This is a genomic window from Kitasatospora sp. NPDC059646 (assembly GCF_042734615.1).
In the GTDB taxonomy this organism is placed as follows: Bacteria; Actinomycetota; Actinomycetes; order Streptomycetales; family Streptomycetaceae; genus Kitasatospora.
This window is the reverse complement of sequence record NZ_JBHWDS010000025.1, coordinates 1-57,671: the sequence shown is the minus strand read 5'-3', so window position 1 is coordinate 57,671 and position 57,671 is coordinate 1. Positions and strand designations below refer to the sequence as shown.

The 57,671-nt window shown below is 75.1% G+C and carries 42 protein-coding genes and 1 pseudogene (1 of these 43 running past the window's edge); 19 read left to right on the top strand and 24 right to left on the bottom strand.

Annotation, left to right across the window (positions count from 1 at the left end):
• Together ACFV1L_RS19480 and ACFV1L_RS19475 are read right to left on the bottom strand one after the other, a co-directional pair.
• Positions 1 to 1,354: the 5' portion of a sugar ABC transporter ATP-binding protein gene (locus tag ACFV1L_RS19480; protein WP_380367384.1), read on the bottom strand. Its footprint begins 170 nt before the window's first position; only the first 1,354 of its 1,524 coding nucleotides appear in the window; the start codon lies at positions 1,352 to 1,354; its stop codon lies off the left edge, out of view.
• A gap of 103 nt (positions 1,355 to 1,457) precedes the next feature.
• The gene (locus ACFV1L_RS19475; protein WP_380367382.1) at positions 1,458 to 2,438 is read right to left on the bottom strand and encodes an ABC transporter substrate-binding protein; all 981 of its coding nucleotides are present in this window, start codon (positions 2,436 to 2,438) and stop codon (positions 1,458 to 1,460) included.
• A gap of 708 nt (positions 2,439 to 3,146) precedes the next feature.
• Between ACFV1L_RS19475 and ACFV1L_RS19470 the strand changes: the two genes are divergently transcribed.
• On the top strand, positions 3,147 to 4,178 hold the full coding sequence (locus ACFV1L_RS19470; protein ID WP_380367381.1) for a LacI family DNA-binding transcriptional regulator: 1,032 nt from the start codon (positions 3,147 to 3,149) through the stop codon (positions 4,176 to 4,178).
• 418 nt (positions 4,179 to 4,596) lie between these two features.
• Positions 4,597 to 7,077 (top strand): glycoside hydrolase family 9 protein, encoded by a 2,481-nt coding sequence (locus ACFV1L_RS19465; protein ID WP_380367379.1) that lies wholly within the window; start codon positions 4,597 to 4,599, stop codon positions 7,075 to 7,077.
• Positions 7,078 to 7,148: 71 nt separating this feature from the next.
• Here ACFV1L_RS19465 and ACFV1L_RS19460 read toward each other — a convergent pair whose 3' ends face one another.
• On the bottom strand, positions 7,149 to 8,495 hold the full coding sequence (locus ACFV1L_RS19460; RefSeq protein ID WP_380367377.1) for a PHB depolymerase family esterase: 1,347 nt from the start codon (positions 8,493 to 8,495) through the stop codon (positions 7,149 to 7,151).
• 534 nt (positions 8,496 to 9,029) lie between these two features.
• Between ACFV1L_RS19460 and ACFV1L_RS19455 the strand changes: the two are divergent.
• Positions 9,030 to 10,508, top strand: a pseudogene (locus ACFV1L_RS19455) (endo-1,4-beta-xylanase); the annotation flags it as partial.
• A 197-nt stretch (positions 10,509 to 10,705) separates the two neighbouring features.
• Complete coding sequence (locus ACFV1L_RS19450) at positions 10,706 to 12,130, top strand: non-reducing end alpha-L-arabinofuranosidase family hydrolase (RefSeq protein ID WP_380367376.1); 1,425 nt, start codon at positions 10,706 to 10,708, stop codon at positions 12,128 to 12,130.
• A 42-nt stretch (positions 12,131 to 12,172) separates the two neighbouring features.
• Here the strand turns inward: ACFV1L_RS19450 and ACFV1L_RS19445 are convergent, their stop codons facing one another.
• The 7 genes from ACFV1L_RS19445 to ACFV1L_RS19415 all read right to left on the bottom strand — a co-directional run bounded on the left by ACFV1L_RS19445 (position 12,173) and on the right by ACFV1L_RS19415 (position 20,465).
• Positions 12,173 to 13,384: an ROK family protein gene (locus ACFV1L_RS19445; RefSeq protein WP_380367374.1), complete on the bottom strand. Its 1,212-nt coding sequence runs from the start codon at positions 13,382 to 13,384 to the stop codon at positions 12,173 to 12,175.
• Positions 13,385 to 13,396: 12 nt separating this feature from the next.
• A complete protein-coding gene (locus ACFV1L_RS19440) occupies positions 13,397 to 14,665 on the bottom strand; it encodes a sugar ABC transporter permease (RefSeq protein ID WP_380367372.1) in 1,269 nt (422 codons plus the stop codon).
• Positions 14,662 to 15,441 (bottom strand): ATP-binding cassette domain-containing protein, encoded by a 780-nt coding sequence (locus ACFV1L_RS19435; RefSeq protein ID WP_380367370.1) that lies wholly within the window; start codon positions 15,439 to 15,441, stop codon positions 14,662 to 14,664. Before ACFV1L_RS19435 ends, ACFV1L_RS19440 begins: the two co-directional genes overlap by 4 nt.
• Positions 15,442 to 15,547: 106 nt before the next feature.
• Entirely contained in the window at positions 15,548 to 16,642 is a 1,095-nt protein-coding gene (locus ACFV1L_RS19430; RefSeq protein WP_380367369.1) for a sugar ABC transporter substrate-binding protein, read from the bottom strand.
• Between the two features lie 764 nt (positions 16,643 to 17,406).
• Positions 17,407 to 18,495, bottom strand: coding sequence for a LacI family DNA-binding transcriptional regulator (locus ACFV1L_RS19425; RefSeq protein ID WP_380367367.1), 1,089 nt, complete (start codon positions 18,493 to 18,495; stop codon positions 17,407 to 17,409).
• A 420-nt stretch (positions 18,496 to 18,915) separates the two neighbouring features.
• Positions 18,916 to 19,647: a response regulator transcription factor gene (locus ACFV1L_RS19420; protein WP_380367365.1), complete on the bottom strand. Its 732-nt coding sequence runs from the start codon at positions 19,645 to 19,647 to the stop codon at positions 18,916 to 18,918.
• 281 nt (positions 19,648 to 19,928) lie between these two features.
• Positions 19,929 to 20,465, bottom strand: coding sequence for a hypothetical protein (locus ACFV1L_RS19415; protein ID WP_380367363.1), 537 nt, complete (start codon positions 20,463 to 20,465; stop codon positions 19,929 to 19,931).
• A gap of 225 nt (positions 20,466 to 20,690) precedes the next feature.
• On the opposite strand from ACFV1L_RS19415, the gene ACFV1L_RS19410 reads away from it, so the two are divergent.
• From ACFV1L_RS19410 to ACFV1L_RS19390, 5 genes are all read left to right on the top strand, one after another.
• A complete protein-coding gene (locus tag ACFV1L_RS19410) occupies positions 20,691 to 22,070 on the top strand; it encodes an ATP-binding protein (RefSeq protein ID WP_380367459.1) in 1,380 nt (459 codons plus the stop codon).
• 97 nt (positions 22,071 to 22,167) lie between these two features.
• Entirely contained in the window at positions 22,168 to 23,550 is a 1,383-nt protein-coding gene (locus tag ACFV1L_RS19405) for a choice-of-anchor A family protein (RefSeq protein ID WP_380367361.1), read from the top strand.
• A 188-nt stretch (positions 23,551 to 23,738) separates the two neighbouring features.
• Positions 23,739 to 24,578 carry a peptidoglycan-binding protein gene (locus tag ACFV1L_RS19400; protein ID WP_380367359.1) on the top strand — a complete coding sequence of 280 codons (840 nt, stop codon included), beginning with the start codon at positions 23,739 to 23,741 and terminating at the stop codon, positions 24,576 to 24,578.
• 46 nt (positions 24,579 to 24,624) lie between these two features.
• Positions 24,625 to 26,313: a PAS domain-containing protein gene (locus ACFV1L_RS19395; protein ID WP_380367357.1), complete on the top strand. Its 1,689-nt coding sequence runs from the start codon at positions 24,625 to 24,627 to the stop codon at positions 26,311 to 26,313.
• Positions 26,314 to 26,350: 37 nt separating this feature from the next.
• Positions 26,351 to 27,334: a lytic polysaccharide monooxygenase gene (locus tag ACFV1L_RS19390; protein ID WP_380367355.1), complete on the top strand. Its 984-nt coding sequence runs from the start codon at positions 26,351 to 26,353 to the stop codon at positions 27,332 to 27,334.
• A gap of 48 nt (positions 27,335 to 27,382) precedes the next feature.
• Here ACFV1L_RS19390 and ACFV1L_RS19385 read toward each other — a convergent pair whose 3' ends face one another.
• Positions 27,383 to 27,874 carry a flavodoxin family protein gene (locus tag ACFV1L_RS19385; RefSeq protein ID WP_380367354.1) on the bottom strand — a complete coding sequence of 164 codons (492 nt, stop codon included), beginning with the start codon at positions 27,872 to 27,874 and terminating at the stop codon, positions 27,383 to 27,385.
• 453 nt (positions 27,875 to 28,327) lie between these two features.
• Between ACFV1L_RS19385 and ACFV1L_RS19380 the strand changes: the two genes are divergently transcribed.
• Positions 28,328 to 29,275, top strand: coding sequence for a LysR family transcriptional regulator (locus ACFV1L_RS19380; RefSeq protein WP_380367352.1), 948 nt, complete (start codon positions 28,328 to 28,330; stop codon positions 29,273 to 29,275).
• A gap of 92 nt (positions 29,276 to 29,367) precedes the next feature.
• Entirely contained in the window at positions 29,368 to 32,016 is a 2,649-nt protein-coding gene (locus tag ACFV1L_RS19375) for a glycoside hydrolase family 5 protein (protein WP_380367350.1), read from the top strand.
• Positions 32,017 to 32,153: 137 nt separating this feature from the next.
• Here the strand turns inward: ACFV1L_RS19375 and ACFV1L_RS19370 are convergent, their stop codons facing one another.
• Positions 32,154 to 33,740 carry a serine protease gene (locus ACFV1L_RS19370; RefSeq protein ID WP_380367349.1) on the bottom strand — a complete coding sequence of 529 codons (1,587 nt, stop codon included), beginning with the start codon at positions 33,738 to 33,740 and terminating at the stop codon, positions 32,154 to 32,156.
• A 146-nt stretch (positions 33,741 to 33,886) separates the two neighbouring features.
• Between ACFV1L_RS19370 and ACFV1L_RS19365 the strand changes: the two genes are divergently transcribed.
• Positions 33,887 to 34,630, top strand: a complete 744-nt coding sequence (locus ACFV1L_RS19365; protein ID WP_380367347.1) for an RNA polymerase sigma factor — start codon at positions 33,887 to 33,889, stop codon at positions 34,628 to 34,630.
• Positions 34,627 to 35,721 (top strand): CU044_5270 family protein, encoded by a 1,095-nt coding sequence (locus tag ACFV1L_RS19360; RefSeq protein ID WP_380367345.1) that lies wholly within the window; start codon positions 34,627 to 34,629, stop codon positions 35,719 to 35,721. Before ACFV1L_RS19365 ends, ACFV1L_RS19360 begins: the two co-directional genes overlap by 4 nt.
• A 114-nt stretch (positions 35,722 to 35,835) precedes the next feature.
• Here ACFV1L_RS19360 and ACFV1L_RS19355 read toward each other — a convergent pair whose 3' ends face one another.
• From ACFV1L_RS19355 to rpe, 3 genes are all read right to left on the bottom strand, one after another.
• Positions 35,836 to 36,795 carry a pirin family protein gene (locus tag ACFV1L_RS19355; RefSeq protein WP_380367343.1) on the bottom strand — a complete coding sequence of 320 codons (960 nt, stop codon included), beginning with the start codon at positions 36,793 to 36,795 and terminating at the stop codon, positions 35,836 to 35,838.
• 149 nt (positions 36,796 to 36,944) lie between these two features.
• Complete coding sequence (locus ACFV1L_RS19350) at positions 36,945 to 37,808, bottom strand: alpha/beta hydrolase (RefSeq protein ID WP_380367342.1); 864 nt, start codon at positions 37,806 to 37,808, stop codon at positions 36,945 to 36,947.
• Positions 37,809 to 38,298: 490 nt separating this feature from the next.
• Positions 38,299 to 38,982 carry a ribulose-phosphate 3-epimerase gene (gene rpe / locus ACFV1L_RS19345; RefSeq protein WP_380367337.1) on the bottom strand — a complete coding sequence of 228 codons (684 nt, stop codon included), beginning with the start codon at positions 38,980 to 38,982 and terminating at the stop codon, positions 38,299 to 38,301.
• A gap of 223 nt (positions 38,983 to 39,205) precedes the next feature.
• Here rpe and ACFV1L_RS19340 point away from each other — a divergent pair, with 223 nt between their 5' ends.
• A complete protein-coding gene (locus ACFV1L_RS19340; RefSeq protein WP_380367335.1) occupies positions 39,206 to 40,060 on the top strand; it encodes a hypothetical protein in 855 nt (284 codons plus the stop codon).
• Between the two features lie 307 nt (positions 40,061 to 40,367).
• Positions 40,368 to 41,222, top strand: coding sequence for a hypothetical protein (locus ACFV1L_RS19335; RefSeq protein WP_380367334.1), 855 nt, complete (start codon positions 40,368 to 40,370; stop codon positions 41,220 to 41,222).
• An 83-nt stretch (positions 41,223 to 41,305) separates the two neighbouring features.
• Here ACFV1L_RS19335 and ACFV1L_RS19330 read toward each other — a convergent pair whose 3' ends face one another.
• The gene (locus ACFV1L_RS19330; RefSeq protein ID WP_380367332.1) at positions 41,306 to 41,956 is read right to left on the bottom strand and encodes a C39 family peptidase; all 651 of its coding nucleotides are present in this window, start codon (positions 41,954 to 41,956) and stop codon (positions 41,306 to 41,308) included.
• Positions 41,957 to 42,092: 136 nt separating this feature from the next.
• Here ACFV1L_RS19330 and ACFV1L_RS19325 point away from each other — a divergent pair, with 136 nt between their 5' ends.
• A complete protein-coding gene (locus tag ACFV1L_RS19325) occupies positions 42,093 to 42,605 on the top strand; it encodes a hypothetical protein (RefSeq protein WP_380367330.1) in 513 nt (170 codons plus the stop codon).
• Positions 42,606 to 42,636: 31 nt separating this feature from the next.
• Positions 42,637 to 43,365 (top strand): leucine-rich repeat domain-containing protein, encoded by a 729-nt coding sequence (locus tag ACFV1L_RS19320; protein WP_380367328.1) that lies wholly within the window; start codon positions 42,637 to 42,639, stop codon positions 43,363 to 43,365.
• Between the two features lie 28 nt (positions 43,366 to 43,393).
• On the opposite strand, the gene ACFV1L_RS19315 is transcribed toward ACFV1L_RS19320, so the two are convergent.
• The 5 genes from ACFV1L_RS19315 to ACFV1L_RS19295 form a co-directional block, all read right to left on the bottom strand.
• A complete protein-coding gene (locus ACFV1L_RS19315; RefSeq protein ID WP_380367326.1) occupies positions 43,394 to 44,365 on the bottom strand; it encodes an aldo/keto reductase in 972 nt (323 codons plus the stop codon).
• Positions 44,366 to 44,434: 69 nt separating this feature from the next.
• On the bottom strand, positions 44,435 to 45,223 hold the full coding sequence (locus ACFV1L_RS19310; protein WP_380367324.1) for an ABC transporter permease: 789 nt from the start codon (positions 45,221 to 45,223) through the stop codon (positions 44,435 to 44,437).
• Positions 45,220 to 46,185: an ATP-binding cassette domain-containing protein gene (locus ACFV1L_RS19305; protein ID WP_380367322.1), complete on the bottom strand. Its 966-nt coding sequence runs from the start codon at positions 46,183 to 46,185 to the stop codon at positions 45,220 to 45,222. Before ACFV1L_RS19305 ends, ACFV1L_RS19310 begins: the two co-directional genes overlap by 4 nt.
• A gap of 143 nt (positions 46,186 to 46,328) precedes the next feature.
• Complete coding sequence (locus ACFV1L_RS19300) at positions 46,329 to 52,334, bottom strand: hypothetical protein (protein ID WP_380367320.1); 6,006 nt, start codon at positions 52,332 to 52,334, stop codon at positions 46,329 to 46,331.
• Positions 52,335 to 52,410: 76 nt separating this feature from the next.
• Positions 52,411 to 52,743, bottom strand: a complete 333-nt coding sequence (locus tag ACFV1L_RS19295; protein WP_380367318.1) for a trypco2 family protein — start codon at positions 52,741 to 52,743, stop codon at positions 52,411 to 52,413.
• A gap of 120 nt (positions 52,744 to 52,863) precedes the next feature.
• Between ACFV1L_RS19295 and ACFV1L_RS19290 the strand changes: the two genes are divergently transcribed.
• The gene (locus ACFV1L_RS19290) at positions 52,864 to 53,553 is read left to right on the top strand and encodes a TetR/AcrR family transcriptional regulator (protein ID WP_380367316.1); all 690 of its coding nucleotides are present in this window, start codon (positions 52,864 to 52,866) and stop codon (positions 53,551 to 53,553) included.
• A gap of 133 nt (positions 53,554 to 53,686) precedes the next feature.
• Here the strand turns inward: ACFV1L_RS19290 and ACFV1L_RS19285 are convergent, their stop codons facing one another.
• The 3 genes from ACFV1L_RS19285 to def form a co-directional block, all read right to left on the bottom strand.
• Positions 53,687 to 55,123 (bottom strand): RsmB/NOP family class I SAM-dependent RNA methyltransferase, encoded by a 1,437-nt coding sequence (locus ACFV1L_RS19285; protein WP_380367314.1) that lies wholly within the window; start codon positions 55,121 to 55,123, stop codon positions 53,687 to 53,689.
• A gap of 156 nt (positions 55,124 to 55,279) precedes the next feature.
• Positions 55,280 to 56,212: a methionyl-tRNA formyltransferase gene (gene fmt / locus ACFV1L_RS19280; protein ID WP_380367457.1), complete on the bottom strand. Its 933-nt coding sequence runs from the start codon at positions 56,210 to 56,212 to the stop codon at positions 55,280 to 55,282.
• Positions 56,213 to 56,380: 168 nt separating this feature from the next.
• A complete protein-coding gene (gene def, locus ACFV1L_RS19275; protein WP_380367312.1) occupies positions 56,381 to 56,926 on the bottom strand; it encodes a peptide deformylase in 546 nt (181 codons plus the stop codon).
• A 215-nt stretch (positions 56,927 to 57,141) separates the two neighbouring features.
• Here def and ACFV1L_RS19270 point away from each other — a divergent pair, with 215 nt between their 5' ends.
• Positions 57,142 to 57,612, top strand: a complete 471-nt coding sequence (locus tag ACFV1L_RS19270; RefSeq protein WP_380367310.1) for a hypothetical protein — start codon at positions 57,142 to 57,144, stop codon at positions 57,610 to 57,612.
• Positions 57,613 to 57,671 lie beyond the last annotated feature (59 nt).

The following is a 57,671-nucleotide window of genomic DNA, read 5'->3' as shown; positions in this document are numbered from 1 at the left end:
CGGCGAGGTTCGCCACCAGCTTCTGGATCTCGGCCTTCGCCCCGATGTCGATGCCGCGGGTGGGCTCGTCGAGGATCAGCAGCTTGGGGTCGGTGATCAGCCAGCGCGCCAGCAGCACCTTCTGCTGGTTGCCGCCGCTGAGGTTGCGCACCAGCGCTTCGGGGTTGCCGGGCCGGATGTCCAGGGCGCGGATCCACTTCAGCGCGTACGCGTCCTGCGCGGTGCGCGGGAGCGGACGGAGCCAGCCGCGGGCGGCCTGCAGTGCCAGGACGATGTTCTCCCGGACGGTCAGCTCGCCGACCAGGCCTTCGGTCTTGCGGTTCTCCGAGCAGAACGCGATGCCGCGGGCGATCGCGTCGCGCGGCCCGCGCAGCTCGGTCCTGGTTCCGTCGATCCGCAGCACGCCGCCGTCGCTCTGGTCGGCGCCGAACAGCAGCCGGGCCGCTTCGGTCCGTCCGGAGCCCAACAGCCCGGCCAGTCCGATCACTTCGCCCGGGCGGACGGTCAGGTCGTACGGTTCGACGGCACCCCGCCGGGTCAGCCCGTCGGCCTCCAGGAACGCCTCTCCGTCGGCCGGCGCGGTGCGCTCGCGGCGCTTGCCGCCGCCGAGCTGTTCCAGCCCGGCCAGTTCGGCGCCGATCATCCGGGAGACCAGCTGGACCTGGTCCAGGTCGCCGACCGGGTACTCGCCCTCCAGGCGGCCGTTGCGCAGCACGGTCAGCCGGTCGCAGATCTCGTAGATCTGGTCGAGGAAGTGCGAGACGAACAGGATCGCCACCCCCTGGTCGCGCAACCGCCGCATGACGGCGAAGAGTTGGCGGACCTCGTCGCGGTCCAGGCTGGAGGTGGGCTCGTCCAGGATCAGCACCTTGGCGGAGACGTCGACCGCGCGGACGATCGCCACCAGCTGCTGGACGGCGATGGAGCAGCTGTTCAGCGGGGCGCCGACGTCGATGTCCAGGTCGAGTTCGCGGACCAGTTCGGCGGCCCGGCGCCGCATCGCCGCCCAGTCGATCAGGCCGAACCGGCGGGGTTCGCGCCCGATGAAGATGTTCTCCGCGACCGAGAGGTTCGGGCAGAGGTTCACCTCCTGGTAGACGGTGCTGATGCCGGCCTGCTGGGCCTGGAGCGGCCCGGCGATCCGGACCGGCTCGCCGGCCAGCAGCACCTCGCCGCCGTCCGACGGGTGGACGCCGGTGAGCACCTTGATCAGCGTGGACTTGCCCGCGCCGTTCTCCCCCATCAGCGCGTGCACCTCACCGGGGAAGAGCCGGAAATCGACCCCGTCCAGCGCCACCACCCCGGGGAACTCCTTGCGGATCCCCCGCACTTCCAGGACCGGTTGCTGCCGCACCCCGGTTCTCCTCTCGTCTCTCCCCGGCCGCCGCGCGCGCACGGCTCGGCGGCCGGACCGGGCGGGGCCGCGCCGAAGGAGCGGCCCCGCCCGGCGGGGCGGGTCAGTACTGGCGGTTCGGCAGGGCCGCGGTGGCCTGCTCCGGGGTGAAGGTGCCCTCCTCGGTCTTGATCCGGCGCGGCACGCTCTCGCCGGCCTTGACCTTCTTCACCAGCTCCATCAGCTGGTCGCCGAGGAGGGGGTTGCACTCCACGTCATAGTTGATCTTGCCCTGGGACATCGCGGTGAAGGCGTCCTTGACCCCGTCCACCGAGACGATCTTGATGTCGGCCCCGGGCTTCTTCCCGGCCTCCTCGATCGCCTGGATCGCGCCGAGCGCCATGTCGTCGTTGTGCGCGTACAGCACGTCGATCTTCGGCTGGGACTTCAGGAAGGCCTGCATGACCTCCTTGCCCTTGGCCCGGGTGAAGTCACCGGTCTGCGAGGCCACCACCTTGAACTTCGGCTCGGCCTTGATCGCGTCCGCGAAACCCGACTTGCGGTCGTTGGCCGGGGCGGAGCCCGTGGTGCCCTCCAGCTGGACGATGTTCACGTCACCGGCCTTGCCCTGGTACTCCTTCAGCAGCCAGTCGCCGGCCTTCTTGCCCTCCTCGACGAAGTCCGAGCCGAGGAAGGACACGTACAGCGACTCGTCCTTCGAGTCGACCGCGCGGTCGGTCAGGATCACCGGGATGTGCGCGTCCTTGGCCTCCTTCAGGACGGTGTCCCAGCCCGACTCGACCACCGGCGAGAAGGCGATCACGTCGACCTTCTGCTGGATGAACGAGCGGATCGCCTTGATCTGGTTCTCCTGCTTCTGCTGCGCGTCGGAGAACTTCAGCTCGACGCCGGCCTTCTTCGCCGACTCCTGGATCGACTTGGTGTTGGCCGTCCGCCAGCCGCTCTCCGCACCGACCTGCGAGAAGCCCACCACGAGCTTGTGACCGGGCCCCTTGCCGGCGGAGCCGCCGCCGCCGGAACCACATGCGGTCAGGACAGCGACCATCGCACCGGCGACCAGGGCCGCCGCAGCTCTCTTGGACATGTGAGGACTTCCTCTCGGGGGATCGTCGATCGCACGGACGGCGGGACCGGCCGGCGTTCACGGGACGGGGCGGGACGACCGGGTCTGGGCGCGGTCGGGGAAGGCCCACCATCTCGTCCGTGTGAACTCGGTGTGGCGGCGCCGTTTCGCTCGAGTGAGATTGTTAGCGTTCACAATCTGCCGCGACAAGCCCCCTGCGACCCGTTATCCAATCGTGACCGGCCCTGCGCTCCGGCCCCTCCGGCGACCGGCCGCCACGCCCGTCGCCGGCTATGAAGGAGCCCGCGCAGCCTGCTTGACGCCCCGTCACCACCGTGCTTTCCTCCGTGTCACAGCCGGATGCGGGACCGGTGTCGACGCCCACGGGCCCCCTCGGACGCGGCGCTCCACCCGCCCGGCACTCCCCCGCGCCCCGGGTGTCCGCCGCGCACCTCCTCGCGGTCGCCCACCTGCGGTGCTCCGGCGCCGGCGGTCGATCCGGTCGGGAGATGCGTCCTGGTAGCCCACCCCCAGCGGGCACACCCCAGTTGACCAGGCAGAACAGCATCGCCGACGGATCCCCGCCCGCCGCGAGACTCGATTGTGAGCGTGAACAATAATCGGCGGTACCCTGAACACCGGCGCGAGGCCGACTCCGGCCCCCTTCGCCCCGCCCGAGGCGGGCAGGGCAGCCCGGTGGTCGGCCGCAGTCACTGAGGGAGAGTCGAGTTGGGGACCGAAACGGCCGACCCGGAGTCGCGCCAGCCGGTGATGGCGGACGTCGCGAAGCTGGCAGGAGTGTCGCACCAGACGGTGTCGCGGGTCCTCAACGGCGCCCCGCACGTCCGGCCGGGCACCCGGGACCGGGTGCTCGCCGCCATCCGGGAGCTCGACTACCGGCCGAACTCGGCCGCCCGGGCACTGGTCACCCGCCGCTCACAGACCCTGGGCGTGGTCAGCTTCGAGTCCACGCTGTACGGGCCCGCCTCCATGCTGGACGGCATCGAGCGGGCGGCCCGCAGCGCCGGGTACTTCGTCAGCGTCGCCGGCCTGCGCTCGCTGGACAGCCGCTCCGTCCAGGAGACCGTCGACCGGCTGCGCGACCAGGGCGTCGAAGGAGTCGTGGTGATCGCCCCGCAGACCTCCGCGGTCAGCGCCGTCGCCAAGCTCTCCAGCTCGATCCCGGTGGTCGCGGTCGGCTCCGGCACCCGCTCCAGCATCCCGACGGTCTCCGTCGACAACCGCTCCGGAGCGGTCGCCGCCGTCCAGCAGCTCCTCGACCTCGGCCACCGCACCGTCCACCACCTGGCCGGCCCGGCGGGCTGGCTGGAGAGCCAGGACCGCCGAGAGGGCTGGCACCGCACCCTGGAGGCGGCCGGCGCACCCGCACCCGCCGTGGAGACCGGCGACTGGAGCGCCCGGTCCGGCTACGAGGCGGGACAGCGGATCGCCGCACTCGCCGACGTCACCGCCGTGTTCTGCGCCAACGACCACATGGCCCTCGGCCTGCTGCGCGCCCTGCACGAGGCCGGCCGCTCGGTACCGGAGGACATCAGCGTGGTCGGCTTCGACGACATCCCCGAAGCCGCCTACTTCATCCCCCCGCTCACCACCGTCCGCCAGGACTTCGGCGAACTCGGCCGCCGCGCCCTGGAACTGCTGGTCGCCGAACTCGGCGGCACGACACGACCCACCGCCCGGGTACGGATCACCCCGGAAATGGTGCTGCGCCACAGCACCGGCCCGGCCCACCGCCCCTGACCGCCGACCGGCCCCCGCCGGGCCCACCGAGCCGCGCCACCCGCCGACGACACCTCGACTCCGCAGGAGGCCCGGCCGGCGGACAGCCCGACACCGGCCCCACCGCACGAGCGATCCGCCCGGACCCGCCCCCGGCGCACCGGCAGCCCGTCCACGGAAGCCAACTCCCCTCGGTCCACCACCTCTTGACGCACCGCCGACTCCTCAACCCCACAGAAGCCCCGGCCGACGGACGGTCCGACACCAACCCCACCACACCCGCACCCACACACCCGGGCAGCCCATCCACGATCGCCAACTCCCCTCGATCCACCACCTCTTGACGCACCGCCGGTCCTGCTGGCTTCATTGGGGCGTGTGGGAGCGCTCCCACATCATGAGCTCAGCCCCTCTCCCCCACCCAGGAAGGCTCCCACTCATGCCTCCCGTTCCTTCCGGCCGCGGGCTGCCCCGACGCGCGGCCGCCCTGCTCACCGGCCTCGCCCTGGTCGCCGTCGGCCCGACCGCCGCCGTGCTCGCCCCGGCCACCGCGTCGGCCGCCACCGCCGCTGCGGCCGCGGACTTCCCGGTCCGGGTGAACCAGCTCGGCTACCTGCCGGACGGCCCCAAGCGGGCCACCGTGGTCAGCTCCGCGACCGCCCCGCTCGCCTGGCAGTTGCGCGATGCCTCCGGCGCGCAGGTCGCGGCCGGCACCACCGCCGTGCACGGCGCCGACCAGGCGTCCGGGCAGTCCACCCACCTGGTGGACTTCGGCGCGTACACCGGCACGGGCACCGGCTTCACGCTGGTCGTCGGCGGCTCTGCCAGCCATCCGTTCGACATCTCGGCGTCGCTGTACGACGGGCTGCGCGCCGACAGCCTGAACTTCTTCTACCAGCAGCGCAGCGGCATCGCGATCGACGCTGCGCTCGCCGGCGGCAGCGCCTACGCCCGCCCCGCGGGTCACCTGGGGGTGGCGCCGAACAAGGGTGACACCAGCGTGCCGTGCCAGGCCGGGGTGTGCGACTACCGGCTGGACGTGCGCGGAGGCTGGTACGACGCCGGCGACCAGGGCAAGTACGTGGTCAATGGCGGCATCGCGACCTGGGAGCTGGTCAACTCCTTCGAGCGGGCCCGCCGTTCGGGCGGGGACGCGGCTCTCGGCGACGCCACGCTGCGGGTGCCCGAGCGGGGCAACGGCGTGCCCGACGTGCTGGACGAGGCCCGCTGGGAGCTGGACTTCCTGCTGCGGATGCAGGTCCCGGACGGCAGGCCGATGGCCGGAATGGCCTTCCACAAGATCCACGACGCGCAGTGGACCGGCCTGCCGACCCGGCCCGAACTCGACGACCAGCAGCGGGAACTGCACAGTCCGTCGACGGCCGCGACGCTCAACCTGGCCGCCACCGCGGCCCAGTGCGCCCGGGTGTACGCGCCCTACGACGCCGCCTTCGCCGCCCGCTGCCTGGACGCGGCCCGCCGCGCCTGGACGGCCGCCAAGGCCAATCCGAACGTCCTCGCCCCGGCGACCGACAGCACCGGCGGCGGCGCGTACGAGGACGCCGACGTGTCCGACGAGTTCTACTGGGCGGCGGCCGAACTCCTCGCCACCACCGGCGAGTCGCAGTACCGGGACGCCGTCGTCTCCTCCCCGCTGCACGGCAAACCGGTGGACGCGTTCTGGTGGGGCGGCACCGCGACGCTCGGCCGGATCACCCTGGCCACCGTGCCCGGCGTGGCCCTGCCCGCGGACGACGTGACCCGGCTGCGCGGCCTGCTGACCTCGGCCGCCGACGGCTACCTCGCCACCATGGGCGGCCAGGGCTACGCGGTGCCGATCACCGCCGACGCCTACGTGTGGGGCTCGAACAGCTCGGTCGCCAACAACGCGATGGTGCTGGCGGTCGCCTACGAGCTGTCCGGCGCCGCCCGGTACCGGACCGGCGCCCTGGAGGCGATGGACTACCTGCTCGGCCGCAACGCCCTGGACCGCTCGTACGTGAGCGGCTACGGCGAGCGGGCCTCGGAGAACGAGCACCACCGGTTCTGGGCGCACCAGAACGACGCCTCGCTGCCGCACCCGCCGGCCGGCTCCTTCGCGGGCGGCCCGGACGCGGGGCTGGAGGATCCGGTCGCCAAGGCCCAACTGGCGGGCTGCGCACCGGCCGCCTGCTACGTCGACGACATCGGCTCGTACTCGACCAACGAGGTGGCGATCAACTGGAACGCCTCGCTGGCCTGGCTGGCCGCGTTCGCCGCCGAGCGGCGCCCGACGCCGACGGCGCCCGCGGTGCAGGTGACGCCGACGGCGGTGACCGTCCCCGAGGGCGGCTCCGCGAGCGTGGCGGTGAAGCTCTCGGCCGCCCCCGCGCAGAACGTCACGGTGACGGTCGTCCGCTCCTCGGGCGACACCGACCTGTCGGCGGCCACCGCGCCGCTGGTCTTCACCCCGGCGAACTGGGCCACCCCGCAGCAGCTTTCGCTGTCGGCGGCGCAGGACGCGGACGCGCTCGCCGGCGTCGCGGTGTTCACGGCGGCCGGGCCGGGCGTCCAGGCCGCGACCTTCACCGCGACCGAGGCGGACGACGACACGGCTCCGCCCACCGCCTCCTGCTCGGTGGCGTACAAGGTGGACAGCGCCTGGGGCAACGGGTTCACGGCCACGGTGACCGTGAAGAACACCGGGGCTGCCACCGTCTCCGGGTGGACGCTCGGCTGGGTCTTCGGCGGGGACCAGCGGATCTCCGGCGCCTGGAACGCCACCGTGTCGCAGGCCGGCAGCGCCGTGACCGCGCGGGACGCCGGGTGGAACGCCACTCTGGCACCCGGCGCGAGCGCGAGCTTCGGCTTCCAGGCGACGTACTCGGGCGCCAATCCGGCCCCGTCCCGGTTCACCCTGAACGGCGCCGACTGCTCCTGAGCACCGTCCGGCGGCCGGCCCGCCGGGGCACCCGCGGAACGGGCGTCCCGGCGGGCCGGTGCGGGGCGGCGTCAGCCCAGCTTCCACTGCTGGTTGCCGGCGCCGCTGCAGCTCCACAGCTGCACGGGTGTGCCGTCCGCGGTGCCGAGCCCGGCCACGTCCAGGCAGAGCCCGGACTGGACGCCGGTGATCGTGCCGTTCGCGTTCAGCTGCCACTGCTGGTTGGGCTGGCCGTTGCAGGACCAGGTGATCACCCTGGTGCCGTTGGCGGTGCCCTTGGCCTCGGCATCCAGGCAGAGCGTGCTGCCGCCGACGGTCACGGTCAGCTGGTTCGACGCGGTGCGGGTCCAGGTCTGGCCGGCGGCCCCGGTGCAGGAGGCGATCTGCTGCTGGGTGCCCGCCGTCGTGCTCGGGTCTGTCAGGCACTTGCCCGCGCCGACGGCGCGCAGCGCGCCGCTCGCGCCGCCGCCGGAGGGGGCGGCGTCCAGTCCCATGAAGTGGATCGCGCCGGCGGCCATCTCCGTTCCCTGCACCGGGAGTTGGTGCCCGGCCCCGGCGATGCTGTACGCCTCGACCTGGGCGGCGCCGGAGCCGTTGCCGTAGCGGGTCCTGGTCCAGCCGGCGGCCGGGGTGTCGGTGGCCGACGGTGTCTGGCTCACGCCGAGGACGTCGGTCCACTGCTTGATCTCTTCGCCGAGGTTGTTGTGGTTCAGGATGGTGTCGGCCGTCCCGTGCCAGAGCTGCACGCGCGGCCGCGGACCGGTGTAGCCGGGGTAGGCGTTCCGCACCAGGCCGCCCCACTGCTGCGGGGTCATCGACACCTGCCCCTGCGCGCAGGGGGCGTTCCAGCCGCGCACCGAGCCGGTGTAGAAGCAGTGCTGGGGCACGCCCATGAACGCCGCCCCCGCCTTGAACACGTCGGGGTGGTCGGCGAGCAGCACGTTGGTCATCATGGCGCCGGAGGACTCGCCGGTGACGTACACGGCGGCGGGGTTGCCGCGGTAGTGCTGCTCCGTGTAGCTGATCATCGACATCAGCCCGACCGGATCACTGCCGCCGCCCCGGGTCAGCGCCTGGTCGGAGGAGACGTCCCAGCAGCTGCCGTTCGGGTTCGTCGACGGGTAGACGACGAGGAACCCGTACCGGTCGGCCAGCGCGCCGAAGTCGGTGCTCGCGTACAGGTAGGGGCCGTTGCCCTGGCACCCGTGCAGGGCGAGCAGGATCGGGGGGTCGGGCTTGACCGAGGCCGGCACGTACAGGTGCATCAGCAGGCCGGTCGGGTTGGCGCCGAAGTTCGTGATCTGGATCAGCGAGGCGGCGGCGGCCCGCGGGGCCGTCTGGAGGTTCACGCCCACCGCCAGGGCGAGCACGGCGAGGACGCCGATCAGCCTGGAGGTGAACGAACGGGATCGGGACATGGGACCTCTCCGTCGGGATTGCCTGGAGCGTGCGAAGGTTCCGGCGCCACCACGGATGAAGCGCCAAGATACTGGGCCCGGTCCGCCGTCCGCGTCAACTTCCGTTCCCCGGCGGTCCGGTGGGGGCGGCGTGAATCGCCCGGCCAGCTGCGGAATCGCCCGGCGGTGCGCGGTGAAAGTTGCAGCCGGGGCCGTGGCCGGGTGCGGCGTCCGCCCCGGGTCGGCGGGCCCGGGGCGGCGTCGGGCGCCGCGGGCGGGCCGCTGCGCGGAGTATTGACAAGACGCAGCGCCTCGGACAGATTTCACCGGGCAACCTTCACGGCCCCGGCCGACAGAAGATTGTTAGCGCTAACAGGCATGATCGAGGGTCCGGCGCCCACCCCTACTCCCTCGACCGCCTGGCACCCCGCCCCCGCACGCCCCGCCCGGCACGGAACGGCCCGGCGGGACCGTGCGCCCGCACCGCCGCCGGCCGGAGGCCCCGGGCCTCCCCGGCGCGCAGTCGCTCCCCCCACCCGAGGAGAACGATCCGTCATGCCCTGGCTCAACGGAAAGACCCGTCTCCGCACCCTCCTGACCCCGGCCGCCTGCACGGTACTCGGCCTGGTCGCCGTCCTCGCCGCGGGCCCCGCCGCCCAGGCCGCCGGAGCGACCACGCTCGGCACGGCAGCGGCCGGCAGCGGCCGCTACTTCGGCACCGCGGTGGCCGCGGGCCGGCTCGGCGACTCGACGTACGCCACCGTTCTCGACCGGGAATTCAACATGATCACCCCGGAGAACGAGATGAAGTGGGACACCGTCGAGCCGTCCCGCGGCAGCTTCAACTTCGGCCCCGCCGACCAGATCGTCAACCACGCCACCGCGCACGGCCAGCGGATGCGCGGCCACACCCTGGTCTGGCACTCCCAACTGCCGGGCTGGGTCTCGTCCATCGGCGACGCCACCACCCTGCGCAGTGTGATGAACAATCACATCACCCAGGAGATGACCCACTACAAGGGCAAGGTCTACGCCTGGGACGTGGTCAACGAGGCGTTCGCCGACGGCGGCAGCGGCCAGCACCGCAGCTCGGTGTTCCAGAACGTGCTGGGCAACGGCTTCATCGAGGAGGCGTTCCGCACCGCGCGCGGCGTCGACCCCGCCGCCAAGCTCTGCTACAACGACTACAACATCGAGAACTGGACGGACGCCAAGACCCAGGGCGTCTACTCCATGGTCAAGGACTTCAAGTCCCGCGGCGTGCCCATCGACTGCGTCGGCTTCCAGAGCCACTTCGGCTCCGGCGGCGCGCCGGCCTCCTTCCGGACCACCCTGTCGAACTTCGCCGCGCTCGGCGTGGACGTCCAGCTCACCGAGCTCGACATCGCCCAGGCCTCCCCCACCGCCTACGCGGGCGCCGTCCAGGCCTGCCTCGACGTCGCCCGCTGCACCGGCATCACGGTCTGGGGCATCCGCGACAGCGACTCCTGGCGGACCGGCGAGAACGCGCTGCTGTTCGACGACTCCGGCAACAAGAAGGCGGCCTACGGCTCGGTGCTCACCGCCCTGAACAACGCGGGCGGCGGCAGCACGCCGCCGTCCGGCGGCATCGTCTCCGGCACCGTCTACACGCTCACCGACGTGGCGGCCGGCCGCGTCCTCGACGAGCCCGCGGGGCAGAACGCCAACGGCACCCAGCTCCAGGTGTGGGACGCCAACGGCACCGCCGCCAACCAGCAGTGGCGCGCCACCGAGAACGGCGACGGCTCGTACACGCTGACCAACCTCGCCAGCGGCCGGGTGCTCGACGAGCCGGGCGGCCAGACCGCCAACGGGACCAGGATGCAGGTCTGGGACGGCAACGGCGGCGCCAACCAGCACTGGCGGGCCGCCCGCAACGGCGACGGTTCGTACACGCTGACCAACGCCGCCAGCGGGCGGGCGCTGGAGATCCCCGGCGGCCAGACCGGCAACGGCTCCCCCGTCCAGATCTGGGACTCCAACGGCGGCGCCAACCAGCACTGGAACTTCAAGTAGGCCGATCCGCGCCCGAGTTCGCCGCACGAACCGGGCGCGGCTCCGCACCGGCCCCGCGCCGCCCCCGGCGCGAGGCCGCTCCCGGCCCCCGAGCCGACTCCCGGGCCGGCCCCGCTCCGGCGGCACGCGCAGCAGCGAGCCGAGCGCTCCCCGCCCGTGCCGCGGCTCCCCCTTCCCCACCCCGAGGAGGTCCCATGCACCGCTCACGCTCCCCCCGCAGGCGGTTGTCCGTGATGCTCACCGCCGCGGTCTCGACCGTCGCGGCCCTGGGCGCGATGCTCGTCGCCGGCCCGGCCCAGGCGGCCACCACCGGCGCCCTGAAGAGCGTCGCCTCCGGCCGCTGCCTGGACGTGGCGGGCGCCGACCAGAACGACGGCGCCCTGCTGCAGATCTACGACTGCTGGAACGGCGCCAACCAGCAGTGGACGCTGACGTCGAGCAACCAGCTGACCGTCTACGGCAACAAGTGCCTGGACGTCCCGAACCACGCCACCACGCCCGGCACCCGGGTGCAGACCTACACCTGCAGCGGCGGCGCGAACCAGCAGTGGCGGCTCAACGCGGACGGCTCGATCACCGGGGTCGAGTCCGGTCTGTGCCTGGACGTCACCGGGGGCGCGACCGCCAACGGCACGGCCGTGGAGCTGTGGACCTGCAACGGCCGCACCAACCAGCAGTGGACCGGCCTGACCGCGACCACCCCGCCGTCCGGCACCTGCGCCCTCCCGTCGACCTACCGCTGGTCGTCCACGGGCGCGCTGGCGCAGCCCGCCAACGGCTGGGCCTCGGTGAAGGACTTCACCAACGTGGTCTACAACGGCAAGCACCTGGTGTACGCGTCGAACGTGAACGGCTCCTCGTACGGCTCGATGGCGTTCGCGCCGTTCACCAACTGGTCGGACATGGCCTCGGCCGCGCAGACCGGGATGAGCCAGTCCGCGGTGGCGCCGACGCTGTTCTACTTCGCGCCGAAGAACATCTGGGTCCTCGCCTACCAGTGGGGCGCCTGGCCGTTCATCTACCGCACCTCCAGCGACCCGACCAACCCCAACGGCTGGTCCGCGCCGCAGCCGCTGTTCACCGGCAGCATCCCCAACTCCGGCACCGGTCCGATCGACCAGACGCTGATCGCCGACGGCCAGAACATGTACCTGTTCTTCGCCGGCGACAACGGCAGCATCTACCGGGCGAGCATGCCGATCGGCAACTTCCCGGGCAGCTTCGGGTCCTCGTACACCACCGTGATGACCGACACCGCGGCCAACCTGTTCGAGGCGCCGCAGGTCTACAAGGTGAAGGACCAGAACCAGTACCTCATGATCGTCGAGGCGCAGGGTTCGAACGGCCGCTACTTCCGCTCGTTCACGGCCACCAGCCTGAGCGGTTCGTGGACCCCGCAGGGCTCCGGCGAGTCTAACCCGTTCGCCGGCAAGGCCAACAGCGGCGCCACCTGGACCAATGACATCAGCCACGGCGACCTGGTCCGCAACAACCCGGACCAGACCATGACCATCGACCCCTGCAACCTGCAGTTCCTGTACCAGGGCAAGTCCCCGACCGCGGGCGGCCCGTACGACCAACTGCCGTGGCGGCCGGGCGTCCTGACGCTCCAGCGCTGACCGCAGCAGCGGTGCACCCCGGCCGCCCGGAGCGGCCGGGGTTCACCGGTTCCCGCAGCGGGCGAGCGTCTCCAGCGGGCGGGCCAGCAGCTCGGCGAAGGCCAGCTCGGCGGCGCCGATCAGCACGGTGTCGCCGCCGAGTTCGCTGACCCGCAGGCGCAGCTTCTCCCGCACCGCGGCGAGGGCGTCGGTGTTGATCCGGCTGCGCACCTGGGCGGCGGAGCCGAGGAAGACGTCCCGGAGGGTGCCGCCGAGGACGACCAGGTCCGGGTCGAAGAGGTTGACCAGGTTGGCGATCCCGATGCCGAGCCAGTCGCCGACCCGGTGCAGCGCCGCCCGCGCGGTGACGTCGCCGAGGTCGGCGGCGGCGACCACGGCCCGCACCGCCTCGGCGCCCGCGGCCCGGGGGTCCCGGCCGGCGGCCTCCAGCAGGGCCCGTTCGCCGGCCTCGGCCTCCAGGCAGCCGCGGGCGCCGCAGCCGCACGGCCGTCCCCGGAACGGATTGACCGTCATGTGGCCGATCTCGCCGGCGAATCCGCGTTCGCCGCGCAGCAGTTCGCCGCCGCTGATCACCCCGGCGCCGATGCCGATCTCGCCGTGCAGGTAGACCAGGTTCTGGCTGCCGCGGCCGGTGCCGCGGCGGTGCTCGGCGAGTGCGCCGAGGTTGGCCTCGTTCGCCACCAGGACCGGCAGGCCCGGCGGGAGCCGCTCGGTGAGCTCGCCGGCCAGGTCGAGTTCCTGCCAGCCGGAGTTGGGGGCGAGGGCGACCCGTCCGCCGGGCTGCCGGACCAGGCCGCGGACCGCCACGGCCACGCCGACGCAGGCGCTGCCGTCCGGCGCACCGGCGAGCATCCGGTCGGCGAACTCGGCTATCAGGGAGGCGACTCGGGAGGGCTCCCGGGACTGCTCGGCGGGCCACGAGCGCTCCCGCCGGTCCAGGAACACCCCGCCGAGCCCGATCAGCGCGGCCACCAGCCGCTCCACGCCCAGGTCGACCGCGAGGACGTGGACGCGGGTGGACTCCGGACTGACGACCAGTGAGGGCCGCCCGGCCCGGCGGGTCTCCTGCGGCAGTTCCTCGCGGACCAGGCCCGCCGCCGCCAGGTCGCCGACCAGGCCCAGGATGGTGCTGCGGTTGAGGCCCAGCTCCGTGGCCAGGACGGCGCGCGAGGTGGGCCCCTCGAAGTGGACGTGGCGCAGCAGCACGCCCAGGTTGTGCTGGCGGACCTCTTCCGGGGAAGGACCGGCTTTCATCGCGGGCGGCTCTCATCGTCGGGCTGTGCGGCGGCGGGACATGGCGTCCACGCCGGCGGCCACCAGCAGAACCGATCCCGTGACAGCGTACTTGACCCCCGAGCTGTAGCCCATCAGTCCCATGCCGTTCTGGATCACCGCGACGACCAGGCCGCCGAGCACCGCGTCGACCACCCGGCCGCGCCCGCCGAACAGGCTGGTGCCGCCGATGACGGCACTGCCGACGGCGAGCAGCAGGACGTTGCTGCCACCGGTGTTGGGGTCGACGGAGTTGCCCCGGGAGGCGGCGATGATGCCGCCGACGGCGGCCAGGCAGGAGCAGACGACGAAGGCCGCGGTGCGGATGAAGGCGACGTTGATCCCGGCCCGGCGGGCGGCCTCGGGGCTGCCGCCGACGGCGTACACGTGCAGGCCGAAGCCGGTGCGCTGCAGGGTGAAGGTGCCGAGCAGCAGCAGGGCGCCGATCACCGGTACCACCAGGGGCACGCCCTTGAGCGAGCCGACCAGGACGTTGCGGCTGCGCTCCTGGTTGAGCAGGTACACCGCCGCGGCGCCCAGCACCAGCACGGCTCCGGTCCGAACGGCGAGCAGGGCCACCGGAGTTCCGGCCAGGCCGCGGCCGCGCCGGTCGCGGCTGCGGCGCACCTGGAGGAAGGCGTGGCCCGCGACGCACGCGGCCAGCAGCAGCCAGCCGAGCGCCGGGCTGAGGTTGTCGTTGGCGATGGCCAGCACCGTCGGGTCCTTGACGGAGATGTTCGTGCCCTCCTTCAGGAGGATCAGCACGACGCCCTGGAAGCCGAGGAACGCGGCCAGCGTCACCACGAAGGAGGGGATGCCGACCTTGGCGACCAGCGTGCCGAGCAGCAGGCCGATGGCGGCGCCGGTCAGCACGGAGGCGCTCACCGCCGCGTACCAGGGCCAGCCGTGGTCGGTCAGCAGGATGGCCAGGACGGCGGCGCAGACGCCGCTGGCGTACCCGGCCGACAGGTCGATCTCGCCGAGCAGCAGGACGAAGACCAGTCCCATCGCGATGGCGATGCTGCCGGCGCTCTGGGTGAGCAGGTTGGCGAAGTTCAGGTTGGACAGGAAGACCGGGCGCAGCAGCGCGAAGAACGCGCACAGGACGACCAGTCCGGCGACGGCGGGCAGCGAGCCCAGCTCGCCGGCCCGGAGTTGGTGGAGGTAGCCGCGGCCGGCGGCCGCCAGTCCTGCGGCCCGGTCGTCCGCGGGGCCGGTGGTGCGGTGCGGCCGCTCGGGCTTCTCCGGGGCGAGGGCGGTCATGCGGCGGCTCCCTTGGGGGTGTTCTGCGGGCCGAGGTCGCCGCTGCGGCCCGAGGTGATCAGTTCGACGACCTGGGCGTGCGTCACGTCGGACGCCTTGACCTGGGCGGCCGTCCGGCCGAGGTAGAGCGCGGCGATCCGGTCGGACACCGCGAAGACGTCGTTCATGTTGTGCGAGATCAGCACGACGGCCAGGCCGTTGTCGGCCAGCCGGCGCACCAGTTCCAGCACCTGGGCGGTCTGGGCGACGCCCAGCGCCGCGGTGGGCTCGTCGAGGACGACCAGCTTGCTGTTCCACAGCACCGCCTTGGCGATGGCCACGGTCTGGCGCTGGCCGCCGGAGAGGCTGGAGACCTTCTGGCGCAGCGACTTGACGGTGCGTACGGAGAGGCTCTGGAGGGTGGCGGCGGCCATCTCCTCCATGGTCGAGTCGTCGAGCACCAGGCCGCGGCGCTTCTCCCGGCCCAGGAACATGTTCTGGACGATGTCGAGGTTGTCGCACAGCGCGAGGTCCTGGTAGACGATCTCCACTCCGAGCGCGGCGGCGTCGCGCGGGCTGTGGACCTGGACCGGCCGGCCTTCGAAGAGGTACTCGCCGGCGTCGGCGGAGTGGATCCCGCCGATGCACTTGACCAGCGTCGACTTGCCGGCGCCGTTGTCGCCGACGAGGGCGGTGACCTCTCCCGCGTAGGCGCTGAGCGCGACGTCGTGCAGGACCTGGACCGGTCCGAAGCTCTTGTCGATCCCGCGCAGTTCGAGGGTCGGTGTCTCTGTCATGGGTGGGGCTCCTGGGGGGGTTCGGCGGGGCGGGCCCCGTGCCCCTGGCGGCACGGGACCCACGGGCGGCGGCCGGACTCGGGGGCCTGCGGCCGGGCGCCGGGCGCTACTTGATGCCGGCCTTCGTGCACAGCGCCTCGTAGTCGCCGGTGCACAGCTGCGCCTTGGTGACGTAGCCGTCGGTGACGACGTCCTGGATGTTGTCCTTGAAGACGGCCTGCGGGGTGAGCAGCGCCGACGGCACGTCCCGGTTGCCGGTCGGGTCGTGGACGGTGGAGTTGGTCTGGCCCTTCTTGGCGTGGGCCAGGTCGACCGCGAGGGCCGCCGCCGCGTCGGCCTCCTTCTTCACGGCCTTGTAGACGGTCATGCACTGGTCGCCCGCGAGGATGCTCTGCAGGCCCTGGACGGTGGCGTCCTGACCGGTGATCGGGACCTGCCCGTTGCGGTGGTTCTTGCGGAGCACCGCGATGGCCGCGTTGGCGAGGCCGTCGTTGGCCGCGAGCACCCCGGCGATGTCGGGCTTGCTGGTGAGCATCTGCTCGAAGATGACGCCGGCCTGGGTGTTGTCCCACTCGGGCACCGACTGGTTCGGGCCCTTCACGTACTCGCCGGACGCGTACTTCGGGTCGAGCACGCTGTTGTAGCCGTTGGCGAACAGGGTGGCGTTGTTGTCCGTCGGCGAGCCGTTGAGCTCGGCGACGACGGGGTTCTTGGCGCCCGTGTCGCCCAGGCACTTGGCCAGGCCCTGCCCCTGGAGCCTGCCGACCTCGGTGTTGTCGAAGCTGACGTAGTACTGGGCGGAGCCGCCGAGGGTGAGCCGGTCGTAGTCGATGGTGGCGACGCCCTGGGCCTTGGCCTTGTCGAGGACGGCCTTTCCGGTGCCGCTGTCCAGGTTGACGATGACCAGGACGTTCACGCCGTTGGTGATCATCTGGTCGGCGATGGTCTGGAACGCCTGCTTGTCGCCCTCGGCGTTCTGGATGTCGTAGTCCACACCGGCGGCCTTGAACGCCGCCGCGAGGTACGGCCGGTCGGCGGTCTCCCAGCGGACGGACGACTTGCTGTCCGGCAGGATCACGCCGATCTTCGGCTTCTTGCCGCCCGCCGGGTCGGAGCCGCCGCCCGCGGACGAGCAGGCCGTGGCCGTGGTGAGCAGGGCCGCCGTCACGGCGGCGGTGGCGAACAGGAGCCCCTTGCGCATGGGCAGGGTCCTTTCGAGGCGTGTCCGACCTGCGCCGGACGTGCGTGGGTGGGGTTGGGGGATGCGCGCGAGCACCGTGCGCGGAAGGCGGCCGCCCTATTTGTTGCCGGCGACAACTTACGGCTTGGACGGAGGCTCGCCAACCCCTCGCACCAGCGCACCTGCGTAACGATCGCGTTACCGGAGCCGGCGTGGGCACCGCGCCCGACGCTTGCCACCGGACAGCGGAGAAGGCGGCGCAGGGCGGCCGGCCCGGGGACCCGACGGGCCTCCCACCCGACTCCCGCAGCGCGACGCGCCCTCCTGGCGACGGGTCGCCGCGCCGGCGCCCACCAGCAGCCCCGCCGTACACGGCACCAGGACCTGGACGCCTCGGGCCGGGCGCTCACCCGGGCGCGGGGGAGCCGGTCGCCGCGCTCCGCCACGACCCCGGCACCGTTCTCCACGAGATCCGGCCGCAACGCCCGCCCCGCGCCACCAGAGGCCCGGGCATTGCGTCCCCCCACCCGGCCTGCCCCGTGGACGAGCGTGCGCCGAGGTCGGCCGCAGTGGAGCACGGCGTAGCCGCGCAGCACGAGGCTCCCGAGCCGTTGACCCGACTCGACATCAGTTCCGGTCCGCCGAAGCCATCCTGACGTACCGTCAGGCGACCGCCTCGCATCGCGCGACCGGTGCGCGGAGAGCGACAGCCGGCCCCGGCGTCGCCCCCGGCCGGACGTCGGCCGGAGCACGCTCGCCGGGTGGCTCGTCGGGGTGACTGGCCGTCAGGCGGAGCCGGCGGCGTCCGAGAAGCGGGCCGCCGTGCTGCCGGGTGCCGGCCTGCGGCCGCTGGCGGTGCTGGCCCGGACGACGAGTTGCGGGGCGATGGTCACGTGGGTGACCGGGGTGCCGGGTTCGTCGATCAGCCGCAGGAGCAGGTCGATGCCGGCGCGGCCGATCGCGGTGAAGTCCTGCCGGACGGTGGTGAGGGGCGGGGTGATGTACGCGCCCTCCGGGAGGTCGTCGAAACCGGCGACGGCGATGTCGGCGGGCATCCGCACCCCGGCCTCGTTCAGCGCGCGGACCAGGCCGAGGGCCATGTGGTCGTTGGCGGCGAACACCGCCGTCGGCCGTGGGGCCGCCCCGCCGCGGAACGCTTGCGCGACGACGCGGCCGGCCGCATGGCCGGAGGCCGGGCTCCAGTCGCCGGTCAGGTGCGGCGGGACGGGGAGGCCGGCCGATTCCAGCGCCGCCCGCCAGCCGTGCAGGCGGCCCTCCGCCTCGATCCACTCGCCGGGGCCCGCCACGTGCCAGACGGTGGTGTGCCCCAGTGACAGCAGGTGCTCGGTGATCGCCCGCGCCCCGGCGAACTGGTCCACGGCCACCCCGGGCAGGTCCAGGTCGTGCCCGCCCTCCACCGTCACGATCGGGAACGGCTGGGGCAGCCGGGCCAGGGCCGCAACGGTGTGCCGGTGCGGCGTCATCACCACTACGCCGTCCACTCCCCAACTGCCCAGCCGTTCAAGGGCTTTGCCGAGCGCGTGCTCGGTCAGCTCCTCCAGGCCGACCGAGGCGACCAGGTAGTCCTCCTGCCGGGCCGCGCGCTCCAGGCCGGCCAGGATGCTCGCCGGGCCGAACAGCGTGGTGTTGGCCGCGACCACGCCCAGCGTCCGGCTGCGTCTGGTGACCAGCGTCCGGGCCGCCGAGTTCGGCCGGTAGCCCAGCTCGGCGATGGCCTGCAGCACCCGCGCCCGGGTCGCCTCGCGCACGTTGGGGTGGTCGCTCAGGACCCGGGAGACGGTCTGGTGCGACACGCCCGCGACCTCCGCGACGTCCGTCATCGTCGGCGGCCGCCGCCCCCCAGTCTCGTCCATGTCGCTCCCCGCTCTCCCGGTGCCCACGGTGACTGGCGTTCACCCTACTGGCCGCCTCTGCCGGACGACCGTCGCCCTCGACGTGAATCCGGCGCTGCCTCGGCAGTTACGGGGTTGCGCGGCGCGGAGACCGACCGGAGCCGGTGGCCCCGGGCGGCACCGCTTGCCCGCCGCCGGCGCCCCGAGGGCACCCGCTCCGCACGGTCCGCTCCTGCCGGGCCGAAGGTGCGGCCCTGCGGAGCCGGCCCACGCCCACCCAGCGCCCCGGCCCGGCAGCCTGGGCCCGCCCGCCGTCGCCGCTCGACCCACCCACCCGCACGGCCCCGTGGAGAGCCGCCCGCCCGCAACGGCACCGCGCGCCTCGGCACCCTCCCGGCATCGCACAACGGCCCCGGGCCCACCGAGGAGCACGCCCCGGCGTCAGGGCGCTTCGAGACGGAAGCCGACGCCGCGGACGGTGTGCAAGTACCTTGGGGCGGTGGGGGTTTCGCCCAGTTTGCGGCGCAGCCAGGAGAGGTGGACATCGATGGTCTGGGCGCTGCCGTAGCTGTGCTGCCAGACCTCGGCGAGGATCTGTTTGCGGGTGATGACGGTGCCGGGGCGGGCGGCGAGGTAGGCGAGCAGATCGAACTCGCGGCGGGTGAGGTCGAGCGGCTGCCCGTCGAGGGTGGTCTCGCGGCGGCGGGTGTCGACGGTGAGCGCGCCGACCTGCAGCAGGTGGGAGGTGGGCGGCGCGGCGGCGGCGAAGCGGCGCAGCACGGCGGCGATCCGGGCGCTGAGGTGGTGGCCGGAGAACGGTTTGACCAGGTAGTCGTCGGCGCCGTCGTTGAGCAGGCGGACGATCTCGTTCTCGTCGTCGCGGGCGGTGGAGATGATCACGGGGACGTCGGTGATGCTGCGGATCATCTTGAGTGCGTCGCTGCCGTCGAGGTCGGGCAGTCCGAGGTCGAGGACGACGATGTCGCAGCCGGCCTGCGAGACCTCGCGCAGCGCACCGAGTGCGGTGCCGACGCTGCGGACCGGGTGGCCGACGGAGGTCAGGTGGCGGATCAGGACGGTGCGGACGGTCGGGTCGTCCTCGACGACCAGGACGGTCGGCGCGTTCCCGTGCGCGGCGGCGTGGGCGGGCGCGGGGGTGGGGCGAGGGTGCATGCGGTTACCTGGACTGCGTTCTCGTTGAGGGGAGCGGGACCGAAGTCGGCACGGGAGCGTCGGCTGGGCCGTCTTCACGCGTTCGGGGTGTGGCTGGCCAGCATGCTAGTTGATGGGGCGACCAATAGGTGAGCCTGTCTCATTTTCCTCCGGAGGAGCGGAGTTCGGCCGAGGTCGCCGGCCACCGCCCGGGCGCGGGCCCGCGCTCGCCGCGCAGGCAGGCGGTCGGAGATCGCTGAACGCGGGTGGGGAGATCCCTTCGGGGACCGAGCCGCGGGCCGTCACTGCTCGTAGGTGTCCACGACCGGTGGATGACCGTTCCAGGTGACGAAGACGGACGAGGTGCGGCCGTCCTTGGTGAAGTCGACCCGCAGCCAGGTGTCGGTGCGCCAGGTCTTGACCGCCCAGCCGGGGCCGGGGGTCGCGGAGAGCAGGGTGGCGGAGTCCGGGCCCAGCGAGAGGGCGACCTGGCCGCCGCGAACGGTGTAGCTGCGACCGTCGCCCGCCCCGGTGGCGGGGGCGCTCGGGGCGGCGGGGGTCGGACTGCCCGGCGCGCTCGCGGACGGTGCGGCGGAGCGTCCGGCCGAGGCGGGCGCCTTCTGGCTGGGGGCGGTGACGGGGCCGGCCGCAGGCGGCTGGGTCGAGACCGGCGGCAGCACGCCCGGCTCGGGGCGGCTGTTGGCGGGGGCGGGCAGGAACACCGTGTCGGGCGGGCCGAAGACCGCCTCGCGCAGGACCAGGTTGACGCCGGCCCAGGAGATGGCGGCGGCGGCCGCGGTGGCGGTGACCCACGCCATGGCCTTGGTGCTCGTTCGCATGGCCGCCATCCTGCACCACGCCGTCCGGCCCCGGACGGCGCGTCCGGCTCGACCGGGGACTGGCTACCATGCGCACCGGTGGTGTTCGTCCACCGGAGTCCGCCGGATTTCGCGCGGACCCTCCTTCTTTTCTTCCGGTTTCCGGTGCGGGCCGTCCCGGTATTCGAATGTGCGGGTGTGGAAAATGTCGTGGACAGTGCCGGAATCGACCCGGGTGCGGCTGCCGTGAGGGGCGCGATGGCGCGGCTCTCGGTGGCGGTGGCCGCGATGGTCGCCCTCGCATTCCTGATTCCGCTCGCGCTGACGGTGCGCGAGTTCGCCCGGGAACGGGCCTTCGCGCAGGCCGAGCAGCAGGCCGCGGCGATCGAACCGGTGCTGGTGGTGACCACCGACCAGGAGCAGCTGCGGCGCGCGCTGGCCAGCATTCCGGCGGGCGAGGCGGGCCGGATCGCCGTCCACCTGCCGTCGGGCGTGGTGGTGGGGCCGGCGCGTTCGGGACCCGAGCAGCTGGCCGCGGCGGCCCGGCAGGGGCGGGTGTACACGGTGCGGGTTCCGGGCGGGTACGCGGTGCTGCGGCCGGTGGCGGTGGGACAGGGCGCGGTCGCACTGGTGGAGGTCCACCTGGTGGACGCGGACCTGACCCGGGGCCTGTGGAGCACCTGGCTGGTGCTCGGCGGGGTGGCGGTCAGCCTGGTGGTGATCTCCAGCCTGGTCGCGGACCGGCTGGCCGCCCGCCTGGTGGGCGCCACCCGGAGCCTGGCGTCGGTCGCCCGGACGCTGGGCTCGGGCGACCTGAACGTCACCGCCTCCACCGCCGGCCCGTACGAACTCCGCGAGGTGGCACTGGCGTTCAACGCGATGGCGCAGCGGATGCGGCAGATGATCACCGCCGAGCGGGAGTTCGCCGCCGACCTGTCGCACCGGCTGCGCACACCGCTCACCGCGCTGCGCTTCAACGCGTTCTCGATGGACGACGGGCCACTGGCCGAGCAGACCCGCGACGTGGTCGGCTGGCTGGAGCGCGAGGTCGACTTCGTGATCACCACGGCCCGCACCGGCAGCGTGCCGCAGGAGCCGGCCCGGTGCGACGCCCTGGAGGTGCTGGCCGAGCGGATGGCGTTCTGGTCGGCGCTGGCCGAGGACCAGGGCCGGCGCTGGGCGTTCGCGGGCGATCCGGGCCCGGCCGAGGTGCCGGTGGCCCGCTCGGACCTGGCGGCGGCGATGGACGCGGCGCTCGGCAACGTCTTCCGCCACACCCCGGCGGGTGCCGCGTTCGAGGTGGTGGTCGCGGTCGGCGAACAGGTCCTGATCACGGTCGGCGACGCCGGGCCGGGCATCGCCGACCCGCAGGCGGCGCTGCGCCGGGGGGTGGGCAGCGCCGAGGACGGCTCCACCGGACTCGGACTGGACATCGTGCGGCGGCTGGCCGAGGAGACCGGCGGCGGCGTGCAGTTGGGGGTCTCCCCGCTCGGCGGCGCCCAGGTCCGGCTGTGGCTGCCCAACGGAGCCGGGGCCGGTCCGGACGGCACCCCGGCCGCCTCGCGCCGCCCGGCGGCCGGAGCACGGCGGGCGGGGCGCCGGAGCGGGCGCCGGGGCTCGTTGTAGTTTCTTCGAGAAAACCGGGAATCGCTTTAAAACCGTCGATGCCCGACCGTTGCCCGGCGGCTTTTCTTCGCTCTTCGCAGCGTGAGAGTGTCGTCCCGTGAAGATCGGAACCATAAACCTCGACCGAATTTCCGCCCCGCTCGCCGTCGCGGCCTGCACCGGAATTCTCCTCACGGGTACCGCGCACGCCGCCGATCCCGCTCCCGGAAAAGGCCGTACCGGGGCCTGCCCGAATTCCGGACAGGCCCCGGCGATCGGCCACGAGCCGAAATTCACCGACGGAAACGTCGCACTGTTCGCCGGTGGCGGCTACACCGTCGACGGCGGCGCCGCAGAGGCCGAAGGGCTGCTGGTGGTCGGCGGCGACGCGACCTTCGCCAAGAGCGGCGTCTTCAACGTGGGCCGGGTCGGCGCGGGCTCGGGCATCCTGCCCGCCGACGGGCAGCCGATGCTCGTCGTCGGCGGCCGGCTCGGCATCGCCAAGGGCACCACGCTCGACATCGGCCACGGACTGACCGCGGGCCCCGCCTACGGCGGCGGCGTGCGGGTCGGCGGCGTGATCGACGAGCAGGGCACGCTCCAGACCAACGGCGGCGAGCGCCGATCCGACCTGGGCACCGAAGCGCTCGGCGCGTACAGCGGCTTCGCCGCCACCGTGAAGGACGAGTCCGCGCGGCTCGGCGCGCTCAAGCCGACCGGCACCGCGAAGGCCGGCGGCGGCACGGTCACCTTCCGGAGCACCGGCCCGTCGCAGGGGAACCTGCAGGTGTTCGAGATCTCCGGCGCGGACCTCGACCGGGCGTCGACGTTCCTCTTCGAGGGCGTTCCGGCGGACGCCTCCGTGGTGGTCAACGTGACCGGCACCCACCCGGTGTCGATCTCGCCGATGGCCGTCGGCTACAACGGCGAGCAGGTCGACCTGTACACCTCCGCGCACTTCGGCGAGGCCGCCTCGAAGGTGCTCTACAACCTGCGGGAGACGCCGTCGCTGACGCTCGGCGGCGGCGGCAACTTCATCGGCTCGCTGCTCGCCCCCGGTGCCACGGCCGACCTCACCGCCAGCACCAACGGACGCGTCTACATCGGCGGCGACGTCAAGATGCACGGCTCGGGCAACGAGAGCCACAACTACCCGTGGACCGGCGCCCCGGTGTTCGACTGCACGCCCGCCCCCGCGCCGCAGCCCACCGCCCCGCCGAGCCCCGGCGCCACCCCGGTGCCGTCCGGCTCCGCGCCCGCCGCGCCGTCCACCACCGCGCCCGGGAAGAACGCGCCGAGCCGGCCCGCGCAGCACACCACCCCGGCGCCCGGGAGGTCGGCCTCCGCCGGCCCGTCCACCGCCCCCGAGGAGACCCGCGCTCCCGGCACATCGCTGGCCTTCACCGGCTCCACCGGCACCTTCGCGCTGGCCGGCGCCGCAGTGGTGGTGCTGGCGGTCGGCACGGGAATCGTCGTGCTCGCCCGCCGGCGCCGCGGCTGAGACTTCTCCTCCGGGCCCGCCGGCGTGCGGCTCCCCCGGCCCCGGGCGACAGGCCCGGTGGCGCGCCCGGCCGGACCCGGAGGAGAGAACCGGTGGTCCGCTTCCCTGGGCGGCCACCGGGGCGGGGCGGCCCGCCGCCGTGGGCCGTCCCGCCGCCATCCCGCCCGCCGAGTCCGCCGAGGAACGCCATGCCGAACCCGCCCTGCGCCTGCGGAGCCCAGCAGCCCTGCCGGTGCACCGCGGCCCCGTTCGAGCAGCCCGCCCTGGTCCGCCCGTACGTGCCGCCCGCCCGGGCCCACGACGTGGCCGCGCCGCTGCCCGAGTTCCGCTTCCCCGAGCCGCGGCCCGCGACCGCCCTCGGCACGTACGCCATCGGCCCCGCCCCTGCCGTGCGCCGCACGGGGGCGCATCGGCACCGCCCGCGAACGCTGCGCCGCACCGCCCTGGTGCTGGCCTCCTCGGGCTTCCTCGCGATGACCGGCTGCGGCCTCGGCGCGACGCTGCTCTCCGCTCCGACCGCCGACCGGGCCGACCCGCCGCGGCTGCCGGCCGTCACCCTCGACCCCGAACCGAGCGCCACGCCCGGCCCGGGCACCGGCACCGGCACCGGAACTGCCTCCGCCTCGCCGACCGGCCCCACCGGGCGGCCCGGCGACCGCCCGAGCACCACCCGCCGACCCACCCTCCGGGCCACGCCGCCCGCCGCGCGGAGCACCCCGTCCGCCGAACCGCCCGCGGCACGCGTCACCGCGCCGCCACCCGCCACCACGGCCCTGCCGTCGCCCACCGCCTCGGACCCGGCGGTGCTGCGCTACGGCGACAGCGGCCCGGCGGTGCGGCGGCTCCAGCTGCGACTGCTCGACCTGGCCTGCGCCCCGCCCGGCCGTCGGACGGTGTCCGGCACCTTCGACGACTGGACCAGGGCCGTGCTGACGGCCTACCAGCGCACGGCCGGGATCCGCGGCGAGGACGGCGTGTACGGGCCGGCCACCCGCGCCGCCCTGGCTGCCGCCGCCGCGCGCTGCTGACCGGCACCGCCCTTCCACCACCGCCACCCACGACGGGACGGACACCGTGACCGACCACCTCCCCCGCGCAGGGCTCGCCGCCGTCCTCGACGCCCTGCCCGACCCGGCGCTGCTGATCAACTCCAACGGCACCGTGCTGACGGCCAACTCCGCCGCCTGCCACGCCTTCCGGGCCCCCTGGACCCGTCTGACCGGCCTGGGCGTCCTCGACCTGCTCCCCGACCTCTACCTGCGCCGCCTCCCCGGCCGGACGGACCCCGCCGACCCGGGGAGCGGCCCGGTCGGCACGGTCCGGACGACCGCGCACCGCATCGACGCCAGCACCTTCCCCGCCGAGGTCCGCTCCAGCAGGCTCGGCGCCGACCTCGCCCGCCTGCTGCCGTCCACCGCCCTGCTGCCCGCCACCGGCCCGGAGCTGGTGGTGGCCCGCGACCTGACGGACAGTCAGCGCGCCGGCGCCGAGCTCGACCTGCGGCGCGCCGAGACCGAGGCACTGCTGCGGGCCAGCTCCGAGGGCATCCTCGGGATCGACACCGACGGGCGCTGCGTCCTCGCCAACCCGGCCGCACTGCGCCTGCTGCAGTACCGGTCCGACGAGCTCTCCGGCCACCCCGTGCACTCCCTGGTGCTTCCCCCGGTGCCCGCAGCGGACCCCGGGCCGCCCGCCCTGCGGGCCGCGCTGACCACCGGCCGCCGCCAACAGGGCTGCGCGCTGCTCCGGCGCAGGGACGGACGCCTGCTGGCCGTCACCCTGCGGGTCGCCCCGGTGCGGGCGGAGGGGCAGGTGGTCGGCGCGATGATGGCCTTCACCGACCGCGGCCGCGAACTCGCCGTGGCCGCCGACCACGCCTATCTGACCGGCGTGCTGAGCAACAGCCTCGCGCCCACCGCCGCCGCGCTCACCGCGCACCTGACCCGGCTCGCCCGCGACCCGGCCACCCGACTGTGGCCGGAGGCCGCCGGGGAACTGCACGAGCTCGCCGAACAGAGCGCCCGCACCGAGGCACTGGTCGCGCACGTGCTCGCCGGAAGGCCGGCCGGCACCGTCGGCGGCGACCCGCCGCACCCCGAACCGGTCGCGCTGCGCCAGGTGCTGAGCCGCGCCGTGGACCGGGCCGGCGCGCTCGCGGGTCTGGGCCGGGTCCGCTTCTCGGTCCACGCCCCAGCCGTCGAGGTGACCGCCGACGTGCACCTGCTGGCCGAGGCGCTCGCCCACCTCGCGGCCGACGCCGCTCCCAGCCTGCCGGCCGATTCCCCGCCGACGGTGCGGCTGGCGGGCCAGCGGGACGCGGACGCCGTCCGGATCGAGATCACCGGCCCCGGCGACGGCGGCAGCACCGCCCACCTGCCGCTGGCCCGCGAGATGGTCGCCGTGCACGGCGGCGTCCTGCAGCCGCGCCGGGCGTCGGGGCGGACCGGCATCACCTACGTGGTGGACCTGCCGCTGTCCCCCGTCCCGTACTCGCTCGCCGCGCAGGTCGTGCCGCCGCAGGCCGCCGGGCCGCAGAGCGCCGCCCCTCACACCGATCCGTCGACCGCCCCCGGACCGGGCGCCCGGCGGCGGCACGCCCGACCGGCCGCCGCCGCGGAACTGCCCTCCGGGACGGCTGCCGCCGTCCTCCCGGCCCCGTCCGACCCGCGCGTGCCGCTGGCCCTGGCGAGCGGCCCCGCGCGCCACGGCGCCCCGGGGCGGCACCGGGCCGCCGCGCCGCCCGACACGCTCCGCTCCGCCTGACGCACCCTCAACCCGCCGCTCCCCGAAGGGATCCCGCATGCCCCGCATCCGCCGGCCGCTCGCCCTCGTCGCCGTCCTGGCCTGCGCCGCACTGGCCTCCGCCACCGGCCCGGCCGCCGCGCACGGCAGCCTGCAGAACCCGATCAGCCGGGTCGAGGGTTGCTACCAGGAGGGCGCCGAGCACCCCAAGTCGGCGGCCTGCCAGGCCGCCGTCGCCACCGGCGGCACCGCCGCCCTGTACGACTGGATGAGCCTGCGGATCGGCGACGCCGACGGCCGCCACCGCGAACTGATCCCCGACGGCAAGCTGTGCAGCGCCGGCAGCGACACCTACAAGGGCATGGACCTGCCGCGCGCCGACTGGCCCGCCACCCGCCTCACCTCCGGCGCCTCGTTCACCTTCAACTTCCGTGCCACCGCCCCCCACAAGGGGACCTTCCAGCTCTTCCTCACCAACTCCAGCTACTCCCCGACCAAGCCGCTGGCCTGGTCGAACCTCGACCCGAAGCCGTTCCTCACCGCGACCGACCCGCAACTGGTCAACGGCTCCTACCAGTTGACCGGCACGATCCCGGCCGGCCGGACCGGACGGCAGCTGATCTACCTGATCTGGCAGCGCTCCGACAGCCCCGAGGCCTTCTACTCCTGCTCCGACGTGGTCTTCGACGGCACCGGCACCGCCACCGTCCCCACCGCCGGTGCCACCCCCACCGCCGCCGGGCACACCGGCCACGGCACCGGCCCGTCCACCAGCCCGTCCACCAGCCCGTCCGCGTCCCGTTCGGCCGCCGCCCCGCCGTCCCCCACGGCCTCCTCCTCCCCGTGGCCGGTGGCCGACCCCGGCCCGTCCCTGCTCGCACTGGCCGCCACCGAAGACCGGACCGTCACCGAGCCGGTCGCGCACGCCGACTCGACCCGCTCGATCGGCCTGATCGGCGCGGTCTGCGCCACGTTCCTGCTGGCGGGCGTCGCCGTCGTCCTGCACCGCCGCCTGGGCCGCGGCGGCGGCAGCCACCGGTAGACACCCCCTCCTCCTCGCTGCGGCACCCCGCCGGGCGCGGGGCGGCCGTCAGGCGAGGGCGGCGCCCCAGGCCTTGGCGCGGTCCAACTCGCCGTCGCGCAGCGGGCCGTCGACCTCGTCCACGAGGAAGCCGACGGGATCGGCGGTCAGGTCGTAGTGGTGGCGGGTGAGGCGCGCGGCGATGCCGTCGGCCGCGGCTCCGGCGTGCTTCGTTCCGGCGCGGGTGTCGAAGGCGGCGGCGCGGACGCCCGCACCGTCGTCCGGGAGGGTGCGGAACCAGGCGCGCAGGCCGGGGCTGTGCTCCGGTGCGCCCGACTTCTCGGCCAGGGTGCGGCTGAGGCCGGTGGACATGCCTCGCATGTGCGTGGGGCCTCCGACCACCAGCAGGTCCGCGCCCCGGACGGCGTCGGCCTCGGCCTCGGCGACCGGCAGGCACCGCACCTCGGCGTTCGGGACGGTGGTCCGGATGCCGTCGGCGATCGCCTCGGCGACCTTCCCGGTGTTGCCGTACATGCTTTCGTAGACGATCAGGGCACGCATGGTGGTGCTACCTCTCTCTGGTCGGCGGGTCGGCCGTGCCGGGCCCGGCGGAAACGGTGGTCACCGGGCGGGGCGCCCGACGGATCGGGCGACGCGGCGCCGACCGGTGAGCCCGCCGCCGGATCGCCGGTCCGCCCTCCGGCGGTTCGGCTCCGACGGCGGCGGGACCGACCTGCCCGGCACCGACGCCCGGCACCGTGGGACCGGGTCGGGTGGGCGATGTCATGGCTCCTCCACCGCTGCGGCGGCCGCTGTCCGGTGACGGCCGGGTCGTGTTCCACGCTAGGCGGGCCCGGCGGTGCGGGCGAGGGCCGACCGGCCCGGTCCGTGGGGGCGTCCGACCTTGCCCGGCCGGACCGTACGGGCCCGGCCGCCGACGGCTCCTGCCGCGCCGGCGGCGGGCGATTCCGGTGCCGGAAGAACGAGTTGGGCGTGCGCCTACAATCAGCGGCTGTGGATGTCTCCACCCAGAAACTGCGGAACTTCGTCGTGGTGGCCGAGGAGCTGAACTTCAGCCGGGCGGCCGTCCGTCTCTTCGTCACGCAGCAGGCACTGAGCAAGCAGCTGCGCGACCTCGAAGTGAGCCTCGGCGTGCGGCTGTTGGCCCGCACCACCCGCAGCATGGCGCTGACGCCGGCCGGCGAGGCGTTCCTCGCGTCCGTCCGGGAGTCGCTCGCCGCGCTGGACGCCGGCGTGGCCGCGGCGCGCAGCACCGGCCGGGGCGTGGCGGGCACCGTCCGGCTGGGGTTCGTGATCGGCGGCGCGCTGGAGCTGACCGGACCGATCGTCGCCGAGTTCTCCGAGCGGTACCCGGGCGTCCGGCTGGAGCTCCGCGAGAGCGGCTTCGAGGACCCGTCGGCCGGGCTGGCCGACGGCGGCAGCGACGTGGCGTTCGTCCGGCTCCCGCTGGCCGCGCCCGGCCTGGAGGCGGTGCCGCTGTTCACGGAGCCGCTGGTCGTCGCACTGCCTCCGCACCACCGGCTGGCCGGCCGGAGCAGTCTCACGGCCGCCGACGTCGTCGACGAGCCGCTCGCCGTCGGCCGCACCGCCGACACGGTGTGGCAACGCTTCTGGAGCCTCGACGAGCACCGCGGCGGCCGACCGCCGCGGGTGGTCCGGGAGACCGGCTCGCACACCGAGGAACTGCAGGTGGTCGCCGCCGGTCTGGCGTGCGCGGTGACGGTGGCCGCGGCGCAGCGTTTCACTCCGCTCACGGGGGTGCGGTACGTCCCGCTCACCGGGGTGGCGGGCTCGGTGCTGGCCGTCGCCTGGAGGAGCGGGCAGCGCAGCCCCGGCGTGGAGCGGTTCGTCGCCGTGGCACGGCAGGTCCGTGAACGGGAGGCCGCGATCGTCGCCGCCATCGAGACGCCGCGCCCCGGGGTCCACAACCCGGGCTTGTAGCTCGGCGCCGAAAACGTTGCTTCCCGCGCCGGAGCAGCGGCCCTACGGTTCCCCAAGCACCTCGGAGCGGGGAACCGGAGAAGGGCCAGGCCATGTCACGATCGCGCAGCCGTTGGTCGGGGGTCCTCGCCCGTTCGCTCCGCCGCACGCCGACCGCCGGCCGGGCGGGCGCCGGTGGCGCGGCCCGCCCCGCCGTCGCCGCCGCGGTGACCGCCGGTGCGCTGGTCGCCGTCTGCGTCGCGGCCGCCCGGGCCGATCCGACCGGGCTGTTCACGCCACTGGCCTGGGCCGCGCTGCGGGTGGCGCCGGTGCGCGGACTGTGGTCGGTGGCCGGGGCCGCGGTGTTCCTCCCGGTGCTGGTCGTGGTCACCGCGTGGGGTGCCGTCGTCTCGTGCGGGGACGTGGCGGGGCGGGCCGGGCGGCGGGGGCTGGCGCTGGTGCTGCGGCTGTGGGGCGTCACCGTGCTGGCCACCGGGCTCGCCCGGCTCGGGCAGGTGCTCGCCGGGACGGCGGGCGTGGGCGTGCGCGGCGGATCCGGCACCTGGCTCGCGACCGCGCTGTGGGACTGCGGGCTGCCCGCGTCCCGGGTCGCGCTGATCGGCTGGGTTCCGGCGCTGCTCGGCGCGTGGGCGTACCTCGTCCGGTCGCGGCCGACGGAGCCCGGCCGGCTGCCGGCCGGGCCGCCTCCCGGCCCGCGCCGGTGCCTGGTCGGCACGGCCCTGCCGCTGGCGCTGCTCGGCCCGCTGGTCGGCCCGCTGCTGTGGGAGGGCTCGCCGGCGGCCTCGTTCTACGGCGAGCCGCTCGCTCTGCGGCGGCTGCCGCTCGGACCGGCGCTCGGGGCCGGCCGGTTCGCGGTCGAGCTGGTGACGGCGGCCGTCGTCGGCGCGGTCCTGCTGGCCCGGTCCTCGCGGCGGTTCGACCGCACCCGGCCCGGCGGGCTCCTGCTGGGCGGCTGGCTCGCCGCGGTCGGGGGCGGCGCGGCGGCCGGGGCGGTGCAGGCGCTGCTCGCCCTCCCGCGCGACCTCGGCGGCGGGGACCTGTTCGTCGTTCCGGACGCGGCGCTGCGCATCGGCACCGGCGTCTCGCTGGGCGTCGTGTCCGGCTGGGCCGTCGCTCCCGCCCTGCTGCTGGGGGGCCGCCTGCTCGATGCCGTTCGCGGGCAGCGCCGCCGGGCGGCCGCCGGGCTCGTCTCCGCGACCGTGCTGGCCGTCGGCTCCTCGCTGCTCGCCCCGGCCACCGTGGCCGCCGAAGCGCCCTCGGCCGGTGCGGCGGCCCGGGCGACGGCCGCCGCCGACCTGCCCGCGCTCACCGTGCGTCCCGCCACCGCGCACTCCCCGGCCGTGATCGTCGACGTCAACGACCGCCAGGTCCTGCTGCGCGGCGTCAACGTCAACCAGCTGGTCGACTACTACGCGCAGACGCCCGGCCGGCAGACCGTCCGGCCGCTGGGCGAGGACGACTTCGCGGCCATGGCGGCGATGGGCTTCGACGTCGTCCGGCTCAGCATCTCCTGGTCGGCGCTGGAGCCGAGCCGCGGGCACTACGACCTGACCTACCTCGACCGGATCCGGGCCACCGTCGCGATGGCCGCGCGGCACGGCCTCTACACCGACCTCGACATGCACGAGGACGCCTGGGGCCCGGCCATCGCCGCACCGCCCGGGACGGCCTGCCCGGCCGGCAGCACGCCGATCATCGGCTACGACGGGGCCCCGGCCTGGGCCACGATCACCGACGGCGCCCCCCGCTGCGAGTCACTGGGCCGCGACCTCACGCCCGCCAACGCCCGCGCGTTCAGCGCCTTCTACCACGACACCGACGGCATCCAGAGCGAACTCGTGCGTGCCTGGGCCCTGTTGGCGCGCACCTTCGCCGCCGATCCGGCCGTCGCCGGATACGGCCTGCTCAACGAACCCGGGGTGGGCGAGGATCCGCCGGCCACCTCCTCCGTGCTGCTCGGCGCCTACCAGGACCGCGCCGTCCGGGCGATCCGGGCCGCCGAACAGCAGACCGAGGGCGGCTTCCCGCACCTGGTGTTCGTCGAGCCGAGCGTGCTCTGGTCCGGCCTGGGCTTCGACGCGGCGCCGCCGCGCGGCTTCAGCACCGACCCGTACCTGGTCTTCGCGCCCCACCTCTACAGCCAGTCCATCACCATGGACCGGGAGTTGGGGATCACGCTGGTCTCCGTCGAGCGCGGCTTCGCGCTGGCCGAGCAGCAGGCCCGGGCGTACGGCATGCCGCTCTGGTCGGGCGAGTGGGGCTGGTTCGGCCCGGACCTGCCGGGCAACGCGGCGATGATGCGGCGCTTCGCCGCCGCCGAGGACCGCGCCCGCACCGGCTCCGCCTTCTGGGTCTGGAAGCAGGCCTGCGGCGGCCCGGAGAGCGACCAGCACGCCGCCGCCACCGGCAACCTGATCGGCGTCGACTGCGCCACCGAGCAGGACCTGCCCCCGGACCCGGCAGTGGTCTCCGTCCTCGCCCGCGCCTACCCGCGCACCGCCCCCGGCACGCTGGCCTCCCTCACCTCCGACCCGCACACCGGCACCGTCACCGTCACCGGCAGCACCTCCTCCCGGGCGACCGGCCCCGCCTGCACCCTGGACCTCTGGATCCCGGGCAGCGCCCGACCGGTCACCCGCGCCGAGGGCGTCACCGGCCTGACGGAACGCCGGACACCCGGCGGCTGGCGCGTCACGGGCTGCGCGACGGGCACCTACCGCCTCACCGCGACGCGGTCGTAGCCGCAGCCGTGGGCCCGGCGCTCCCTGGATCTCCGTCGGCGCGGGTGTCCGCCGCGTCTTCAGCGCGGCGGCGGGAAGTTCCGGGGCCGCGCAGACGAGGCCGCGGTTCCCGGCGGGGCCCCGGGCGGCCGACGGGGTCACTCGGTGCGGTAGGCGTCGGTGATGGTCTGGTCGAGGGTGTTGCCGTCGGCGTCGGTCAGCTCGGCGCGCAGGGAGACACCGGTTCCGGCGGACGGGTTCCGGACCGTCACCGCGCCCGCTTCGAGCGGGAGGCGGGTCCACGAGGCGCCGCCGTCGGTGGAGGCCGAGACGGTCAGCGAGCGGGTGCGTCCGTCCGCGGCGGCTCCCTGCACGGTGACCGGAATCCGGAGCGCACGGCCACCCGCCGCGGTGCCGGCCGGGCCGAGCTCGGGGGCGAACCGCACGACGCTCACCGGGAGCGCGGTCGGCCCGGTCGTGGTGGCCGAGGCGAAGGTCCAGGACGCGTTCACGCGGGTGGTCGCGCCGGCCGCGGCCCTGCGGGTCGCCGTGGCGGTCAGGCGGTACGAGGCCGTGCCCGAGGGCACGGTGAACTCGCCGCGTCCCGGGGCGCCGGACGAGGCGCCGACCAGGACGCCGTCGCGGTGCAGCGACGTGTACGCCGTGTCGAACGACGGGCTCCACGGTGCGTGGCCGTCGCCGTCGGCGAGCAGCGGGACGTTCGCGGTGATGCGGTCGCCGTCGCGCGAGACGGCGGGACGGTCGGTGAGCGCGGGGCCGAAGACCGGGCCGTCGAAGGTCTGGGCGGTCGTGGCGCCGGCCCGGACGGCGATGCGGTCGGCGGTGTAGGTGTTCGGCGGGGTGCCGTCGGCGCGGGGGACGGTGAAGAGGATGTCCCAGGTGCCGCGCTCGGGTGCGACGAGGAAGGTGGCGGTGCCGGGTGTCGGCATGGACCGGGAGACGCCGAGGGCCGTTCCGTCGGTCGGCAGGAGGCTGAAGTGCGCGGTCCCGGTGCTGCCCGGCCCGACGGCGCTACGGACGGTCAAGGTGGCCAGCTCCTGCGCGGCGTAGTGCCGGGTGAGCCCGGTCAGCGCACGGGTGCCGGTGAAGGTCCGGCCCAGCGCGTAGTTGACGGTGTCGGTCTTCCAGTTGACGTCGATCCACTGCTTCAGCGCCCCGGGCTCGGTCTCGGGTCCGAGGTGGGCCACGCGCAGGTTCGGCGACCCGTTGAAGACGTTGCCGCTCCTGGTGACACCCTTGTGGGTGACCTCGACGAATGTCGAACCGTGGACGAAGCTCGCGGAGCCGTCCGCGGGCCGGACGTCGACGGGGGCGGTGGTCCGCGCGTCGACGGTGACGGTGGTGTCCCGGTCGAGGTCGAGGCGCGGCTGGACGATCCAGTCCGTCCCGGTCGTACCGTTCGCCCCCTGGGTCGAGCTCAGGGTGCTGTCCAGCAGGTACCGGCCCTTGGGCAGCCGCACGGTGGTGACGCCGGAGGCGTCCTGCTGCTCGAAGAACTCCTCGCCGCCGTCCGCGAAGACTCCGGCGACATGGGTGCGGTACTTCGCGGCCGGTTGGCCGGCGCGGTCCACGTGCTTGATCGTGAGCGTGTACGTCCGCGGCTCCGCGGCGAAGGCCGCGCCGCCGTGGGCGGGAGTCGAGGTGCCGGCCAGGGCGACGGCGACGGCCAGGGCCCGGAGGGCGCTGCGGCGGGGAACGGAGCGGGGGGCGGAAGCAGTGGTCATGCTCTGCACTGCTCGGACCGGCTCCGGAGTTCCTGTGAGCCGGACCACATCCGGCGCGGGGCGGCCCCGTGCCGGGAGCGACGCCTGTGACGCAGGTCATCGGAACCCGGGCGGCGGCCCGGGCAGTGCAGAGCGTGGAAGCACTCATGAGAACGCGTCTTCGCCGCGGCGATCCCGACGTCCTGGGCGAGCTGTACGACGAGCACGCCCAGGTGCTGTACCGCTACGCCCTCCGTGTGACGGGCAACTGGGCGGAGGCCGAGGACGTCGTCTCGACGACCTTCCTGGAGGCGTGGCGGGGCCGGGAGAAGCTGCACCCCGACGGCGCCGGGCTGCGCCCGTGGCTGCTGGGGATCGCGACCAACGTCATGCGCCGCACCGCCCGGGCCCACCGGCGCCGTGACCTCGCGCTCGCCCGGCTCCCGGAACGCGGCTCGGTCCCGGACTTCGCCGACGACCTGGTCGCGCACCTCGCGGACGTGGAGCACCTGCAGGCCGCGCACCGCGCGCTCGCCCGGCTCCGGCGCCGCGACCGGGAGGTCTTCACCCTCGTGGTGTGGGCCGGGCTGGACTACGCGAGCGCGGCCGAGGCGCTCGGCACGCCGGTCGGCACCGTCCGCTCGCGGCTCTCCCGGGCCCGGGCCCGCCTGCGGGAACTCACCGAGGCGGAGGCCAGGGCCCGGGCCAAGGCCGACGCGAGGGCCAGGGCCCGCGTCCCGTCGGCGCGGCACCGGTGCGCCGGACCCGGAGAGCGCCCCGAGGCGGAGGGGCGGACCCCTCCCACCGTCACCGCCCGGCCCGCACCGGGCCGCATCCCCGCGCTCCGGCCGCCGATCCACTCGATCCAGTCGATCCAGTCGATCCATCCGATCCAGGAGAGCCACGGATGAACGCCACCCCGCGGCGCGATACGCAGTGCCCGTCCTCCGCGCAGGACGAGCGCCGCGAACTCGCCGAGCTGCTGCCCCCGCCGTCGGTGCCCGGCCTGGACGAGGATCGTCAACTGCTGCTGAGACGGGAGGTGTTGCGCAGGGCCGCCGGGTCCGCCGAACCGCAGGGCGGCGCCCCCCGGCGCCCGGCCCGGTACCGGCGTCCGGTCAGGATCGCGGTGCCGGCCCTCGCCTGCGCCCTCACGGTCGTCGGCGTCGTGACGGTGGACCCCGGGGGTTCGGCCGGGCACGACCGCGCGGCGGTGACCGGGGACGGCGCCGCCGGCACCCCCCGTGCGGTACGCCTGCTCGACCGCGCCGCGCTCGCCGCCGCCGGGGCGGAGCAGTCGAGGGTCCGCGCCGACCAGTTCGTCTACGTCGAGAGCAGGGTCGCCTACGCCGCTCGGAGCACGGCGGGCGGTCCCGCGATCACGGCTCCCGTACACACCCGGCAGGTCTGGCTGTCAGCCGACGGCAGCCGCCCCGGTCTGCTGCGCGAGGAGGGCGCGCCCGACACCCGGCTCGGCGAGAACGGACCGGTCCTCCACCTCGCCCGGCCGGGGGAGACCGCCGGGCCCGACACCCCGCGCGGGAACGGTCCGTCGATCGGTGAACCGACCAACGCGTACGTCGCCTCGCTGCCCACCGACCCGGACACCCTGCTGAGGCTGATCAGGGAACAGACCCGCGGCGAGGGCCAGGACCCGGACCAGCGGGCGTTCACGGCGATCGGCGACCTGCTGGCCGAGACCTGGGCGCCGCCGCAGGTCAGCGCCGCGCTCTACCGGGCGGCCGGACGGATTGCGGGGGTCACGGAGGTTGCCTCGGCCGTCGACGCCGCCGGGCGCGAAGGCGTCGCCGTGGCGCGCACGGCGCACGGGCAGCAGACCCAGTGGGTCTTCGACCGGACCACGTACGCGTTCCTCGGCGAGCGCACGGTCCTCGTCGAGGCCGGCGAGGCAGGGCCGGCCGGAACGGTGGTCGGCACCTCGGCGGTCCTCGCGAAGGCCGCCGTCGACCGCGTCGGCCAACTCCCGTCGACGGGCCGGTGACGCGGTGGCAGTCGACCGACCGGCTCCGCGCCGTCCTCGACTCACCCGGCCCCCGGGCCGGCGGAGGGTCCGGCCGACCGGCCCGAGGCGGAGGGCTCCCGGAGCCGCTGCCGGTCAGCCCTCTCGGCCCCGAACCTTCAGCGGGGTGGCGGGGAGTTCCGGGGCGCGGAGCCGGGTGCCGGCGTAGCCGTGCACCTCGCCGAAGCGGGTGCCGTGTTCCCAGTCGGTTCGGGCGCGGGCGATCTCGTCGCCGGTGCGGCCGATGAAGTTCCACCACATGACGAGGCGTTCGGTGAAGGGTTCGCCGCCGAGGAGGAGGACGGTGGCGTCGGTGCGGGCGCGGAGGGGGAGGTCGCGGCGGCCGCAGCCGAGGTAGAGCAGCGAGCCGGGTTCGACGGGGACGCCGTCGACCTCGGCGCTGCCGGACATGGCGAGGACCGCGTACTCGAAGCCCTCCTCGACGGGGAGGCGGTGGGCGGCGCCGGCGCGGAGGGTGAGGTCGGCGCCGGTGAGCGGGGTGTAGGTGGTGCCGGGGGAGGTCGCGCCGTCGAGGGTGCCGAGGATGAGGCGGGCGGTGAGGCCGTCCGCGGTGACGACGGGCAGTTCCGGGTGGTGTTCGAAGGCGGGGGCGGTGTGCCGGTGGGCGTCCGGCAGGGCCACCCACAGCTGGGCGCCGTGCAGGTACCGGGCGTGCTCGCGGGGCGACTCCTCGGAGTGCGAGATGGCCCGCCCGGACGTCATCAGCCCCAACTCGCGGGGGCGGACGGTCTGCAGGCTGCCGAGGCTGTCCCGGTGCAGCACGCTCCCCTCGTGCAGCCAGCTCACGGTCTGCAGGCCCATGTGCGGGTGCGGCGGCACCTGCATGCCGGGTTCGTCGGCGATGTCGTCGGGACCGTAGTGGTCGACGAAGCACCAGGCGCCGACCATCCGCCGACCCAGGCTGGGCAGCAGCCGCCGCACCACCGTGGACTCCCCGAGCGGCACCTGACGGCCGGTCAGCAGGTCCTTGACGGGGCCGGTCGCCGCCTGCTGCCCGCAGACCGCCGGGGCGGGCTTGAGATCGAGGTTGCTCATGGCGGCCAGTATCGGTCCGCCGCCCCGCCCGCCCCGGTTGCGCCGCCCCGACACGTCGCTGGCACCGCCGCGACGGCGGCGGCACCCGACGGTCTCGGTGGCACCCCACCACGTCACGGCACCCCAGAACCCGGGGCGCGCCGCAGCGGTCAGCGGGCCGCGAGCAGCGCGATCGCGTCCGGCATGACGCGCCGCCAGAACCCGGCGGTGTGCTCGCCGCGCGGGAAGGAGGTGCGGGTGGCGGGCGGGCCGGCGAGCTTGCGGGCGGCGGGGCAGAACGGGTCCTCGGTGCCGCACCAGACGCCGATCCGGTCGACCCGGCCGAGCCCGTCGAGGTGCTGGAGCGGCTCGTGCGCCTGCCAGTCGGCCTGGTCGCGGTAGGCGTCGACGGTGCGGGCGTCGTCCCAGGTGCGGAACAGCGCGGGGCTGAGCAGGGCGACCGAGGACAGCCGCCCCTGGTGGGCGCGGGCGTACTGGAGGGCTCCCGACCCGCCCATCGAGATGCCCAGCACGGCGCTGGGGGCGGCCAGTCGACGTGCGGCGAGCCAGCCGGGAAGTTCGGCGGTGAGCATGGCCATCGGGTCGTCGGCCGGGCTGCGGGCGTGCCAGTAACTGTCCCCGCCGTCCACCGCGACCACCCGGAACGGCGCGGCGCCGGCGGCGACCGCCTGGGCCAGGAACTGCGGCACGCCGAGGTCGACGAGGGTGGTCGCGTCGCCGCCCCGCCCGTGCAGGGCCAGGCACACCGGCAGGTCCGAACGGTCGGGTCCGGGCGGGTCCATGACGATCAGTCGGACGTCGCGTCCGCGCGCCCGCGAGCGCTCGGTCTCGGTGCGCACCCGCCCGGCGCTCACGGCGGGCACCTTGCCGTCGACGCCGGTCAGCCCGAGGGCGCGGCGCAGCCGGGCACCACCGGGCAGCACGTCCTCCACCATCGCGCCGCCGACCGCGCCCGCGCCGAGCACGGCGACGGCCAGCGCACCCAGCAGCCGACGCCGCCCGAGGCTCGGCACGTCCGTCGTCCGGGGACCACCCTCCGCCGCCGGCCCCGCCGGCCCCGCCGGCCCCGCCGGTCCCACCGGCTCCGGTCCTACCGCTTCCACCTCTTCCGGCCCCGCCGGCCCCACCTCTTCCGGCCCCACCCGTCCCGCCGCTCCCGGACGATCCGGCCCCGCCGGCTCCGGTCCTACCGCTTCCGCCGGCCCCGCCGATCCCACCCGTCCCGCCGTTTCCACCGTTCCCGGACGATCCGCCGCGCCGTCGACTTCCGCCCCCGGCCGCACGCTCGACCGCACGCTTGACCGCACCTTCGCCCGCACCCCTGCTCCGCTTCGCCCGTGACGCGCCGTCATCCACGGCCGGCCGTCGTTCGCACCCTGCCGTCTTCCGTGACTCGCCGACTCGCCGTCATCCGTGAACGCCCGGTGGAAGGCCGGGCGCATCACGGGACGCCCGGCGGGGGCGGTCCGGTTTCACCCCCCCCGGCCGGGCCGGGGAGGCCCGTCAGTGGCGGCAGCCCCACCCGGCCGCGGCGGTCGCCGTCTCGGCCTGGGCGCGCAGTGCACGCACCGCCTCGGCGGGGTCGGCCGCGCCGTACACGGCCGAGCCGGCCACGAAGACGTCGGCGCCGGCCTCGGCGCAGGCCTCGATGGTGGCGGGGGCGACGCCGCCGTCGACCTGGAGCCACAGGTCCAGGCCGTGCTTGTCGATCAGCTGCCGGGTGCGGCGGATCTTGGGCAGCATGATGTCGAGGAACGCCTGACCGCCGAAGCCGGGCTCCACGGTCATGATCAGCAGCATGTCGAGCTCGGGCAGCAGGTCCTCGTACGGCTCGATCGGGGTGGCGGGCTTGAGCGCCATCGAGGCGCGGGCGCCCTTGGCGCGGATCTCGCGGGCCAGCCGGACGGGTGCGGCGGCGGCCTCCACGTGGAAGGTGACGGAGCCGGCGCCGGCCTCGACGTACTGGGGGGCCCAGCGGTCGGGCTGTTCGATCATCAGGTGGCAGTCGAGCGGAGTGCTGGTGGCCCGGGCCAGGGACTCGACGATCGGCACGCCGAGGGTGAGGTTGGGGACGAAGTGGTTGTCCATCACGTCGACGTGCAGCCAGTCCGCGCCGCGCACCGCCTCGGCCTCCTCGGCGAGGCGGGCGAAGTCCGCCGACAGGATGCTGGGGTTGATCTGCGCCATGACCGACTGCCTTCGTGCGAGGGGTGGAGGGCCGCGGAACCGCGCGCCCGGCCCCATCATCCCGCGCCGGGCCGCCGGGTTTTCCGCGCCCCGCCCCCGGGTGATCGTCATCACACCCCGGCGGGGGTTACCGGGGCCTCCGCCGTGGTCATAGGACGTGGACGGCCTTCCGCCGACCCGGGCCGTTCCCCGTCCACCAGGCAGCCCCGTGGGAGGTCTCCCGATGTCCGAACCCGTCCACCCCGCCCGCGCCCTGTGGCGGCTCTTCGAGCCGGTGTACGCCGTCGCCTTCCTTCAGCCGGAGAGCCGCGCGGCCTTCGAGGGGATCGGGCTGGACGGCAGCTGGCGCGGCTACTTCGCCGCCCGCTCGGCCCCGCTGGGCGCGGTGGACGCACCACAGGTGATCGCCGCGTTCTTCAGCTTCGCCCCGCGGATGGTGGAGTCGGCCCTGCCGGAGGTGTGGAAGCACGCGAGCCCCGAGCAGGCGTTGGCCGCCCGGATCGGCAGTTCGGCGGCGGTGCTGGCCCGGCTGCTGGCGCCGGTGGACGCCGAGCAGGTCGAGGAGGCGGCGACCGCACTGGAGGCCGCGGTGGCCCGACTCGACTGCGCGGGAAGGGTGTTGGCGGCCGCCAACACCGCGCTCCCCCGGCCGTCGGACCGGTACGGGCGGCTGTGGCAGGCCGCGAACGACCTCCGTGAGCACCGCGGGGACGGGCACGTGGCGGCGCTGGTCGCGGCCGGCCTGGACGGCTGCGAGGCGCCGGTGCTGCACTGCGCGCTGGACGCCGACCGCACCGTGCTGCAGCCGCTGCGCGGATGGACGGACCGGGAGTGGGAGGCCGCCACGGCCCGGCTGGCCGAGCGGGGCCTGCTGACCCCGCAGGGCGCCGTCACCGAGCTCGGCCGGAGCGCCCACCGGGCCGTCGAGACCACCACCGACCTGGCCGCCGGCCGGGTCTGGGAGAGCCTGACGCAGCCCGAACTCGACCGCCTCACAGCCGTGCTGAGGCCGATCGCGGCGATCTGCCGGGCGCGGATGCCGATCAACCCGCTGGCGATGCCGCCGGTCGAACCGTGACCGGCGCCCGCACCTCCGCGACCTCCGGAGCCCGAACCGCCCGAACCGGCACCGGCCGAACCGCGCCCGCACCCGCGCCCGCACCCGGGCCCGCACCCGCACCCGCACCCGCACCCGCACCCGGCGGACCGTCGCGACCGACCGCCGGCCGGCCTGCCCGCCGGCCGGCCCACCCCGGGCCACCCCGGGCCGGCGGAACTGTTCACACGCCCGCAATGAACTCCCTTCCCGCCGCCGATCCGCTCTGGCAGGCTCACGGGGCAGTTCAAGCCGGCCCCGCAGCCCGACCCTCACCGAAAGGCGTCCGATGACCCAGGTCGTCCACCCCGCCCGTGCTCTCTGGTGGCTGTTCGAACCCGTCCACGCCCTCACCTACTTCTCCCCCGAGGCCCGCGCCGCGTACGAGTCGGCGGGCCTGCGCGGCTACTGGCGCGGCTACTTCGGCGGCCGGTCGGCGCCGCTCGGGGCGGTGGAGGCCGCACCGGTGGTCGCCGCGTTCTTCAACTTCGCGCCGCAGATGGTGGAGCGGGCGCTGCCGGAGCTGTGGGACCGGGCCGCGCCCGAACTCGCCCTGCAGGCCCGGGTGGACGGCGCGACGGGCGCACTCGGCCGGGTCCTGACCGACGTGAAGCCCGATCTGATCGACCGTTCGGTGGAACTGCTGGAACGCGCCGTCGACGGACTGGACTGCGCCGGCCGGGTGCTGGCCGCGGCGAACGCCGCGCTCCCCCGCCCGGACGGTCCGCTGGCCCGGCTGTGGCAGGCCACCACGGTGCTGCGCGAGCACCGCGGCGACGGCCACGTGGCGGCGCTGGTCGCCGAGGGCCTGGACGGCTGCGAGGCGCTGGTGGTGCGCTGCGCGCTGGACACCCGCCGGGAGACCCTGCAGCCGCACCGCGGCTGGACCGACGCCGAGTGGGACGCGGCGACGGCCCGCCTGATCGAGCGTCAGTGGCTCGCCCCGGACGGCTCGCTGACCACCGAGGGCCGCCGCCGGCACCTCGCCCTGGAGGCCGCCACCGACCTGGCCGCGTCCCGGGTCTGGACGCATTTCCACCGCTCCGAGCTCGACGAACTCGCCGCCGCGCTCCGCCCGATCTCCTCCCTCTGTCGCGCCGACCTTCCGCCCACCACGCCGATCGGCCTGCCGAACGCCTCCTGAGGCCCCATCAGCCCCATCAGCACGCCGCCCGCCGACCCCGGGCCGCCGCCCGGCCGCCCCACCGGCCGCCGGACGGCCCGGGGTCAGTACGGCGGCGGGCCGAGCAGGACGCCCCGGCCGGCGTAGAACCGGTCCAGGTCGGCCCAGGGGACGCGGGCGGCGCGCTGCGAGCCGTCGGGGAAGCCGGACGGGTTGTGGATGTACAGCGCGTCGTCGTCCGCGCCGACGGCCAGCACCAGGTGGCCGCCGGGGCGGGGCACTTCGGCGGCGAGGGTCCGGATGCCGGGGTGGACGGAGATCATCGGGAGCACGCCGCGGGCGAGCTCCTCGGGCAGCCGGTGGACGGGCAGCGGGCTGACCGCCTGGGCGTCCAGGCCCCAGCGGGTGCGGGCGTAGTCGGCGAACGGCGCGTGGATCAGCCCGTCGAGCCGCCCGTCGGGGCGCCGGACGTACGCGCCCGCGAGTTCGCACTCCTCGGCGAGCCGCACCGCCGCCGGGGCGACGCCCCACCAGTGGTCGAGGGCCATCCGCAGGCAGGCCATGCCGCACAGCCGCCACGACCAGTACTCGTACTCGGCCTCGTCGGCCGCGCCCGACCGCTCCCACAGCGGGTCGTCCGCGGCGCGCAGCGTGCCGTCCAGGATGTCGGGCACGAGTTCGGGCGACTCCCACTGGGAGTAGTAGGGCACCGGATGGCTGATCGGCTTCACCCGGTCATCCTGACGTACTTTCATCCCGATCCCGCGGACGTCCGCGCGCGACACCTTCGGCACCGCCCCCACCTGCGGCAATGCCGCCCGCCACCACAGACTTGAACGCGTTCAGTTTCTCTGGCAGGGTGGGCCCGCACCGACCCGGGGGGAACGAACCATGCGACGCCACTACCCGCGCACCTCCACCCTCGCGGTGGCGGCCCTGCTGCTGACCGCCTGCGCCGGCGTCACCCAGTACTACGAGGGCACCGGCCTGCACGACGCCACCACCGCCGAGGCCGTCGGCGACTGGACGGGCCGGCAGCAGGCCCGGCTGACCCTCCGGGCGGACGGCACCGCCGTGATCGACCGGCTGGACGGGCAGGACTGGGACTTCGACGAGGGCTGGCAGTTGTCCGGCACCGGACGCTGGGAACTCACCGACCGGGACGCCGGACAGGAACTCGTCGTCGACCTCACCGCCCGCACCGCCACCGGGCTCCGCGCCGTCGACCGCCGCTCCCCCGCCCCGGCGCCCGACGGCTACCGCTGGCGCTTCCACGTGAAGCGCGACCGGCAGCGGGAGTTGCAGCTGTTCGCCTTCGTCGGCGACCCCGACTCCGGCGACGCCTACCTGCTCACCCGCGCCCCCGCCGGACCGGGCTCCGCACCGGGCCCCGCTGTGCGATGATCGCCGTCTTCCCCGGCGAACGGAGCACACCATGGACGGAACCGGACCGGTGGTCAGCCTCTGGCGGGCCGACCTCGCCACCGTGCCGGAGCACGTGTGGCAGCGCACCGACGCCGAGGTGCTGATCCTGGCCGACAACCGGCTGAACGAACTCCCGAGCGCCATCGGCGACTTCACCGCACTGCGCACCCTGGACCTCGGCCACAACGCGCTCGCCGCCGTCCCCGACCGGATCGGCGACCTGACCGGGCTCTCCGGCTTCCTCTACCTGCACGACAACCGCCTCACCGCCCTGCCGGCCTCCCTCGGCCGCCTGCGCCGCCTGCGCTACCTGAACGTCGGCGACAACCCGCTCACCGAACTTCCGGACACCATCGGCGACTTGGCCTCGCTCGTGGAACTCCGGGCGCAGAACTGCGGATTGAAGCGGCTGCCGGAGACCGTCGGCGCCCTGAGCCGGCTGCGCGAGCTGCGCCTGCAGGGCAACTCCCTGACGGCGCTGCCGGATTCGCTCGGGTCGCTGCGCGAGCTGCGCTGCCTGGAGCTGCGCGACAACGCCCTGGCCGCGCTGCCGGATTCGCTGGCCGTGCTGCCGCGACTGCGCGAACTCGACCTGCGCGGCTGCCCGTTGGCCTCGCTGCCGGACTGGCTGGCCGAGCTGCCCGGGCTGGAGAAGCTGGACCTGCGGTGGGTGCCGTCCGCACCGGATCCGCGACTGGTGGAACGGCTGGAGGGGCGCGGCTGCACGGTCTGGTTCTGACCGTCCCGCGGCGGCCGCGCCCCGGGGCTCACCAGGCGTAGTCCTCCGGCGCGGTGCGGTGGCCGGGGAAGATCTCGTCCAGCCGCTCCAGCGTCTTCGCGTCCAGCTCGACGTCCAACGAGGCGACGGCGGCGGTCAGTTGCTCCTCGGTGCGGGGGCCGACGATCGGCGCGGTGACGGCGGGGCGGCTGCGCAGCCAGGCGAGCGCGACGTCGCCGGGCCGGTGGCCGAGCTCCTCGCACAGGTCCTCGTAGGCCTGGATCTGCTCGCGGCGCTCGTTCAGCGTGTCGACGGCCCGGCCCTGGGCGCGGCGCACGCCCTCGCGCTCCTTGCGCAGCACGCCGCCGAGCAGGCCGCCGTGCAGCGGCGACCAGGCGATCAGGCCGAGGCCGTAGTGCTGGGCGGCGGGCGCGACCTCCAGTTCGACGCTGCGTTCGAGCAGGTTGTAGAGCGACTGCTCGCTGGTCAGGCCGAGGAAGTGGCGGGCCTTCGCGGCCTCCTGGGCCTGGGCGAGGTGCCAGCCGGCGAAGTTGGACGACCCGACGTAGACGATCTTGCCCTGGAGGGTGAGCACCTCCATCGCCTGCCAGATCTCGTCCCAGGGGGTCGCCCGGTCGATGTGGTGCATCTGGTAGAGGTCGATGTGGTCGGTCTGCAGGCGACGCAGGCTGGCGTCGACGGCGCGGCGGATGTTGAGCGCGGAGAGCCGGCCCTCGTTGGGCCAGTCGCCCATGTCGCCGTAGAGCTTGGTGGCGATCACGGTCTTCTCGCGCCGGCCGCCGCCCTTGGCGAACCAGTTGCCGATGATCGTCTCGGTGAGGCCCTTGTTCTCGCCCCAGCCGTAGACGTTGGCGGTGTCGAAGAAGTTGATGCCGTGCCCGTGCGCGGCGTCCATGATCCGGTGCGCGTCCGCCTCTTCGGTGTGCACGCCGAAGTTCATGGTGCCCAGGCACAGCCGGGACACGGACAGGCCGGTACGGCCGAGGTGGGTGTACTCCATGGCGCCCACCCTCCGCCGCACCGGTCCGGATGTCCAGTAGGCGAGGCCCGCCGCCGGGTTGACGGCGGGTCAGCGTCCGGAGCGGGCGAAGTTCCGCACCGCCAGCGGCACCGCGACGAGCAGCAGCACGGCGCACCAGCCGAGCGCGGCGGCCACCGGGTGCTGCGCGGGCCAGGCGGCGCCGGGCGCGGACGGGTTGCCGAACAGCTGCCGGCCGGCCTCGACCACGGCGCTCACCGGGTTCCACTCGGCGACCGCGGCCAGCCAGCCGGGCATTCCGCCTGTCGGCACGAACGCACTGGTCAGCATGGACAACGGAATGGCCAGGACGGCGAGTTGACCGGCCGTCTCCTCCTTGCCGACCGCCAGACCGAGCGCCGTACCGAGCCAGCCGCAGGCGAACCGGAACAGCAGCAGCAGTCCGAACGCGCCGAGTGCGGGGCCCAGCCCGTGCCGGATCCGCCAGCCCGCCGCGAGCCCGACCAGTGCGGTCGGCACCAGGACGACGGCCGCCACCAGCAGGTCGGCCAGCGCCTGCCCGGTGAGCAGCCCGAGCCGGGACACCGACATCGACCGCAGCCGGTCGGTGACGCCCCGTCCGGCGTCCCGGGCACCGCCGACCATGGCCGGCATCACGGCGTTCAGCGCGACCATCGCGAACAGTCCGGGCATCAGGAACTCCCGGTAGTCACCGCCGCCCGGCACGTTCATCGCACTGCCGAACACGTAGCCGAACACGCCGACCATTGCGACCGGCACCGCGAGCGAGGAGAGCAGCAGCCCGGGCGAGTGCCGGTACACCAGCAGGATCCGGCGGGCGGAGGCGGCGGCGTCCACGGGCATCGTCGTCACGCTCATGCGGCGGTCTCCGTCTTCTCGGCAGTGCCCGCGCCGGTCAGCGCGAGGAACACGTCGTCCAGTGAGGGGGTGCGCAGCGCCACGTCCCGGGCGACCACCCCGGCGGCGTCCAACTCCCGTACCAGGGACGGCAGGACGAGCGGCCGGGCCGGGTCGGAGACGGCGCTGACGCGGAGCCGCTCGGCGTCGACGGCGGGTGCGCCGCCGGTGAGCACGGCCAGCACGGCGCGGGCCCGGTCCAGGTCCGCGTCCTCGGGGAGGGTCACTTCGACCAGGGTGCCGATCGCCGCCTTCAACCGCTGCGGAGTGTCGTCGGCGACGGCCCGCCCGCGCTCCAGCACGGTGATCCGGTCGGCCAGCCGGTCGGCCTCGTCCAGGTACTGGGTGGTGAGCAGCACGGTCGAGCCCCGAGCGGCCAACTCCCGTACCGCCGACCAGATCTCGCGCCGGCTGCGGGGGTCGAGTCCGGTGGTCGGCTCGTCCAGGAACAGCACCCGGGGGCGGGTGATCAGGCTGGCCGCCAGGTCCAGGCGGCGGCGCATGCCGCCCGACCAGCCGCGCACCAGGCGGTCGGCGGCCTCCTCCAGCCGGAACTCCGCGAGCAGCTCGGCCGCCCGCCTGCGCGCCTTCGCCCCGCCCAAGTGATGCATCCGGCCCAGCAGTTCGAGGTTCTCCCGGCCGGTGATCCCCTCCTCCACCGCCGCGTACTGCCCGGCCAGGCCGATCACCCGCCGCACCGCCGCCGCGTCCCGCGCGACGTCGTGCCCGCACACCCTCGCCTCCCCGCGATCCGGCCGGACCAGCGTGGCGAGGATCCGCACCAGCGTGGTCTTGCCGGCCCCGTTGGGCCCCAACAGACCGCACACCGCCCCTTCCGGGACGTCGAGTTCGAGCCCGTCCAGCGCACGGGTGGCGCCGAACGTCTTGCCCAGGCCGCGAACGGCAATGACCGGGTCGCTCATGGCAGGCCCTTTCTGAGTACATCGTACGTAGTACCGCTGCGCAGCACACTACTAGGTACGCCGTACGGAGAAAAGGGGGGCAGCGCGATCACCACCGACGACGAGGTCCACCGCTCCCCCTGGCCGACCGCTCCGCACAGCGGTCAGTCCGCGGCGTCCAACTCCCCCGTGCCGAACTCCTCGGCGTCGAACTCCTCGGCGTCGAGTTCCTCGAGGAGGTACACCACGTCCTGGTAGGCCTCGCCGAACTGCTCCGGGTCCTCGTCGGCCAGGGCGCGGGACAGCGGGAGCGCCTCGCGCAGCGCCGCCCGGGCGTCGGCGTCCCGGCCGACCGCCTCCCGCCACACGGCGAGCCGGACCAGGCACACCGCCAGGGCCGGCCCGGCGGCCCGGTCGCCGGCGACCAGCAGGCGCCAGTACCCCGCCGACTCCTCCGCGACCGCAGCGGCCTCGGCCGGACGGTCCAGCAGGTGCAGCACCACCGCCCGGGTGTCCAGCACGCCCGCCAGCCAAGCCGTCCGGTCGGCGCTGCCCGGTTCCTCCGCCAGCCGCGCCCGGCCGATCCCGACCGCCTCCTGAACGGCCGTCAGCGCCTCCTCCGGCAGACCGGCGCCGAGCAGACCGCCGACCAGGCCGTGCAGCGCGTCGGCGAGCGGCGCCAGGTACCGGTCGGGATCCTGCCCGGCCGACCGGCGGCGGTGCTCGACGACCTCCCACCAGGCCTGCGCCGACTCCTCGAACCGGCCCTGCCGGTACAGCATCGCGGCGACCACGTTCCACCCCGTCGCGAGCCAGGAGCACAGCTGCGCCGGCTCCGGCCCCTGCGTCGTCCGGCTCCACTCCGCCGCCTCGGCGTTCAGCACCTCGGCCTCCTCGGACCGGCCCAGCGCCACCAGCGCGCCCGCCAGCAGACCGGCGGTCTCGGCCAGCGCGGGCAGGAGCAGCCCGGAGCCGTCCTCCACCAGGGCCTCCAGCGCCTCGCCCCCGGTCGCCCAGCGCTCCGCGGCCTCCTCCCAACGACCCGACTCGGCCAGCGCACGGCCCAGCACCGACAGCACGAACGCCGCCAGCGAGCGGTCCGTGACCGGGGCCCCCTCGGGCAGCGGCCCGAGCAGCTCCGGAACCTCCCGACCCGCCGCCAGCACCTCCTCCCAGCGCTCCATGGCACCCAGCTGAACCATGTGGGCGCCCAGCACCCGGACGAACGCCGGCCGATGGGCGGCCGGCTCGTCCGCCGCCGCCGACCGCAGCAGTCCGACCGCCTCCTCGCCCACCGCGATCGCCTCCGCGGCCTGCCCCAGCGCCGCCATGGCCCCCGACCAGGCGCCCAACGCTCCGGCCAGCTCCGGCGTCCGTCCGCCGTCCGGTCCGGCCGCCGCCCGCAGCAACGCGACGGCCTCCGCCGCCGCGGGCAGCGCCTCCGCCGGACGTCCGGCCGCCAGCAGCGCCGCGGCCGTGCTGGACAGCGCCAGCGCGAGGTCCGTCGGACGCTCCGACTGCTCCCGCAGCCGCCCGACGGCCTCCGCACAGTCCACCAGCGCCTCCTCCCAGCGGCCCACCATCAGCAGGACGCTCGACCGCGCCGTCAACGCGTCGGCCAGCTCCGGCCGTCGACCGCCGTCGCGCTCCGCCGTGCGCAGCCTCCGGACCAGTTCGGTGCCCACCGCCAACGCCTCCTCCCAGCGGCCGGACGAGGCGAGCATCGCCGCAGACCCGTTCGCCACCCGGGCGTACAGCTCCGCGTGCCCGGGCCCCGACTCGGCCAGCGCCCGGGCGAGGCCGACCGCCTCCCGGAGGTCGGCCGGCGCCTCGTCCGGCCGACCCGCCGCGCACAGGCCCGCAGCCCGGTCGAACAGGGCTTCCACCAGGTCCGGGCGGCGTGCGGGATGCTGCCGGGCCAGCTCCCGCAGGTGTCCGACCGCCTCGTCCCGGAGCGGCGCGGACTCGTTCCGCCGGCCGAGCCGGTCCAGCACCGCCGCCAGCACGATCAGGCTCCCGGCGAACGCGGCACGGTGCACCGGGGACAGCGCCGCCGACCGGCGGCGCAGCTCGACGGTCTCCTGCCCGGCAGCGGCCGCCTCCTCCAGCCGGCCGGCATCCGCGAGGTCGATCGTCAGGCCGCCGAGGACCACGGCGAGCCCGTCCAGGTGGACCTTCGGCCGGCGGGCGACGGCCTCCCGGAAGTGCGCCACCGACTCCTGCCGTGCCGCCAACGCCCGTTCCCTGTCGCCCAGTTCCCCGAGGCCCTGGGCGAGCGTGTCCAGCGCGTGCGCCAACTGCGGCACGTACGACACCGGTTGGGCGGCGAGCCCGGACCGGCACAGCGCGACGGCCTCGCGCGCGAGCTCCACCGCCCGCTCCCACTGCTCGGCCGCACCGAAGTTGACCGCCTGGGCGTTCAGCGCCAGGCACAGCCCCCGCCGGTGGGCGGCCGGATTGCGGGCGGCCAGCTCCCGGCAGTACGCCAGAGCCTCCTCCCCCGCCCCCAGCGCCTCGTCGGTCCGGCCGACGGCGGCAAGTGCCTTGGCGTGGAACGTCAGAGCCACGCCGAGTCCGGACCGCTGCCCGGCGGCCCGGCGCCCGTCGACCACTTCGGCGATCACCGGCAGCGCCTCGTCGAACCGGCCGGTGTCGTTCAGCATGCCGTACAGGGCCAGCAGCGCGGTCGCCGAACGGCTCCGCCGGCCGGGCGGCGCCCCGCGGTCGGCCGTCAGGACCGCCCGGCTCGCCTGCTCCGCCGCCTCCCACTCGCCCAGCGCGCAGAGGTTCGCGGCCCGCAGCGCGAGCGCCTCGTGGAGCATCTGCCGCCGGCCGCCGTCGGGCGGCAGCGCACGGAGCACGGCGGCCGCCCGCTCGGCGACCGGCAGCGCCTCGGCGTGCCGGTCCAGGGCGTTCAGCGCCCGGGCTTCGCTCATCAACGCCGCCGCGAGGCCGATCGACTGCTCCTCGACCTCCCCCTCGGCGGCCGGGTGGAACAGCTCGACCGCCTCCCGGGCCACCTCGTGGGCATCCTCCCAGCGGCCCTGGTCGCCCAGCGCCTTGGCGAGGGCGACCAGGGCCAGCGCCAGCGGCTGCCGGCGCCCTCCGCCGCCCAGCCCCGCCAGCCGGCGGTGGTGCCGCACCGACTCGGCCGCCGTCTCCAACGCCGAGTCCCACTCCTCCAGTTCGCCGAGCTGGATGGCCAGGTTGTTCAACTCCTGCGCCAGGTGCGTCAGATGGGCGTCCGGATCGTCGGCCGCGAGCGGCCGGAGCCGGCCGACCGCCTCTCGGGCCAGCGCCACGGCCTCCCCGTGGCGGCCCGCCTCGCCCAGGATCCGGGACAGGCCCGCCAGTGCCTGGGCGAGGCCGAGCTCTGCCGTCCCGCCCGACTCCGCCAGCTCCCGCAGGCCCGCCACCGCCTCCCTGGCCGCCTCGGCCGCCTCCTCGGTCCGGCCCGCCGCGCCGAGGCACCCGGACAGCACGCCGAGCGCCGACACCAGCACCAGCAGCTCCTCCCCGGCCCGCTCCGGCCGGCCCCGCAACCGCCCCACGGCCTCGCGGGCCGGCTCGACCGCCTCCTCGAACTGGCCGACGGCCGCCAGGCCCGCCGCCTGCAGCACCAGCATCAGCGCGAGGTGCGGCAGATAGGCCGTCGAGTCTGCGCCGGCCAGCAGGCGGAACCGTTCCACCGACTCCCGGGTGGCCTGCGACAGTTCCGCGTCCGGCGGCCGCACCGCCACCGCGCGGCCCGGCCCGGCCGCGTCCAGCAGGTAGCCGCCGTCCAGCCCGGTCAGGCCCCGGCCCACCGCGACCGCCTCCCGCAGCACCGGCAGCGACTCCTCGTTGCGGCCCGCCACCAGCAGCACCTTCGACAGCGTGCCCAGGCTCAGCGCGAGCCTCGGCAGCTGCTCCTCCGGGTCGTCCTCGGCGAGCCGCCGGTGCAGCTCGACCGCCTCCCCGGCCGTCGCCACCGCCTCCCCGTGCCGTCCGGCCGTGCCCAGCGCCTCCGCCAACTCCCCCAGGGCCACCGCCAGCACCGGCAGACCGGTGTCCGGATCGGCCGCCGCCTCCGCCCGGCACCCTTCGACGATCCGCTGCCCGAGCCGCACCGCCGTGTCCGCCAGCGCCACACTCGCCGCCGGGAACAGTCCGCGCAGCGCCCGCAGGTCCGCCGGCGGCACCGACCGGTCCTCGATGACGGCGCGCAGCGCGGCGACCAGCGGCGCGGGCCGGGCGCTGCGGGTGACGGCGTCCACCACCGCCCGGGCCAGCCGGTCGTGGTGGCGGACGCACAGCTCGGTGAGGTGCGCGTCCAGGCCGCCGGCCAGCAGCGGGTCCGCCGCGGCCCGCGCGTACACGGTGACCAGCTGACCGCGCTGCGCCCGGTCCGCGCCCGCCACCAGTCCGCCGGCCAGCGCGGGGTCCGCCAGCAGGACGCGAGCCACCTGACGCTCCGCCAGCCGGTCCGGCTGCAGGGCGCCGAACGGCCGCGGCGCGACGGCCGGGTACAGGTCGGCGAGCCAGCGGGTGACCCGGTCGCGGACGTCGGCCGGCTGGTCAGCGAGCGCCGGGACGCGCAGCCACAGCGCGCGCGCCTGTTCCAGCCCGGCGGCACCGCTCAGGTGGGCGGCGGCGAGCGCCGCTTCCAGGGTCTCCGGCGACAGGACGGGGCGGAGCCCGCGCGCCTGCGCGGCCCGCAGCCAGTAGCTGCGCTCGTGGTCGAGCAGCCGGTCCTCGACCTGCTGGGCGCCGCCGCGGCGGGTGCCCGGCCGGGCCGCGTCCAGCAGGTCGGCGAGCGCGGTCATGTGCAGGGTCAGCGGATTGCCGTACCGGGCGTCGCCCAGTTCGCCGGGGCCGGGGAGCGCGGCGGCGAGCGCCGCCCAGTCCGGGCCCCCGCAGCCCGGCAGCGCGGGCAGCGCCGCCGCGAACCGTGCCGCCACGGCCCGGTACGCGTGCGACCGGTCGGCAGGCCGGTCGTCCTCCAGGCCGCCCAGCGGCCACTCCGGCGCGCCGTCCAACTGCTCGCCGATCCGGCTGCGCAGGTCGCGCTCCCACCAGTCGCCGCCGGCCCTGGCCAGCAGCAGGACCTTGAACGGGCGGCTCCCCGAGTGGTCCGCCGCCGCCCGGACCAGCCCGACCAGCTGTTCGGTGCGGCTCTCCGCGTAGTCGAGCACCACCAGCAGCGGCCGGGTCACCTCCCGCAGCCCGTGCAGCTCCTCGGCGGCCGCCGCCGGCCGGGGCCACAGCACCGCCCAGCCCCGCGCCGACAGCTCGCCGGCGAACTCCTGCCCCAGCCGGGTCTTGCCCTGGCCGGCCGGCCCGTGCACCAGAGCGGCGTCGAACCCGGCCGGGACGGACCACTCCCGCAGCTCTTCCAACAAGCCGTCCCGGCCGTGGAACGGGACGATCCGGCGGGCGGCGTGCAGCAGCGCCGCGGGCGACCGCATGGGCGCGCCGTGCCGCTCCGGATGGGCCGCCGGATCCGCCAGTTCGTGCAGCTCCACGGCCTCCACCTCCGCCGCCGGAATACCGTGCGACACCAGCGCGGCCCGGAACGCCGGCTCGTGGTGCAGCGCGTACGCGGGCGACAGCACCAGCTGGCCGTTGCCGGTGAACGCACGCTCCGCCGCCACCACCCCGGTCAGCAGCGGCCCGCAGAACACCGCCCCGCCCGACATGCCGCCCCACGGCGGCGACGGCCGGTCCCAGCCGGGGCCGGGCGCGGCCTCCCGCACCGTCATCACGTACCGGTCGGCGACGTACCCGGTGCCCGGGTTCAGCCACCCCGACGGCTGCTCCGCCTGCGCAGCCCAGCCGTCCCGCTGTGCGTGCTCGGGCAGGCCCCACGCCTGGCAGTCCACACCCGTCCGGTCGGTGACCAACCGGCCCCAGCGCACCGGCCGCGGCTCGGCCCACCCGGGGTCGTCGTCCACCCGCAGCAGCGCGGCGTCGTCCCGGCCGCCGGCGCGGCCGCACCACACCACGACCGCGCCGAACCTCCCCGCCCCGCCGGGCCGGAACACCCGCGCCCGCACCCCGACGGCCGCCGCGCCCCCGCCGTGCGGCCCGGCCACCGCATGGGCGGAGGTCAGCACCAGCCGTCCGCCGATCGCGCACCCGGACGCCGGCCCGGTCGGCGCGTCCACCCCCACCACCCGTCGCCGGTCCACCCCGGCCCCTCCCCTCGCCCGTGGCGTACCGCCGGCCCCGGCGGAGCCGGCGGCGGATCCCCGATCCGACGGGCCGTCAGTCCGGAATGCGGTCCGACGTGTCGCCCGGGCCCGCCGGACGCCCCGGATCACCGTGCACCAGCAGGTCGCCGCCGCCCGCCGCGCGCGGCGTCAGCGTGAACGAGACCCGGTGGGTGCGGCCGCGCGAGACGCCGCCCTCGGTCTCCGCCCCCACCGCGAAGATCTTGAACCCTGCCTTCGCCTTCGCGTCGGCCCGCAGTTCGACCTCGAACTCCATCTCCACCGGCCCCACCGCGAACACCAGATCCGGGTGCGTGCCCCCGATCCGGGCCGCCTCCAGCAACTCGTCCCGCACCGCGGCCACCGCGTCCACCAGCGGAATGTCCATCCCCAGCCCCTTGTCGTCGATGTTCTGCCGTCCCGGCAGGCACCACGGTAGGCCACCGGAGCGGCCCGCGGACCCGCTCCGCCGTCAGCTGCGTAGACTGGCCGCCGAGGTGATCCAACGATGTCGTCCGGCGAGGAATCCGAGCTGATCTGGCTGCGCCCGGAGCACTCCGGCCGCGGGCCGCGCCCGGCGCACAGCCGGGTGTCGATCGCCCGGGCGGCGGTCGGGATCGCCGACCGCGACGGCCTGGACGCGGTGACGATGCGCAAGGTCGCGGCCGAACTCGGCGCCGGGACCATGTCGTTGTACAACTACGTGCCGAAGAAGGAACACCTCTTCGACCTGATGCTCGACCTGCTGGCCGGCGAGTACGACCTGCCCGAGCAGCCCTCCGGCGACTGGCGCGCCGATCTCACCCTGCTGGCCCGCCAGTTGCGCGCGATCCTCACCCGCCACAGCTGGGCCACCACCCTGCTCGCCCACCGCCCCGGCCTGGGCCCGAACGGCCTGCGGGTCACCGAATTCCACCTCGCCGCCCTCGCCGACACCCGGCTCGACGGCACCGCGAAGATGGAAGCCTTCTCCCAACTCACCGGCTTCGTCTGCCAGTTCACCGACTGGCAGCAGCGTTCCACGGCCGCCGGCCACCGCTGGCTCAGCGACCTGGTCCGCTACCTCCAGTCGGTCACCGCGACCGGCCAGTACCCCCACCTGGCCACCGCCCTCGCCCAGAGCACCGCCCCGACCGCCCCCGACACCGTCTTCGAGCGCGACCTGCAGCGCCTGCTCACCGTCCTCGTCGACGTCTGACGCACCGTCGGTCCGCCGCCGGGCAGCGCCCGTTCACCCTCGCACGCAGCGACCGGCCCCGTTCGCGTCCACCGCGGCCCCCGGCCCGCCGGTCCGCCGCACTGGTGCGCGACCGGCGGGCCCGCAGCACTGCTCAGGCCGTGCGGCGCAGCAGCGCCAGGTACATCGCGTCCGTGCCGTGCAGGTGCGGCCACAGCTGGACGTCCGGTCCGTCGCCGAGGTCGGGGACGCCGGGCAGCAGCGGGCGGGCGTCGATCCATTCGACGTCCTCGCGGCCGCGCAGCACGTCGTCCACCACGGCGCGGGTCTCGGCCAGGTGCGGCGAGCACGTCGCGTAGCCGACGACGCCGCCGACTCGCGCCGCGTCCAGCGCGTTGCGGAGCAACTCCCGCTGCAGGGGCCCGAATCCTGCGATGTCCTCGGGGCGGCGGCGCCACCGGGCCTCGGGGCGGCGGCGCAGCGCGCCCAGGCCGGAGCACGGCACGTCGACCAGCACCCGGTCGAACGCGCCCTGCTGCCAGGCGCCCCGGGTGCCGTCGGCGGTGATGACCGCGTACGGCCCGGGGTTGCCGTTCAGCGCGCGGGCCACCAGCCGGGCGCGGTGCGGCTGCTTCTCGGAGGCGACCAGCGCGGCGCCCCGCTCCGCGGCGAGCGCGCCGAGCAGCGCGGCCTTGCCGCCGGGGCCGGCGCAGCCGTCCAGCCAGAGCCGGTCGGGGCCGTCCACGGGGGCGTTGGCGAGGGCGACGGCGACCAGCTGGCTGCCCTCGTCCTGGACGCCCGCCCGGTTCTCGCGGACCGCGTCCAGCCCGGCGGGGTCGCCGCCCTCGGCGAGCCGCAGCGCGTACGGGGACCAGCGGCCGTCCTCGGCCTCCGGCAGGGCCTCGCGCAGTTCGGCGACGCTGGAGCGGCCGGGCCGGGCGACGAGCGTGACCTCGGGGCGGGCGTTGTCGGCGTCCAGCAGCCGCTCCATCGCGGAGCGGCCGGCGTCCTCGGGCTGCCATCGGCCGAGCGCGTCCCAGAGCGAGGAGACCACCCAGCGCGGGTGCGAGTGGACGACGGCGAGGTGGTCCTCGGCGTCGTCCTCGTACGGCGGGGCGACCTGCGCGGCCCAGCCGGCCAGGTCCTGGGCGCTGATCTTGCGCAGGACGGCGTTGACGAACTTGGCGCGGCCGTCGCCGAGCACCACGCGGGCGAGCTCGACGGTCGCGGAGACCGCGGCGTGGCTGGGGATGCGGGTGCCGAGCAGCTGGTGCGCGCCGAGCGAGAGGACGTCCAGCACCGGCGGGTCGACCTCGCGCAGCGGGCGGTCCACGCAGGCGGCGATGATCGCGTCGTAGGTGCCCTGGCCGCGCAGCGTGCCGTAGACCAGCTCGGTGGCGAGCGCGGCGTCGCGGCGGTCCATGCCCTTGCGTTCGGCCTCGCGCAGCAGCGACGGCAGGATCAGGTTGGCGTACGCGTCGCGCTCGTCGACGGCGCGCAGGGCGCGGAACGCGACGATCCGGGCCGGGTCCTTCTTGGGGCGGCGGTGCGGGCGGGGGGCGCGCTTGGCGCCGGGGGCGGGGGTGCTCAACGGGTGCCTCGAAACAAAGTGCTGCGGATCAGGTCCGACCCGGCAGCGCGGCCGGGTCTCACCGTGAAGTCTAGGGTGAGACCCGGCCGAACCCGGCATCCGCCGCTCTGCGCCGAGGCGTCCGCCCTGCGCGGAGGCCGGCCCGCGGCGGGGCGCTCAGCCCTCGAAGCGCTCGCCGGACTCGATCCGCGCGCCGCGCGCCCAGTCGGCGGCCGGCATCGCCTTCTTGCCCTGCGGGCGGACCTCGCCGAGCTCCACCTCGTGGCTGCCGGTGCCGACCCGGACGCTGTTCTTGCTGACGGCCAACTCCCCTGCCGCCAGGCCGACTTCACCGGGCAGCAGGCGCACCGGGCCGGTCACCTTCAGCCGCTCGCCGCGGAACGTGGTCCACGCGCCGGGCGCGGGCGCGCAGCCGCGCACCACCCGGTCGACCCGCAGCGCGGGGTGGGTCCACTCGATCCGGGCGTCCTCGACGGTGATCTTCGGCGCCAGCGACACCCCGTCCACGGGCTGCGGCTCGGGCCGGGCGGTGCCGTCCTCGATGGCGTCCATGGTCCGCACCAGCAGCTCGGCGCCCGCGTGGGCGAGCCGGCCGAGCAGGTCGCCGCTGGTGTCGGTGGGCTTCACCGTCTCGGTGAGGACGCCGAACACCGGGCCGTCGTCCAGGCCCTCCTGGATCAGGAAGGTGGACGCGCCGGTGACCTCGTCGCCCGCCATGATCGAGTGCTGGACGGGGGCCGCGCCGCGCCACGCGGGCAGCAGCGAGAAGTGCAGGTTCACCCAGCCGTGCACCGGGATCTCCAGCGCACCGGGCCGGATCAGCGCCCCGTACGCCACCACGGGGCAGCAGTCGGGGGCGATCTCCGCCAGCCGGGCCAGGAACGCGGGCTCGCTCGGCCGGGCCGGCTTGAGCACCTCGATGCCCGCCTCCTCGGCGCGCTGCGCGACCGGGCTGGCCACCAGCCTGCGCCCGCGCCCGGCCGGGGCGTCGGGGCGGGTGACCACGGCGACCACCTCGTGCCGGGAGGCCAGCAGGGCGTCCAGGGCGGGAACGGCGACCTCGGGGGTGCCGGCGAAGACGAGACGCACGGGCATGGGCCTTTCTTGAAGTCCAACCGACCAGCGGGAAACCGCACTGGTCAGAACATCGGATTGCCGGAAAATGATCGTCGCTCGACCGGGTCTTCGCTCCGTCGACCCTCCGGCAATCCCGCCGGAACACCCGGCAGGAACGAACGGTTCGTCAGCGCCGGGCCGTCAGCGAATGACACCGAACGTGGAATGCGGCGAGATCTTCACCGTCGGCGCCGGAGCCCCGCCCCAGTCCGCCTCCCGGATCGCCTTCATCGCCGCCTTCCGGGTCTCCCGGTCCAGCCGGTCGATGAAGATGATCCCGTCCAGGTGGTCCGTCTCGTGCTGGATGCACCGCGCCAGCAGCTCGGTGCCCTCCACCGTCACCGGATCCCCGTACATGTTGAAGCCCTTCGCCACCACGCCGAACGCCCGCTTGGTGTCGAACCGCAGGCCGGGCAGCGACAGGCAGCCCTCGGGGCCGTCCTGCTCCTCCTCGGTCAGCGACAGGTCCGGGTTGATCAGGTGCCCCACCACACCGTCCACGTTGTACGTGAACACCCGCAGCGAGACGCCGAGTTGCGGTGCCGCGAGCCCCGCGCCGGGCGCCTCCAGCATGGTGTCGGTGAGGTCCTTCACCAGCCTCCGCAGCTCCTTGTCGAACGTCTCCACCGGCTTCGCGGTCGACCGCAGCACCGGGTCCCCGAAGATCCGGATCGGCTGAACTGCCAAGACTGCGACTCCCTCTGCCACCCGAACGGGACGGAAACAACGACCTACCGGGAAGTCTATGCAATACCCGCCACCGGTTCGGAGCGGTCATCGGCATATCCCGACTCGCACTCCGGGCGTGACCCAACGACCCGACGTGCGTTGGTCAATGCGAATTGACCGGGACGCGCGAGCGCCCCGAGCACGCGACCCGACCGAGAGGTGGCAACGAGGCCATGGCCGAGCAGATCAATCACGACGCCCGGGCCCGAGCGTCCCTGCACCTGCTGGTGCGGGACATCGAGCGGGTCCGACGCCAGGTCGACGCCCTCCGCACGCTCACCGCCCAGCTGGGCAACGTCTACCGGCCCCGGCGCCCCAGTACCTCGGCCGGCTTCGTGGTCTACGGCCGGGCCCCCGCCCCCACCGTCCGCCTCGCCCAGGAACTGCGCGAGAGCGTCGAGACCCTGGTCGCCGCCGCCGTCGAGTTCGACCGCGCCCTCGGCTTCTCCTGGGACTCCGTCGGCTCCGCCCTCGGCGTCACCAAGCAGGCCGTCCACCGCAGGTACGGCGTCCGCCGCCCCTCCGCCGAACTCCTCCCCGCCCCCCGCGACACCGAGACCGCCGCCACGGCCCCGGCCCCCCGCCCCCCGATCCCCCAGGCCCGCCAGGCCAGCCCCCTGATGCCCCAGCGCGCCGCCCGCTAGCAGGTGGGTGCGCCATCGGGGGCGTGCGGGGCGGCGAGCCACTCCCGCACGCCCCCGAT

Excerpts from the sequence above, each read along its gene's own strand:
- ACFV1L_RS19440 (WP_380367372.1), bottom strand. The coding sequence starts at position 14,665 with ATGACCGCCCTCGCCCCGGAGAAGCCCGAGCGGCCGCACCGCACCACC.
- ACFV1L_RS19445 (WP_380367374.1), bottom strand. The coding sequence starts at position 13,384 with ATGAAAGCCGGTCCTTCCCCGGAAGAGGTCCGCCAGCACAACCTGGGC.
- ACFV1L_RS19335 (WP_380367334.1), top strand. The coding sequence starts at position 40,368 with ATGACCCAGGTCGTCCACCCCGCCCGTGCTCTCTGGTGGCTGTTCGAA.
- ACFV1L_RS19375 (WP_380367350.1), top strand. The coding sequence starts at position 29,368 with ATGTCACGATCGCGCAGCCGTTGGTCGGGGGTCCTCGCCCGTTCGCTC.
- ACFV1L_RS19365 (WP_380367347.1), top strand. The coding sequence starts at position 33,887 with ATGAGAACGCGTCTTCGCCGCGGCGATCCCGACGTCCTGGGCGAGCTG.
- ACFV1L_RS19415 (WP_380367363.1), bottom strand. The coding sequence starts at position 20,465 with ATGCGAACGAGCACCAAGGCCATGGCGTGGGTCACCGCCACCGCGGCC.
- ACFV1L_RS19460 (WP_380367377.1), bottom strand. The coding sequence starts at position 8,495 with ATGTCCCGATCCCGTTCGTTCACCTCCAGGCTGATCGGCGTCCTCGCC.
- ACFV1L_RS19465 (WP_380367379.1), top strand. The coding sequence starts at position 4,597 with ATGCCTCCCGTTCCTTCCGGCCGCGGGCTGCCCCGACGCGCGGCCGCC.
- ACFV1L_RS19475 (WP_380367382.1), bottom strand. The coding sequence starts at position 2,438 with ATGTCCAAGAGAGCTGCGGCGGCCCTGGTCGCCGGTGCGATGGTCGCT.
- ACFV1L_RS19430 (WP_380367369.1), bottom strand. The coding sequence starts at position 16,642 with ATGCGCAAGGGGCTCCTGTTCGCCACCGCCGCCGTGACGGCGGCCCTG.
- ACFV1L_RS19390 (WP_380367355.1), top strand. The coding sequence starts at position 26,351 with ATGCCCCGCATCCGCCGGCCGCTCGCCCTCGTCGCCGTCCTGGCCTGC.
- ACFV1L_RS19320 (WP_380367328.1), top strand. The coding sequence starts at position 42,637 with ATGGACGGAACCGGACCGGTGGTCAGCCTCTGGCGGGCCGACCTCGCC.
- ACFV1L_RS19340 (WP_380367335.1), top strand. The coding sequence starts at position 39,206 with ATGTCCGAACCCGTCCACCCCGCCCGCGCCCTGTGGCGGCTCTTCGAG.
- ACFV1L_RS19425 (WP_380367367.1), bottom strand. The coding sequence starts at position 18,495 with ATGGACGAGACTGGGGGGCGGCGGCCGCCGACGATGACGGACGTCGCG.
- ACFV1L_RS19355 (WP_380367343.1), bottom strand. The coding sequence starts at position 36,795 with ATGAGCAACCTCGATCTCAAGCCCGCCCCGGCGGTCTGCGGGCAGCAG.
- ACFV1L_RS19385 (WP_380367354.1), bottom strand. The coding sequence starts at position 27,874 with ATGCGTGCCCTGATCGTCTACGAAAGCATGTACGGCAACACCGGGAAG.
- ACFV1L_RS19330 (WP_380367332.1), bottom strand. The coding sequence starts at position 41,956 with ATGAAAGTACGTCAGGATGACCGGGTGAAGCCGATCAGCCATCCGGTG.
- ACFV1L_RS19420 (WP_380367365.1), bottom strand. The coding sequence starts at position 19,647 with ATGCACCCTCGCCCCACCCCCGCGCCCGCCCACGCCGCCGCGCACGGG.
- rpe (WP_380367337.1), bottom strand. The coding sequence starts at position 38,982 with ATGGCGCAGATCAACCCCAGCATCCTGTCGGCGGACTTCGCCCGCCTC.
- ACFV1L_RS19370 (WP_380367349.1), bottom strand. The coding sequence starts at position 33,740 with ATGACCACTGCTTCCGCCCCCCGCTCCGTTCCCCGCCGCAGCGCCCTC.
- ACFV1L_RS19450 (WP_380367376.1), top strand. The coding sequence starts at position 10,706 with ATGCACCGCTCACGCTCCCCCCGCAGGCGGTTGTCCGTGATGCTCACC.
- ACFV1L_RS19290 (WP_380367316.1), top strand. The coding sequence starts at position 52,864 with ATGTCGTCCGGCGAGGAATCCGAGCTGATCTGGCTGCGCCCGGAGCAC.
- ACFV1L_RS19315 (WP_380367326.1), bottom strand. The coding sequence starts at position 44,365 with ATGGAGTACACCCACCTCGGCCGTACCGGCCTGTCCGTGTCCCGGCTG.
- ACFV1L_RS19310 (WP_380367324.1), bottom strand. The coding sequence starts at position 45,223 with ATGAGCGTGACGACGATGCCCGTGGACGCCGCCGCCTCCGCCCGCCGG.
- ACFV1L_RS19305 (WP_380367322.1), bottom strand. The coding sequence starts at position 46,185 with ATGAGCGACCCGGTCATTGCCGTTCGCGGCCTGGGCAAGACGTTCGGC.
- ACFV1L_RS19295 (WP_380367318.1), bottom strand. The coding sequence starts at position 52,743 with ATGGACATTCCGCTGGTGGACGCGGTGGCCGCGGTGCGGGACGAGTTG.
- ACFV1L_RS19360 (WP_380367345.1), top strand. The coding sequence starts at position 34,627 with ATGAACGCCACCCCGCGGCGCGATACGCAGTGCCCGTCCTCCGCGCAG.
- ACFV1L_RS19270 (WP_380367310.1), top strand. The coding sequence starts at position 57,142 with ATGGCCGAGCAGATCAATCACGACGCCCGGGCCCGAGCGTCCCTGCAC.
- ACFV1L_RS19400 (WP_380367359.1), top strand. The coding sequence starts at position 23,739 with ATGCCGAACCCGCCCTGCGCCTGCGGAGCCCAGCAGCCCTGCCGGTGC.
- ACFV1L_RS19435 (WP_380367370.1), bottom strand. The coding sequence starts at position 15,441 with ATGACAGAGACACCGACCCTCGAACTGCGCGGGATCGACAAGAGCTTC.
- ACFV1L_RS19325 (WP_380367330.1), top strand. The coding sequence starts at position 42,093 with ATGCGACGCCACTACCCGCGCACCTCCACCCTCGCGGTGGCGGCCCTG.